Here is a 56552-nt window from a genome sequence, read left to right on the forward strand (position 1 = left end):
AATTATTTGTCTAACTTTTTGGGGTCAGTACATTTTGTCCCAGCCTCTTTTTTGTTTTGTAAAAAATATTTTTTACAAAATGTCATATATATATTGCAAAATAGAAAATATAGTGTATAATAAAGCTATAAAAACAAGAAAGGAAAAGCATGTGGCGAAAAATCTCAAATTAAAAATGGCCCGGGTCGAGCATGATATGACCCAGGGGGATCTTGCAGATGCCATCGGGGTGACACGCCAGACCATTGGCCTGATTGAGGCAGGGAAATACAATCCGACCCTCAGCCTTTGCCTTGCCATTTGTAAGACCTTGGATAAGACGTTGGATCAACTGTTCTGGGAGTAACAGTTTTAACATAGAAAGAGGAAACATATGAAACAAAAGAAAGAACCAATTGTAAAAGATGAACGGACCATGCTACTTGATGGAAAAATCGCAGGAGAACTTGTCCTTGGCATGACCTGCTTTATTGCCCTATCCGCCTTTGTGAAATCCAGTATCCTGGACTTAGACCTCGTCGCTTATCTCCCTGAGATGTTCCTTCTGATTGCCATGGGAGGCTATGCCTTTGTGAGAAGGATCAGTTCAGGGATTGATGTTCGAGATATGTTAGAAAAAGATAGCTGGTTGAGTCGCCTAGGATCAGGTCTATTCTTTGCTGTGCTTGTGACAGCTATGGATGTGATTGGAAAACGAGAAGTAACGAGCTTTATCTTGAGTCCCAAGTATCTGGTCAAAATTTTATTAGAAATTCTCGTCTTTGCCCTCCTGACAGATCTGCTTGAAAAACCACTTGCTCTTATCAATCGGAAAAAACAAGAGAAGATAGAGGCAGAGTTAGAGGATGAAGAATAAGGAGGAAGCAATGAGATTACAATTGCTGAACAAACAAATCATAGATGAACGAGAAGAAGGCTTAGCTAATAAGGCTGGTGCTGAGACAGCCGGTTTTCTTTTCCTTGCCTTAACTGTTTTTAGTGTGGGATCCATTTTTACATCTAAGGTGGGGCTCAGTCCAATCATGGTGGTAGCCTTACTCATCGTCTCAGGATTGTATTATTCTGTTCGTTGTCAACGATTGGGTGTGAGATTTATCAGTTATAGCTATCTAAATGTGACGGGAATTGTAGCAGTAACCTCAATTCTCTCCTTGTTCATCTGGGCTCAAAATTTTCAATTAAACCAGGCTGTCTATCAGGCCAATCCCTTCCATTCAAAATTCTTACTAGTACTTCCTATTACCTTTTTACTGAATCTTCCGATTGTATGGGGGATGAATACCCTTGTAATGCTCCTTGCAAAAGTTGAGAAAAAACGCTATGAAGCCTATCTGGATCAGATGGAAAAGGAAGAGTAATTAGTTGAAACCTTATTTTTGTCGTAAAAAAGTCTGGAACCCCAGGCTTTTATTTTTCGGTCAAATAAATTGCATTCGCTTTCTTGGGGGAGTATACTGGTATAGTTGAATGAAAAATTCTGATAATTTAATCTTAGAAAAGAGAATCTTATGGCAAAACCTATTCGTGTTTTACTCTACTACCTCTATACCCCCATTGAAAATGCAGAACAATTTGCGGCTGATCACTTGGCCTTCTGTAAATCAATCGGCCTTAAAGGTCGTATCCTAGTCGCTGATGAAGGGATTAACGGAACCGTATCTGGTGACTACGAAACAACGCAAAAATACATGGACTACGTTCACAGCCTTCCAGGGATGGAAGACCTCTGGTTCAAGATTGATGAGGAAGAAGAGCAAGCTTTCAAGAAGATGTTTGTACGTTATAAGAAAGAGATTGTCCACCTTGGTTTAGAAGATGATAACTTCGATAACGATATCAATCCTCTTGAAATAACAGGTGCTTACTTGTCACCAAAAGAGTTTAAAGAAGCTCTTCTCGACGAAGATACCGTTGTCCTTGATACTCGGAATGACTACGAGTACGATCTTGGTCACTTCCGTGGCGCTATTCGTCCTGACATCCGCAACTTCCGTGAATTGCCACAATGGGTTCGTGATAACAAGGAAAAATTCATGGACAAGCGTGTTGTCGTCTACTGTACTGGTGGAGTCCGCTGTGAGAAATTCTCAGGCTGGATGGTGCGTGAGGGCTACAAAGATGTCGGTCAATTGCATGGCGGAATCGCCACTTACGGGAAAGACCCAGAAGTTCAAGGCGAACTGTGGGATGGGAAAATGTACGTCTTTGACGAGCGGATTGCAGTCGATGTCAACCATGTCGATCCAAGCGTTGTCGGAAAAGACTGGTTTGATGGAACACCATGCGAACGCTATGTCAACTGTGGAAATCCTTTCTGTAACCGTCGCATCTTGACCTCAGAAGAAAACGAAGACAAGTACCTCCGTGGCTGCTCACATGAGTGCCGGGTTCACCCTCGCAATCGTTATGTTGAAGAACACAACTTGTCACAAGCAGAGGTTGCTGAGCGTTTGGCCGTTATCGGTGAGACGCTTGATGGAGCACCTGCATAATGGAAACAAACAGTCTGAAAGCTCAGGCTGTTTTTATATGGAAATTGATTGAAAATTGTGCTATACTTTAGGTAAGCGATTTCACAAAGGAGAAAACAAATGAGTATCGTGTTTTCAATCAAAAATAAAAAGAGCTTATTTGGCTATCAGAAAGTACTCGCAGCACAGGAAGTTCTTAAATTAGTTGAAGGGTTAACAACTTACAACTATGATCCTGCCACCCTTCATCGTCCCTTAAATGATTTTGAAGGCTTGAACTGTATCGTATTTGGTAAGAGCGGTCTTCCTCTGCAGTTACGCTATTTTGATGAGGAAGAGTCTTATCAGATTCAGGTGCCCTCTTTTGCGATAGAAGAAGATTGGCAGTTGGCCCTTCGCTGGATCAGTCGCCTCGCAGAAGTATTAGGAACGGAGATTGTGGCTAGCGACGGCGTGAGCTATACTCCAGATTCTATTTTCCATTTTGATTATGAAGTCGTTATCCTAGAAACGCTGGGGAATTTGACAAAAGAAAAAGATCTAAAAGAGTTTGAAGTACAAGGCTTCGCTCATCCGGTCTATTTGGATCGGGATACAGTGCAGGAAGTCTTGAACCATGTCCATCCCCTAGAAGCCTACTCTGCCTTTATCAAGAAGATTCAATATAATGCAGCTTATTTCAGTCAAGTCCGTTTTTATCAACAGGAGGAGACAGGAGCCTTCTTAGCCAGCTATAGCTTGACAGAAGATACGGATACAGTCTTGCCACGGGTGCCACATGTTCCTGCAGAATATGTAGAAATCGTGGGCTTAGCGGGTATCATTGATTGGCGGGTGCTATTGGTAGCGATCGAGGGAGATCCGGGTAAGCCAGAAAATTACCATCCAATTGGTTCTCTTGCTCTGAAGGACTTACTGGAGGCCTTAGAGCCAGATGAATTCCAGCTGCTTGATGCTAGTCAAATTGAAATCAAAAAATTGTCCAAAGAACGCTTGCTAGAATTAGCACAATTGGAGAATAAGTAAAAAATATTGCAGTGAACTGTCCTTCCGACACTTGATCCGAAAAATCTAACGTCTGGGAGCAGTTCTTTTTTATACTCTTACCTTTGATCAAAAACCAATGACTAGGCTAATTGTGGTATAATAGGGGACTAGAAGTAGAATGAAAGAGGTGCACGAAATGCTGTTAGAAGAATTTGACGCCAACCGACAGGCTATTATTAATCCACAAGACTTACACAAACCAATTGAAGGATTTCCTAAAGTAGTCATCTCTTGCTTTTCAAGAGTAACTTTTGCGCGCCTACTTGAAAATTATGAACATGAGGTCATCACAAGAACCTCCATGGCCAACTTTGAAGTTCTCGTTTATGGGATCACTATCGGAGACCAACAGATCGCTGCCTTTAATGCGCCCGTTGGGGCAGCTTCCTGTGTGGGAATTATTGAGGATTTGATTCAATTTGGGATGGAAAAACTCGTTCTTTTTGGGACTTGTGGGGTTTTGGACAGGGATATTGAAGCGACCTCCATCATCATTCCAACAGCAGCTCTTCGGGATGAAGGGACCAGCTACCACTATCTTCCGGCTAGTGATGAAGTGGAAGTAAATAAGGAAAGCCTTCCTCTCTTCCAAGCTTTTCTGGACAGTCACAAGGTTTCTTATCAGTCAGGAAAAGTGTGGACGACCGATGCTCCCTATCGGGAAACCATCGACAAGATGAAACGTCGAAAGGAAGCAGGAGCCATCTGTGTGGATATGGAATGTTCGGCAGTGGCGGCATTAGCAGCTTTTCGGGGCTTTGAACTCTGCCATTTTTTCTACGCGGCGGACCACCTCTCTGAAGAAAAATGGGATATCCGAACCTTATCTAGTCATGAGGACTTAGATGGCAAGGACCGAATCGCGGAGTTGGCCATTCAATTTGCGCTCTTATGGGAAAAGGCAAACTAAATGAAAGAAGCAATCATCGAATTGAAGGATTTTTCCTTCCAGTATAAGGCCCAGTCTGAGCCGACCTTAAAGGGGATTAACCTGACCATCTACGAGGGGGAAAAGGTCCTGATTGTGGGACCATCTGGCTCTGGTAAGTCAACCATTGGTCAGTGTCTAAACGGGATTATTCCCAATATCTATAAGGGAACCAGTAGTGGGCAATTTCTCATTCAGGGGACAGAAGCCTTTGATCGTAGTATTTATGAAAAATCTCACTTGGTCAGTACGGTTTTACAGGATACGGATGGCCAGTTTATCGGTCTTAGTGTAGCAGAAGACTTGGCTTTTGCCCTTGAAAATGACATGGTGGAACCGGAAAGCATGAAATCTCGGGTTCACAGCTGGGCGGAGCGCTTAGATTTGAGTAAGCTCTTGGACCATCGGCCTCAAGATTTATCCGGTGGGCAAAAACAGCGGGTGAGCTTAGCTGGCGTCCTGATCGACGAAAGTCCAATCCTGCTTTTTGATGAGCCACTGGCTAATCTAGATCCCAAGTCGGGTCAGGATATTATTGATCTGATCGATCAGATTCATGAAGAACAGGGGACGACCACCATTATCATCGAACACCGTTTGGAGGATGTGCTTTATCGTCCCATTGATCGAGTCATCTTGATCAATCAAGGGCAAGTCCTCTTTAATGGGGAGCCAGATGAGTTGTTGAGAACGACACTGCTGACTGAAAATGGGATTCGGGAACCCCTCTATTTAACAACGCTTCGCCAGTTAGGCCAGGATATCAGCAAGCTACCGAATTTGGATAACGTAGAAAAAATACCACTTGAAGATTTATCAGTGGAAATTCCAACTCCACATTTTGAAAAAGGTGCAGAGGCAGAAGCAATTTTAGAGCTTGGTCATTTGAACTTTGCCTATCGAGAAAGCCAGCCTATTCTTAAAGATCTTTCTTTAACCGTTCCAAAAGGCCAACGGCTAGCGATTGTCGGTAAAAATGGGGCTGGAAAATCTACCCTTGCTAAGGCGATTTGTGGCTTCATCCAAACGGAAGGAACCTATTTCTCAAAGGGAGAGGATATCAAGGGTGATAGTGTCAAGGAGCGAGCAGAGCGAGTAGGTTATGTCCTGCAAAATCCTAACCAGATGATTTCATCGACCATGGTGTTTGATGAGGTAGCTCTCGGTCTTCGCTTGAGAAATGTCCCAGAGGACCAGATTGAAAATCGTGTCCATCAAGCCTTGAAAACCTGTGGTCTCTACGAATTTCGTAAGTGGCCAATTTCTGCTCTATCTTATGGTCAGAAGAAGCGGGTGACCATCGCTTCGATTTTAGTATTGGGGCCTGAGGTTTTGGTACTGGATGAACCGACGGCAGGCCAGGATCAACGAAACTATACAGAAATTATGGATTTCCTTGATGAACTCCAGCAAAAGGGGCATACCATTGTCATGATTACCCACGATATGCAGCTCATGCTAGATTATTCCGACCGGGCAGTCGTGGTTATGGATGGGCAGGTTTTGGCTGATTTGACACCGGCAGAGCTCTTGACCCAACCAGAAATTTTGAGACGGGCTAATTTGAAAGAAACGTCTATTTTCGCCTTGGCAAATCGACTTGGTGTCGATCCTCTTGCCTTGACCCAGTTTTATATGAATCAGAAGGGGGAAGGTCATGAATAATCGCTTAGTCGGCTACCATGCCGGAACCAGCTTTCTGCATCGCCTTTCAGGCGCTAGCAAGCTTCTTTTCTTATTGTTGGTATCATTAGCTGCCATGTTGAGTTACGATACTCGCTTGTTGTTGGTCATTGGTTTGGGTGCCCTCGCCTTATTTGCAACCTCAGGCATTCGTTTGAAAGACATCTCTTTTGTTCTGAGTTTTGCCTTAGCTTTTGCCCTTCTCAATGTCTTGATGGTCTATCTTTTTGCCCCCCAATATGGGGTAGAAATCTATGGAGCAAAAACAGTTCTTCTAGATGGTTTAGGAGCTTATAGCATTACAGCTCAAGAGTTGTTTTATCTTTTCAACCTTACTTTGAAATATATCTGTACCATTCCTTTGGCTCTTATTTTCCTGATGACCACCCATCCTAGTCAATTTGCTTCGAGTCTTAATCAGATAGGAGTATCCTACAAGATTGCTTATTCAGTCAGCTTGACCCTGCGCTATATTCCAGATGTGCAAGAGGAATACCAGATTATCAAGCTCTCCCAAGAAGCAAGAGGATTGGAGTTGTCCAAAAAAGCCAACTTTGTCCAGCGGGTGAAGGGAAATCTTCAGATGATTTCTCCCTTAATTTTTAGTTCTCTAGAGCGGATTGAAACGATTTCTACGGCGATGGAATTGCGACGCTTTGGAAAAAATAAAAAACGAACCTGGTACACCTATCAGGAGATGACGACTCGTGATCACTTGATTATCCTGGGGTCAATCTTTATGGTAGTCTTAAGTATCGTCTTGATTTGGGTAAACCAAGGTCGCTTCTATAATCCTTGGAGGTAATCACATGTCAGAAACAATATTAGTAACAGGAGCTTCTGCTGGCTTTGGTCAAGCCATCTGTCGTCGCTTAGTTGCCGATGGGCATCGGGTGATTGGTGCAGCTAGACGCATCGAAAAATTACAAGTCCTTCAAGAAGAGCTGGGAGAAACCTTTTATCCCCTGCAAATGGATGTAACAGATCTCCCACAGGTGGATCATGCCCTTGCCAGTTTGCCAGCTTCTTGGGAGAGAATTGATGTTTTGGTCAATAATGCTGGTCTGGCCCTAGGCCTCGCTCCAGCTCATGAAGCAGAGATCGTAGATTGGTTGACCATGATTCAGACCAACATTATCGGTCTGACCTATTTGACCCGGCAAATCCTCCCCCAGATGGTGGAAAGAAATGACGGTTATATCATCAATATGGGGTCTACGGCAGGAACAGTGCCTTATCCAGGAGCCAATGTCTACGGAGCATCCAAAGCCTTTGTCAAGCAATTCTCCCTCAATCTTCGAGCAGATCTAGCAGGGAAGAAGATTCGTGTCAGCAATATTGAACCTGGTCTCTGTGAAGGAACTGAATTCTCGACGGTTCGCTTTAAAGGAGATGAAAAACGAGTAGAAGCTCTCTATCGAGATGCCCATGCCATTCAGCCTGAAGACATTGCGAATACTGTAGCTTGGTTGATCCAACAGCCTAAGCATATCAATGTCAACCGGATTGAAATCATGCCCGTTTCCCAAACCTTTGGCCCTCAACCCGTTTATCGTGACTAAAAAGAGAAGCAACCACTCCACAAGGGATTGGTTGTTTTTTATGTTTCCTCTGGTATAATAGAAGGCAAAGTAAGGAGAAAAAGATGACAGCTGCGTTAATTATTGGTTCTACCGTTTGTGATGTGATGATCTACTTGGATCGTTTGCCGAGTCGTGAAGGAGATGCCCATATTGATCACCAACAATGGTCTGTGGGAGGTTGTGCCTTTAATGTCGTCAATATTCTTCATTTTTTGTCGCAACCCTACCAGTTTGTCTCGCCTGTTGGTTCTGGGATGTATGGTGATTTTATTCGGAGAGAGCTAAAACAATTAGGGATTTCCTCTAGCATCTCATTAGAAGGGGCCAATGGGTGCTGTTATTGCTTTGTAGAGTCTGATGGTGAGAGGACCTTCTTATCAGATCACGGAGTGGAGTATAGCTTCCGAGCAGAGTGGCTAAAAGAGATCGAGACAGATCCGTTTGATTACATTTACTTGTGTGGCCTTGAAGTTGAGGAGCCAACCGGTCTTGCATTGGTGCAGTCTGTTTCGCAATTAGAAGGCCAGGTGATTTTCGCACCAGGACCACGCGGACTCATGATTCCCAAAGATCGACTGGAAGCAATTTATGATCTGCATCCGATTCTCCATGTTAATGAGGCTGAAGCACTGGCTTTTTCTGGGTGTAGAGAGATCCAGCCAGCCATCGAACGTTTGTATCAGAGAACGGGGCAATTAGTGATCGTCACCTTGGGGGAAAAAGGAGCGGTTGCCTATGATGGCAACTGGTATGAGGCAGAAGGTTTTCCAACAGAAGTTGTCGATACAGTAGGTGCTGGGGATAGCCATGTCGGAGCTTTTCTGTCCGCCCGATTAGAAGGCTTAGATATCGCACAAGCCTTAAGCTTTGCCAATAAAGTCTCTAGCCAGATTGTTGCAAGTAAGGGGGTTCATCTGACAAAAGAGCAACAAGAAGCCCTGCGAACAGAATTGAAACAAAAATAAAAAAGAGAGTGGGACAGAAATCGGTAATTCGTTAGAATTCGATTTCGTCGCCCCACCTCCGCACAGTTGTGTAGGGCTGTAAAAGCTGATGAAATCAGCGTAGTAGAGCCCAGTCAACCGCTGCGTCTTGCTCGACAATTCAAAGATAACTGAGAGGCTAGGACTTTTGTCCCAGCCTCATATTTGACTTTTATCCTCTTAGCACTTTGTATCTTACTACAATGGCCGCTTATTGGGCATGCCTGCTTTTCTTGGGTATTTATTGGGGGTTTCTTTTTTCTTTTCTACAACAGTGATATAGCGTGGATCCCCGTTTGGCAATTCATACTGTAGATTGTCTTCAACCTTGCTAAAGAGCAGGTTAAGGGCATTTTTGGCTTCTTCCAACTCTTCTGGAGCATTGCTGGCCTTGAGAGCAAGAAGTCGTCCTCCTACCTTCAGATAAGGGATGGTCAGTTCAGAGAGGACTTGCATACGGGCAACCGCGCGGGCAGTTACGATATCAAATTGGGCACGAAAGGCCTTGTCTTGTGCAAAGTCCTCCGCACGTCCATGGTAGAAATGAACTCCACTTAAGCCCAACTCTTCAGCCAGCAAGTGGAGAAAATTGATCCGCTTATTGAGGGAATCAATGATGGTCACATCCAGCTCAGGGAATAGGATCTTCATTGGTAGGCTGGGAAAGCCAGCACCAGCTCCGATATCCAAGAGACGGATGGGTTGATTTTCGATCAAACCTTGTAAAATGGGTGCGATAGAATCATAAAAATGCTTGAGATAGACTTCGTCTTTTTCGGTGATGGCAGTGAGATTAATCTTTTCATTCCATTCCACGAGGAGCTCGAAATAGCGTTCGTATTGCTCTTTTTGACGATCAGTTAATGGAAAGCCGAGATCGGCTAAACGGACATAAAATTCTTCTGGTTTCATGCTTTTATTTTACCACAAAATAAGGGAAATTTGATATACTGGTAGAAAGAAATGAAAGGAATTCAATAAAATGATTTGGATTATTCTTGGGATCATTGTGGTCCTTGTGTTGATTGTAGTAGGAGTTTACAACGGTTTGGTGAAAAGCCGCATGCAAACTCGTGAAGCATGGAGTCAAATTGATGTGCAATTGAAACGTCGGAATGACTTGATTCCAAACTTGATCGAAACCGTTAAAGGCTATGCCAAGTACGAAGGAGATACACTAGCAAAAGTGACTCAACTTCGCCAACAAGTAGCGCAAGCTTCTTCACCTGCAGAAGCAATGGCAGCCAGTGATGCTCTTTCACGCCAAGTAGCAGGCATCTTTGCGGTGGCTGAAAATTACCCAGACTTGAAAGCTAACACCAACTTCATGCAATTGCAAGAAGAATTGACCAATACAGAAAATAAAATTTCTTATGCCCGTCAATTGTACAACAGTGTGACAAGCAACTACAATGTGAAATTGGAAACATTTCCAACAAATGTGATTGCTGGAATGTTTGGCTTCAGACAAGCCGAATTCCTTCAAGTGCCTGAAGAAGAAAAAGCAGTACCAAAGGTGGACTTTAGCGGATTAGGAGACTAATATGCTGTTTGACCAAATTGCAAGCAATAAAAGGAGAACCTGGATTCTCCTTATTGCTTTTTTCATACTCTTGGCCCTCATCGGAGCAGCCGTCGGCTACCTCTGGTTAGGATCCTCTCTTGGTGGCGTCATCCTTGCTTTGATTATTGGTGGCATCTATGCCTTTAGCATGATTTTTCAATCAACGGAAGTTGTGATGCGGATGAATGGTGCACGCGAGGTGACAGAAGATCAAGCTCCTCAACTCTACCATGTTGTCCAAGACATGGCCATGGTGGCTCAGATTCCTATGCCCCGTGTCTATATTGTAGACGATCCGTCCATGAATGCATTTGCGACAGGGTCCAATCCTCAAAACGCGGCTGTTGCAGCAACGACAGGTCTTCTAGCTGTGATGAATCGTGAGGAATTGGAGGGAGTCATTGGACACGAAGTCAGCCATATTCGCAATTACGATATCCGTATCTCCACGATTGCGGTTGCCCTTGCTAGTGCCATCACCATGCTTTCTAGTATTGGAGGACGGATGATGTGGTGGGGCGGTGGCCGTAGACGGGATGATGATCGAGAAGGGGGCAGTGGTTTAGAAATTATTATTCTGATTCTTTCCTTGATTGCTATCGTATTAGCTCCATTAGCGGCGACCTTGGTACAGTTAGCCATTTCTCGTCAACGGGAGTTTTTAGCGGATGCTTCAAGTGTCGAATTGACACGAAATCCTCAAGGGATGATTAATGCTCTTTTAAAACTGGATCATAGTGCACCCATGCAGCGAGAAGTTGATAGTGCAAGTAGTGCTCTCTTTATCAACGATCCCAAAAAGGAATCCGGCTTTCAAAAGCTCTTTTATACCCACCCACCCATTGCCGAGCGGGTTGAAAGATTAAGAAATATGTAAAGTAAATCCATCATTAGCAGGATTGAGAGTGTGGGAAAACTGTTTTTCTTTATAAATCTAATAAATTCTATACAAATAAAAGAAATTTATTCTTTAGAATTATTAACTCATCTATTGAAACTTTCCGCCGTGAGAAAAGTGCCTGAAGCTATTTAGTTTCAGGCACTCGGAATTATTGAGACCTTAGGCTCAATAATTAGTCATGGAACTTCTTCGAAGTTCGCTGACGTCCGTACTCACCTAAGGAAAGTTTTTAAGATGACTTTGTCCTCAAGCTCAATCCACCAAACGGTGGATTTTTTATTTCCTAGATATGAGGAGGGTAGTGAAACCAAGGATGGCAAAGATCCCCCACGCTAGGGAAAGGCTCCAGATAGCTAGACTAGAAAAGAGAGCTGTCCCAAGTGGCATGGCAAAGCTGACCATCAGTCCCAAAAAGCTAGAGGTAGAAGCTAATTTTTCAGCGGGTAATTTGCTCATTAAAAGGCTGGAAACTTTTGGGTTGATTTTTGCTACAAGATAACCAAGGAAAGTGATGAGTAGAAGGGAAAGAATGTCCCAGTGCATCAGGATATTTGTGAGACCAAGCAGGGTCAGCCCACCTGCGATCCACAGGAGGATATGGTGGAGCGATTGCTTGGAAAAATAGTCATGGGGTGTCAGGCTAGCCCAGACCATGCTTAAAATAGTCACTGCCTCTAAAATCAAGAGCGATTGGCTAAAGCTCAACTGAAAGAAGGGGGAGTGAAGCAGTTGCAAATTGTAGATGCCAGAGATGGATCCCCCTAAGGCATTGATGAGAACCAATGAGAAGAGCAACTTGCCAAAGTGGTGGACCTCCTCATCTGCAAAAATACTTTTGGCGTTCTGGTACATCTCTTGGCATTCGTGTACCAAAGAATTCTTACTTTTGGGCTCAATGACGGGATCATGTGTCAGCTGCTTTTTTCTAATCAAGAGACAGGTAGAAGACAGGAGAAAAGTCACTGCATTGATCGAAGCGACCAGGGCAAAATTTTGATGGCTGATAGCTAGCAGCCAAACTCCTAGAGCTTGTCCAGAAATCGAACAGACCATACTAAGTAGTTGGTTGAAGGAATAGGCCTCCATCAAATCCTCGCTAGAGATGTTCTTTTTCATGATGGGGAGTTGTAGGCCCCCGCGATAATCGCTCAAACAATCTGAAACAATGTTTAAAAAGCAAACAATCGAAAAGGCTAGGTAACCCGGAATCTTGGTCATGAGAGCAATAAGGATGAAGAGGATGGCTTGAAGATAGCCAATGCGGATCAACCAGTTAGCTTTTTTCTTCGTACGGTCAGCCTTCATCCCGACAAAAATGGTAAAGAGGCTAGGAATAAATACAATGAGATTAGCAATTCCAACTGCTAGGCTCGGCTGTGGCATGCTGGCAGCAAAGACCACAAAGACCAGATTGTAGATGGCAACACCGAGAGTATTCAAAAAGCGAGAAAGGCTGAGTAAGGCAAAAATTTTATTACGGACTAAGAGTTTCATAAGCTTTCCTCCTTCACGTGATTAGTGGGTAGGACTTGTTTGATGGATCGAACGATCTGTTTGAAGAGCTCCAATTTTTCCTCTTCTGAAAGAGCTAGCTTCTGATCCTTCAGATAGACGCTAGTATGTGAGAGAAGAAAGCGGAGGAAGTGGTTTTTTAGTTTGGTCATCATGGGAAGAACCTTCTTTCTTTACTTGATAGTCCTATTGTAAACCTAAAAAGCAAGAAAAAATTAATGTTGCATATTTTCAACAAAAACTCACAGAGTAGATCTGTGAGTTTTTAGGATTTATTGATCAGTTCTTGCAGGCCCTGTTTGTAGTAGTTGGCACTGTCCTTACAATCCAGAATAGAGAGAACCTGGATGGCCTGTTCCATCTTTTCAAGACCGATTTCTTTTTCTCCCTTTCGATAGAGAAATTCTCCTTTGGCGTAGAGATAAACCGTCCGATGGTAGGCTTCATTTTCGGAGTAAAAGTGGTCCTTGATCAACTGATCAAAATAGGTTGCATCTTCAAATTCATTTGAACTAATGGCCAGAAAGAAGCCATTAAGAAAAATAGAGTTAAGGGCAGGACGAGAGGAATCTAGGAGAAGCTTGAAATCCTCCCTTTGGACCAACTCCTCTGTGTATTGTCGATAGAGGCGACTAGAGAAAAGTGGAGAGGTCAGAGAGAACAGGTTCAATTCAAAATTTCCCCAGATCATGACAGAGAAGAGATAATCATGGAGGAAATCCAGTTCCTCTTGGCTAGCGGTGAGCTCCACCTCAGGATAGAAGCCAAGCATTTGGGCCTTGAGAATAATGCTGGCTAAGAGGTCTTCTTTTTTGTGATGTTTCTGATAGGCTAGCTGGTAAGTTTGGTACAAGGCTTGGTCGTGTTCCAAGCTCATGTTTTCATAGTGCTCTTTCAACAATTTGGGAATAAAAGAGTGCTGATCGATTCCAGCTAGATGAGAAAACTCACTGAGGCTGGTTTTGATCTGTTGAAGGGCCTGAAAAAACCGTTGCGTGGTCAGGTCATTTTCTCCTCTTTCAAATCGCGACAGCATAGAGCGCGAAAATTCGCCACCCGTAGCTTCCTCTAAAGAGATGTGACGACTTTCACGTATTTGCCGAAAAACTGCTCCGATTTCTTTCATGAATTCTCCTCTATCTAACATTGCTCAATGCCCTAGCCAGTGACCCTCTTTTGTCCAAGAGATGGTGGGACCTTGTGTACAACACCAATTGGCCTAGTTACTGTATCTTTTTCATGATTATAACAAATTTTTGAGGAGACTTCTTGGTTGAGGGGCAGCTTCATGATATACTAGTAGTATCTAGAAGATTTGAGGACAAAAGAATGAACCTATTTACACAAGAAATCCGTAAAAATCCTGAAGGACTAGCTTTTGATCAAGAGTTGGATTTGCTCAAGGAATTGCAAAAGCGTAATCCAGAAATTCTTGATTTAAAGAATGTGACAGCGACAGGACGAGTAGCCTATGATACAGGCCTCTATATCTTGGATTACCAGTTGAGCTACACCATCGTTTTGGCATCTAGCCGAAGCATGGAGCCTGTCGAGCTTCAAGAGAGCTATCCTGTAACAGAGGTGTTTGCGGAGGATGTACAGTCTGACGCAGATATCGAGGCCCTAGAGGAAGACTTGATCCTTCCAATCGAAGGTGGGAAGATTGACCTGAGTGAGAGTGTAGCGGATAATATCCTGCTCAATATTCCCCTCAAGGTTCTTACTCCAGAAGAAGAGGCTGGACAAGGTTTTATCGAAGGCAATGATTGGAAAATCCTATCCGAAGAAGAATACCAAGCCGCTCAAGCGATTAAGAAAGAAGAAAACAGTCCTTTCGCCGGTCTAAATGGCTTGTTTGACGAAGAATAAGCTAGAGATTGCATTTGATAAATTTAGACATAAATACAGGTCTTTTCTTTGAGGAAAGGCCTTCTTTTGATATACTAGGATTAATAAATAACAGAGGGGAGACCTCTAAAAAAGGAGAAAAAGTATGGATACTTTATTTATTCCAGGTTGGTTGATTACTGTTGTAATCGTAGCCATTCTTGTATTGATCTTGTTGGTCAAAGGGTATGTCAATGCTAAACCCAACGAAGTCGTGGTCATTACCGGTCTTCGGAAACAACGTCACTTGCGTGGGAAAGCTGGCTTTATGATTCCCTTTGTCGAACAACGCTCTTATCTTGATATTGAGCAATTCTCGACAGATGTTCGGACGTCAGAAGCAGTCCCAACATTGGACTTCATTAACGTCCGTGCCGATGCAGCTGTTAAATTAAAAATTGGTACAACCGATGAAATGATTGCCCGGGCTGCAGAAAACTTCTTGAACTGGAATACGACAGATATTTCCAACTCTGTCCAAGATGTTTTGGAAGGAAATCTGCGGGAAGTGATCGGTCAGATGGAGCTCCGTAAGATGGTCAATGACCGTCAAGAGTTTGCCTCAAAAGTGCAAGACAACGTAGCGCCAGACTTGGCTAAAATGGGTCTAGAAGTCATCGCCTTTACGGTTCAATCCTTCTCTGATGAAGGGGGAGTCATCGATAACCTCGGGATTGAAAATGTTGAAACCATTAAGAAAGATGCCTTGATTGCCAAAGCCAAAGCAGAACGCGAACGCAAGGAAGTCGAAGCAGAACAAGATAAATTGGCTAACGACAAACGCGTCGCTGCCGATCTTGAAATCGCGCAAAAACAAAACGAATTAAAACTCAAACAAGCAGCCCTCAAGCAAGAAGCAGATATTGCCCAAGCAAAAGCAGATGCCGCTAAAGGGATTGAGGCAGAAGTGCAACGTCGTGAACAAGAGCGCGTGGCAGCCGAAGCCAATATCATGAAACAGGAAAAAGAAGCGGAAGTCAAAGAGCGCGAAGTTAAGGTTCGTGAGCAAGAATTGGATGCCAACATCCGCAAACAAGCTGAAGCTGAAAAATATGCGCGTCAACAAGCTGCAGAAGCAGAATTGATTGAACGCCAACGCAAGGCGGAAGCAGAACTCTTCGAAACACAAAAAGAAGCCGAAGCTCGAAAAGCTCAAGCCGAAGCTGAGAAATTTGCCCAATTGCAAGAGGCCGAAGCTATTGAAGCCAAAGGTCGTGCCGAGGCTGAAGCCATTCGCTTGAAACTGGAAGCCGAAGCCAAAGGTTTGGACCAAAAGGCCGAAGCGATGAAGAAAATGCAAGAAGCAGCCATTACTGAAATGGTCGTTGACAAGTTGCCTGAAATTGCGCGTGCTGTCGCAGAACCATTAACCAAGGTTGATAAGATCACCATGTACGGGGAAGGCAATGCTTCTAAGATGGTGGGAGATATTATGCAAAGTATCGACCAAGTCTCTCAAGGAGCTGGATTTGATATTCGTCAATTACTAGCAGGAGCCCTTGGAGTTAATATGACGGTCAACAAACTCAAAGAAGGAGAACAACCGGTCATTGAAGCAGAGGAGTTAGCTTCTAAAGAAGATTAATACCATTCTTAAGAAAGTGTCTGAGAACTGTTTCTCGGGCACTTTTGTTTTTAAGATCAAATAACTTGCATGATCTTCTCCCTCTTAGAGAAGGTGGGAAGCTATTTTCTGCTTTCTTTTGAGGAGGAAAAATGGTAGAATAAAGGCAAACTATAAAGAGGAGTGTCACATGACTAAAGCAAACTTTGGTGTTGTTGGTATGGCCGTAATGGGTCGTAACCTTGCCCTTAATATCGAATCTCGTGGCTACACAGTTGCCATTTTTAACCGTAGTAAAGAAAAAACAGAAGATGTGATTGCTTGCCATCCTGATAAAAACTTTGTGCCAAGCTATGATATCGAAAGCTTCGTAAACTCTATCGAAAAACCACGTCGTATCATGCTCATGGTTCAAGCAGGACCTGGTACAGACGCAACCATCCAAGCCCTTCTTCCACACTTGGATAAAGGTGATATCTTGATCGATGGAGGAAATACTTTCTATAAAGATACCATCCGTCGTAATGAAGAATTGGCGAACTCAGGAATCAACTTTATTGGTACTGGTGTATCTGGTGGGGAAAAAGGTGCCCTTGAAGGTCCTTCTATCATGCCTGGTGGACAAAAAGAAGCATATGACTTGGTAGCTGACGTTCTTGAAGAAATCTCTGCAAAAGCGCCTGAAGATGGAAAACCATGTGTGACTTACATCGGTCCTGATGGAGCTGGTCACTACGTGAAAATGGTCCACAACGGGATCGAGTACGGGGATATGCAATTGATCGCAGAAAGCTATGACCTCATGCAACACTTGCTTGGCCTTTCTGCAGAAGACATGGCTGAAATCTTCACTGAATGGAACAAGGGTGAGTTGGACAGCTACTTGATTGAAATCACAGCTGATATCTTGAAACGCAAAGACGATGAAGGTCAAGATGGACCAATCGTAGACTACATCTTGGACGCTGCAGGAAACAAAGGAACTGGTAAATGGACTAGCCAATCAGCGCTTGACCTTGGTGTACCATTGTCACTCATCACTGAGTCAGTATTTGCTCGTTACATCTCTGCCTACAAAGAAGAACGTGTACACGCTAGCAAGGTTCTTCCAAAACCAGCTGCATTCAAATTTGAAGGAGACAAGGCTGAGTTGATCGAAAAAATTCGTCAAGCCCTTTACTTCTCAAAAATCATCTCTTACGCACAAGGTTTTGCGCAATTGCGTGTTGCTTCTAAAGAAAACAACTGGAACTTACCATTTGCGGACATCGCATCTATCTGGCGCGATGGATGTATCATCCGTTCTCGTTTCTTGCAAAAGATCACAGATGCTTACAACCGCGATGCAGATCTTGCTAACCTTCTATTGGATGAGTACTTCTTGGATGTCACTGCTAAGTACCAACAATCAGTTCGTGACATTGTAGCTCTTGCTGTTCAAGCAGGTGTACCTGTACCAACCTTCTCAGCAGCCATCACTTACTTCGATAGCTATCGTTCAGCGGATCTTCCAGCGAACTTGATCCAAGCACAACGTGACTACTTTGGTGCTCATACATACCAACGTAAAGACAAAGAAGGTACCTTCCACTATTCTTGGTACGACGAAAAATAATCTTGCTCTATGGTCAAACGAGTTCTACTAGTAGAAAATGAGAAGCAAATCGCTCGCTTCATTGATTTGGAACTTCAAAAAGAGGGGTATCAAGTTGATGTGGACGAGGATGGAAAAGCGGGTCTGGCCTTGATTGCTGCGACCAAATATGATCTGATCTTGTTTAATTACGATCTGTCAGATATGTCTGGTGAAACATTCGCAGAGGAAATCAGTCAGATTCGCCCAGCTTCTGTTTTGATTGTTTTGGATAGCCGCGAAAAAATTGCTGAGCACAAAGAGAGTATTCAGCGCTTTGCCGTTTCCTATATGGTCAAACCCTTTATTATCAGCGATTTGGTAGATAAGATCACAGCCATTTTTAGAGGACGTGATTATATTGACCAACATTGTAGCCAGATGAAAATCCCAACGTCATACCGCAATTTGCGCATTGATGTGGAACACCATACCGTCTATCGTGGGAAAGACATGATTAGTTTGACCCGCAGAGAATACGACCTCTTGGCGACCCTGATGGGAAGCAAAGGAGTGGTGACACGAGATCAGTTATTGGAGAGTGTCTGGAAGTACGAGAGTACAGGTGAGACTAATATTGTTGACGTCTATATCCGGTATCTTCGTGGGAAAATTGATCTACCAGGTCAAAAAAGCTATATTAAGACCGTTCGTGGGATTGGCTACGCCATGCAAGACGCATTAGAATAAAACATTCGAACCCTTAGAGGGTTCGAATATTTTTACACTTCAAGGGAAACGTTTGCGTCGAAAAAGAATGAGTTTTAAAAAGAATTTGGCTTAAAAAAGATAAAAAATGATAAAATTTGGAGAAAAAAATGAATGTAAGGCTTTACAAATTTTTAAAATATGGTATACTAGAATCAAATTTAAGCGCAAACGTTTTCTTAAAAACAAAAGCCTTAAACAATATAAGGAGGTTGAATGATGAATAAAGGATCATTCAAAAGTTTATTTAGCTTTGAATTCTGGCAAAAGTTCGGTAAGGCCTTGATGGTCGTTATCGCTGTCATGCCAGCAGCTGGGTTGATGATTTCAATCGGGAAATCTATCCCTATGATCAACCCGAATTTGTCTCCACTTGTTATTACAGGTGGGATTATCGAACAAATCGGTTGGGGGGTTATCGGAAACCTTCACATCCTCTTTGCCCTTGCTATCGGTGGTAGCTGGGCCAAAGAACGTGCAGGGGGCGCCTTTGCGGCTGGTCTCTCTTTCATCTTGATTAACCGTATTACCGGTGCAGTTTTCGGAGTGACATCTGCAATGTTAGCTGATAAGGCTGCTACGGTTCACACAATCTTCGGTGGATCAATTAAAGTTGCGGACTACTTTATCAGTGTTCTTGAAGCTCCAGCTCTTAATATGGGGGTATTTGTAGGGATTATCTCAGGTTTCGTTGGAGCAACTGCCTTCAATAAATACTACAACTACCGTAAACTCCCAGAAGCCCTTTCTTTCTTCAACGGGAAACGCTTTGTACCATTCGTTGTTATCGTACGTTCAGCACTTACAGCCTTGGTTTTGTCAGCCTTGTGGCCAGTAGTTCAATCAGGAATTAATGGATTTGGTGTTTGGATCGCCAACTCACAATCAACAGCTCCAGTATTGGCACCATTCTTGTTTGGTACCTTGGAACGTCTTCTCTTGCCGTTTGGTCTTCACCACATGTTGACCATTCCAATCAACTATACTCAATTGGGTGGTAGCTACCAAGTTCTTACAGGTGCTGCCAAAGGAACAACTGTATTTGGACAAGATCCACTTTGGTTGGCTTGGGTAACAGACCTTGTCAACTTGAAGAAAGCAGATCCTAGTCAGTATCAACACTTGCTTAAAGCATACGTACCAGCTCGTTTCAAAGTTGGTCAAATGATCGGATCTTTTGGTATCTTGATGGGAATCGTGGTGGCTATCTACCGCAATGTGGACCCAGATAAAAAAGAAAAATACAAAGGAATGCTTGTTGCGACTGCTCTTGCAACCTTCTTGACAGGTGTTACAGAACCAATTGAATACATGTTCATGTTCATTGCAACACCATTGTACTTGATCTACGCCTTTGTTCAAGGTGCTGCCTTTGCAATGGCTGACTTGGTTCACCTTCGTGTTCACTCATTCGGTTCAATCGAGTTCTTGACACGTACACCAATGGCCATCAACGCTGGTTTGGCACTAGATATCTTTAACTTTGTATGGGTAACAGTCCTCTTTGGATTTATCATGTACTTCATTGCTAACTTCATGATTAAGAAATTCAATTATGCAACTCCAGGACGTAACGGTAACTATGAACAAAATGATGATGCCCCTGCAGGAGATGGTGCAGCAGCAGGTGCTGCTACAAGCTCAGCAAGCTCACAAGTCATTAACATTATCAACCTTCTTGGTGGACGTGCCAATATCGTAGACGTTGACGCATGTATGACTCGTCTTCGTGTAACCGTTAAGGACGCTGAAAAAGTCGGAACAGAAGAACAATGGAAAGCTGAAGGCGCTATGGGTCTTGTCATGAAAGGACAAGGTGTCCAAGCGATCTACGGACCTAAAGCTGACGTATTGAAGTCTGATATCCAAGACGTTCTTGATTCAGGTGAAGTCATTCCTGAAACACTTCCTAGCCAAATGACAGCAGTTCAAAAGGCTGAAGCAACCTTTAAAGGGGTAACTGATGAAGTGCATTCCGTTGCAGATGGTGAAGTGATCAACATCGAAGATGTGAAAGATCCTGTATTCTCACAAAAAATGATGGGTGACGGATTTGCAGTTGAGCCTGAAAATGGCCACATCGTTTCACCAGTTGCTGGTAAAGTTACTAGTGTCTTCCCAACCAAACATGCCCTTGGTTTGGTAACAGATAATGGTTTGGAAGTCTTGGTTCACATCGGTCTAGATACTGTTAGTCTTGAAGGAAAACCATTTGAGGTTAAAGTTTCTGAAGGTCAAACAGTGGCTGCTGGAGACCTCTTGGTAGAAGCAGACCTTGATGCAATCCGTGCAGCTGGTCGTGAAACTTCAACAATTGTTGTCTTCACAAATGCAGATGCGATTAAATCCGTTAAGGTCGAACATACTGGTAAATTGGCAGCAAATGCACCAGTTGCAACAGTAGAATTATAAAAGACATCGGCAAAGAAAATGAGGTTGGGACAGTGCACCCGGCCTCTTGCCGTTTCTTGATTTGGAGAGAAGGAGAAATCAGGGGATGAAATTTTTAACATTAAATTCCCATAGTTGGATGGAAGAGAATGCTCAGCAAAAATTTGAAACCCTCAAGGAACAAATTTTAGAAGCGCAATATGATGTGATCTGTTTCCAAGAGGTCAATCAAGAAATGGCCTCAGAAGTAGTCAAAACGGATGAGTATTATCAAGCTTTGCCATCAGCTGTAGCCATTCACAAGGACCACTTTGTTCGCGTATTGGTAGAAGAGTTAGCTGCTCATGGACTCCACTATTATTGGACTTGGGCCTACAACCATATTGGCTATGATCACCTCAATGAGGGTGTGGCCGTTCTTTCGCGTCAACCCTTGAAGGCAGATGAGATTTTGGTATCCAATATGGATGATCCAACGGACTACCATACTCGTCGAGTAGCCGTTGCCCATACAAGTGTAGATGGCAAAGAGATTGCTGTTGCCAGCGTCCATCTTTCTTGGTGGGACAAAGGTTTCCAATTTGAGTGGCCACGCATTGAGAACTACTTCAGCCAAGTAGGCAAACCTTTTATTCTAGCTGGTGATTTCAATAATCCTGCTGGTCAAGAAGGGTATGAGACGATTCTATCCAGTTCCCTTAAGCTTCAAGACAGCTTTATAGAAGCCAAAGAAACAAAGGGGACTTATACTGTAGGTCCTGGAATCGATGGCTGGACGGACAATCAAGTTCCATTGCGAATCGATTACGTCTTTGCAAGTCCAGAATGGAACATCCAGCGTCTACATGTCATTTTTGATGGTCAAAACAAAGCCCATGTCAGTGATCACTATGGCTTAGAAGCTGAATTATCACTTTAATATAAATGGAGAGTCGAAAGGAAAACGATTTTATTCGAATCGTCCTTCGACTCTTTTTTTATGGATCAATGAGGAGCAAGCATAGGGGATTCTCCTGTTCTTCTGCTTTCTTTACGATTCAATTTATGGTAAAATGAAGTGTTAAAACAGTTTAAGGAGGTAGCAAATGCGTTGTCCAAAATGTGGTGGAAGTAAGTCTAGTGTGGTGGATAGTCGACAAGCTGAAGATGGGAACACCATCCGTCGTCGCAGGGAATGCGAAGAATGCCATTATCGCTTTACTACCTACGAACGAGTGGAAGAGCGAACCCTAGTGGTTGTCAAAAAGGATGGGACACGCGAGCAATTTTCTCGTGATAAAATCTTTAATGGTATTATCCGCTCAGCTCAAAAACGGCCTGTTTCTAGTGACGAAATCGAAGAAATTGTAAACCGGATCGAGCAAAAGGTTCGCAGCCAAAGTGATAATGAAATCAACAGTGAATATATTGGTTCGTTGGTCATGGATGAGTTAGCAGATCTAGATGAGATCACCTATGTCCGTTTTGCTAGTGTTTACCGGAGTTTCAAGGATGTCGGTGAGTTAGAGACCCTCTTGAAACAAATTACGAAGGGAACCAAGAAGAAAAAGGAAAAATAGATGAAGCCCAATACGCCTTTCGCATTTTTAAAAAATAATCTTCTTCCACCGGCAGGGGCTGCATTGGAGCAGTATTACCTGCCTATTTTGGAGACGGAAACGGTAGCAGTTTATCGTTATCTGCTGGCCTCTTATGATCAGGGTGAAAAACAATATTTACTTGCTCAAATCCTCAATCACTTGAATATAGGATTTCCACAGTTGCTACTCGCCTTTGATCGCTTAATTGCCATGGGGTTGATTGATCTCTATGAGGAAGAAGTTGGGATCACCATCCAGTTACATGCTCCTCTTGAATCAGAACAATTTTTTTCGAATGCCGTCTATAAACGCTTGCTTGAGAAAAAGATTGGGGAAAAGGCTGTGGAGGATTTGCTCCCAGCACGCTCTTTAGGGACTAGACGGCAAGTTTCCTTCTCGCAAGTCTTTGGACTAGATGCTGGGGAGACGACCGTTCTTCCAAGTAAGAAACAGCAGTTTGATATGGAGATGTTTAAGCGAATGATGGGGCGTGATGGACTTCGTTTTGCGGATGAAGGAGAAGCAACCTTAGCCCTCTTTGCCATCGCAGAAGAACAACAATGGACCTGGTATGAAACCTATCTCCTAGCAAAAGAAACGGCTGTAGACCGGATTGTCTCTCCAAAGAGAATGAAGCAAAAGTTGGCTCAGGCGAGCCAAGAGCAACCACGCATGTCCTATAGCCGTCAGGAAGAAACCATTCTGAGGGAAGCTAAGGCAAAATCCAGCCTACAATTTCTAGCAGAGATTAAGAAGGCGCGCAATGCGACCATTACGCAGAGCGAACGCAAGACTTTATCCAAGTTAGCTGATCTAGGCTTATTAGATGAGGTGATCAATATCATCTTATTGTTGACCTTTAATAAGACCCAGTCTGCTAATCTCAATGAAAAGTATGCTTTGAAGGTAGGAAATGATTTTTCTTATCAAGGGGTCAACAGTGCAGAACTGGCGATTTTAAAAGTTCGAGAACGCCAGGAACAAGCTAAGGCTCAAGGAAGCAAGGGGACGAGTCCTACATCAGCCAAGAGCAAGCACAGCAATGTTCCCAAGTGGAGCCAACCAAACTATCAAAATCAAACCAGTCAAGCAGAAAAGGTGGATCTTGCTAAAGAAAAACAACGTCTGTTAGAAAAACTGAATCAAGGAGGTGAGTAGATGGAAAGTGTAGGTCAAACCATGTCTCACATGAACCGTGCGCGTCAATTTAACTATGAGGATTTGGTCGCACAGATCTTGGCAGACCAAGAAGTGGCTGCCTTTATCAAGGACCAGTCTTTGTCTGAACAAGAAATTCGACGGAGTATTTCAAAATTTAATCAATACATTAGTGAACGCAACCGTTTCTTATTGGGAGATCCAGATTATATTGCCAAAGGTTATAAGCCCATCCTTACCATGAATGAAGGCTATGCGGATGTCGCTTATGAGGAGACGCCAGAGTTAATTGAAGCCCAAAAACGAGCTGCGATCAACCAACGTCTCAACTTGATCAATCTTCCTTCAACCTTGAAAGAAGCGAGTCTAGCCAAGGTAGAACTTGATGATAAGGGGCGATTTGAGGCCTTTGAAGAATTGGCCAATTTTGTGGCCAACTATCCTGAATATCAAAAGGGGATCTACCTCTATGGTGATTTTGGAGTAGGAAAGAGTTACATGATGGCAGCTTTGGCTCATGATTTATCCGAAAAACGCCAGGCCTCTACTACCTTACTTCATTTTCCAAGTTTTGCTATCGATGTTAAAAATGCCATCAGTTCGGGCTTAGTCAAAGAAACCGTCGATAAGGTGAAAAAAGCCGAAATTTTAATTCTCGATGATATCGGTGCGGAACAGATGTCAGTCTGGGTGCGAGATGAAATCTTACAGGTGATTTTGCAGCACCGAATGCAGGAAAATCTCCCAACCTTCTTTACTTCTAACTTTAATTTTGAAGAGTTGGAACGTCATTTTGCAGCTTCGCGTAATGGAGATGAAACCTGGCAGGCCAAACGTGTCATGGAGCGCGTAAAATTTTTAGCCAAGGAAATCCATCTGGAAGGAGTCAATCGCCGATGAATGAAACCATCCGTTTAATGAAATCTCATTTTTCTGTTCGCCGTTTTAAGGAAGAAGCCATCAAAGAAGCTGACCTCAAGGAAATTTTATCAGCTGGGCAGATGGCATCAAGTTGGAAAATCTTTCAGTCTTATTCTGTGATTGTGGTCAAAAGCAAGGAAAAGAAAGAAGCTCTTTACGACTTGCTTCCTCAAGAAGCGATTCGCCAGTCAGATGTCTTTCTCCTCTTTGTTGGAGATTTAAACCGAGCTGAAAAAGCTGTCAAACTTCATGAGCAGGATTTCCATCCTGAAGGTGTGGACAACTTACTGATCACCTCAGTGGATGCGGCTCTAGCAGCTCAAAATACGCTATTAGCAGCTGAAAGTCTTGGCTATGGTGGAGTGATTATCGGCATGTTGCGCTACTGTTCAGAAGAAGTCGCAGAACTCTTCCGTCTGCCAGACTATACCTATCCTGTTTTTGGGATTGCTCTCGGAGTACCTAATCAGCAGCATGCAGTGAAACCACGTTTACCATTGGAACAGGTTGCTTTTGAAGAAGAATACCAAGAACAAGACCTATCAGTTGTGACCGCCTATGACAAGGTTCAGGCAGATTATGCTGGAGCGCGTGCAACCGACAGCTGGAGCGAGCGCCTTGCAGCTCAATTTGGTCAACCTGAACAAGAAGAGACCAAAAAACTACTAGAAAAACACAAACTATTATGAAATGAAGAGAGGCGTTCTTGAACCGAGGTCTCGCCTTTCATTAGAAAAGAGGAAATCATGGCCCTACCAACTATTGCGATTGTAGGCCGTCCCAATGTCGGAAAATCTACACTCTTTAACCGGATTGCCGGTGAGCGGATTTCCATCGTTGAGGATGTAGAAGGAGTCACTCGTGACCGCATTTATGCAACAGCTGAGTGGTTGAATCGAAAATTTAGTATCATCGATACGGGGGGAATTGATGACGTAGATGCCCCATTTATGGAGCAAATCAAGCATCAGGCAGAAATTGCCATGGACGAAGCAGATGTGATCGTCTTTGTTGTTTCTGGAAAAGAAGGGATCACGGATGCGGATGAATATGTCACACGTATCTTGTATAAGACCCATAAACCGGTTATTCTTGCAGTCAACAAGGTGGATAACCCAGAGATGCGCAATGATATCTATGACTTTTATGCCTTAGGACTGGGCGAGCCACTACCGGTATCCTCTGTCCACGGGATCGGAACTGGGGATGTTCTCGATGCCATCATCGAAAATCTTCCGAATGACACAGAAGAAGAAAATCCAGATATCATCAAATTTAGCTTGATTGGTCGTCCAAATGTTGGGAAATCAAGCTTGATCAATGCGATCCTTGGAGAAGACCGGGTCATCGCAAGCCCTGTTGCTGGAACCACACGGGATGCTATCGATACCCATTTTACCGATGCAGATGGCCAAGAATTTACCATGATCGATACAGCTGGTATGCGCAAATCTGGTAAAATCTATGAAAACACTGAGAAATATTCTGTCATGCGTGCCATGCGTGCCATCGACCGCTCAGATGTGGTTTTGATGGTTATCAATGCCGAAGAAGGGATTCGGGAGTATGACAAGCGGATCGCTGGCTTTGCTCATGAAGCTGGAAAAGGGATGATCATTGTTGTCAATAAATGGGATACTATTGAAAAAGACAACCATACCATGAAGCAGTGGGAAGATGACATTCGCGATCAATTCCAATACCTTTCTTATGCGCCGATTGTTTTTGTCTCTGCCTTAACCAAACAACGCTTGCACAAGTTGCCAGAGATGATCAAACAGATCAGTGAGAGTCAAAATACGCGGATTCCTTCAGCTGTCTTGAACGATGTGATTATGGATGCGATTGCCATTAATCCGACACCGACAGATAAAGGAAAACGCCTCAAGATCTTCTATGCGACACAAGTGGCAACTAAACCACCAACCTTTGTGGTCTTTGTTAACGAAGAAGAACTGATGCACTTCTCTTATCTTCGTTTCTTGGAAAACCAGATTCGAAAAGCTTTTGTCTTTGAAGGAACCCCGATCCATTTGATCGCGCGAAAACGGAAGTAGCCTGAGTGCCTCAGGAAACTAATACTAGTAGACTATTTGCTGGTCTTGCCATCCTTCACTTAACAGTTAGGTAGTCAAGGTGCCAAGAAGATCTTGTCAGTCCTTTGAAAAAGGAGATGAATGGATCATTCTAACTGTAAAAAAGAACTAAATAGGACTCTTTGTCGACCGCGAGAGACAAGAAGAGTCCTTTTTTATATGAACATCTGAAAGATTAACTAATTCAAAGAAAAAGCCTGATGTGCTTTAATGGATAGAAAAGGAAGGTAACCATGTCTAATATAGAATGCCTACTGTTTATTTCTTTGTTATGCTTATTGGCACTTGTGCGTATCATGAGGAAATTCTTAAAAAATACTTTGGTCTTTTTGGGGTAGGCCATCCTTTATGGGGCCTCCCTCATTCTAATCATTTGGGGATAATTGAATAGTAGATTGCCCGAAAACGCCTATTTTAATCAGTTTTATCGAATTAATTTTAACTATACTTTGAAATATGGTATAATAAAGGGATTAATCTAAGGTGGTAAAGATGGCAAAATTAATTCCTGGGAAGGTTCGTTCACAAGGGAGCCTTCTCTATGAAGATGGGAAAGTTTCCCTTCAGGAAGTAAAAGAAAAATACCTGTATTTTCGGGTGGAAGAAGAAAGCTTGCGGTACAGTTTGGATGACGATGCCGTTTTTTGTAGCTGTACTTTCTTTCAAAAGAAAAAATTCTGTACACATCTGGCAGCTGTAGAAGCTTATCTGAAGAATGATGACAGTGGGAAAGCAGCTCTTTCAAGTCTTGAAGAAGATGCCACTGCAACAGAGGAAACTCAGGAAAAGGTCTCTTTTGGAAGTTTGTTTTTAGACCAGGTCCTTCCAAAAATCGAAAAGAAAGAGACCCGCTATGTCTTATCAGCCGTTGGGCAGGAGGACGAATACTCTGGTCAATTCTTGTGGACACTGCGCATTCGTCGCTTACCAGATGAGCGCTCTTATGTGATCAGAGATGTGCTAGCTTTTTTGCAGACCCTTCAGAAAGAAGGACACTTTGCCATTGGCAAAAGTTATTATGAACCCATTTCTTACTTAGAATTTGATGGGGCTAGCCAGGATGTGATCAATTTCCTACAGGGCTTGGTCACAGATAGTGGATCGAAAGAGCAAGATTTCTTTCCAAATGCTGGGCGCCATCTCTATTTTCCACCGACTCTTTTTGAAGAAGCTGTGGAATTACTGATGAATTTGGACTCTTTTCTCCTGCAATATAGCTTGTATGACTTTTCAGAGGTCTATTTTCAGGATGTCCATGGAGAGGAAGATCTCTTTCATTTTCAGGTGGAAGACCATGGTGATTTTTACGAATTGATCATTACGGAGCCACAAGTGAAAGTTGTCGAGTCAGCTAATTACCTGTTTCGAAATGGTGTTTTCTATCACCTGACGCCCCAACAGCGAACCCTATGGAAGGCCATCCAAGATCTTCCAATGGATCAGGATCGCAAAAAACGCCTGCATTTTGATCCAACGGATCAGACCAAACTTTCCTATAGTTTAAAAGAGTTCAAAAAACTGGGGCAAATAACAGCTCCGACCAGCTTTTTAATCCACGATTTCACTCCAGAATTTCATTTTGATCTAGCACAGGACCAGACTGTTTTACTGGATGTAGTCTTTCAATACCAGGATCGTGTGGTGACCACGCGTGAGGAACTTCTCAATCTTCCTTATTCCAGTGATTTCGATAAGGAGCAAGAAGTCTTTTCAACTATGCTAGCAGCAGGTTTTACAGACGACTTTTCTTCCCAAAGAAGTCCTTTATCAAGTGAGCAAATCTATCCATTCTTTCACCAACAGATCCCAACTTTTGAAGCCTTAGGAGAGGTTACCCTCTCTGATAGCCTTTTAGATCTTTATCAAGTGGAGCGTCCAAAAATTGATGTTAAAACCAATGGCAGTCTACTGGAGATCGGTTTTGACTTTGAAAGTGTGGATCCAGCTGAAGTGGATCAGGTCCTCAAAGCTCTTGTGGGGCAAGAAGATTATTTTGTCAGCCATACAGGGAAGGTCCTTGTTTTTGATGAAGAAACCAAGAAGATCAGTCGAGCCTTAGCAGATCTGCGAGCGAAAATGAGCAAGGGTGGGAAACTACAAGCCCGCCGGATTGCTGCTTATCAGCTATCTGATTTGTTGGCAGATCAAGACAATGTTCATTTTTCAGAAGAATTTCGAAATTTAGCTCATGATTTGACTCATCCAGAAGACTTCAAACTCCCTCAGATGACAATCCAAGCGACCCTGAGGGATTACCAAGAGACAGGGGTCAAATGGTTCTCCATGCTAAATCATTATGGTTTTGGTGGTATTTTAGCGGATGATATGGGGCTTGGGAAAACCCTGCAGACCATTTCCTTTTTGACCAGTGTTGCAAAAAAAGAAACTAAAATCTTAATTCTAGCTCCGTCCAGTCTCATCTACAACTGGAAACAAGAATTTTCAAAATTTGCTCCTCAGATGGAAGTGGCAGTCGTCTACGGCCTCAAGCAACATCGCGATGAACTCATTGCAACCAATCCTCAGGTAGTCATTACGAGTTACGCCTCTTTCCGTCAGGATGTGGAGGAATACCAGAAAAATCAATATGAATACCTAATTCTAGATGAAGCTCAGGTCATGAAAAATGCCCAAACCAAGATTGCTCAACACTTACGTGGATTTGAGGTGCCGCATATATTTGCGCTATCTGGGACACCGATTGAGAACCATGTAGGAGAGCTTTGGTCCATTTTCCAAATTGTTCTTCCTGGTCTGTTTCCAGCTAAAAAAGAATTTCAAAAGTTGAGTCCTGAGACTATTGCGCGATTTGTCAAACCTTTTGTCCTGAGACGGAAAAAAAATGAAGTGCTCCAAGAATTACCGGACTTGATTGAAACAACCTATCACAATGAGCTGGACGAAAGCCAAAAAACGATCTATTTGGCTCAATTAAAACAAATTCAAGATCGAGTTCGAACCTCTAGTGAGGAAGAACTAAATCGGAGCAAGGTGGAAATTCTCTCGGGTCTCATGCGCCTTCGCCAAATCTGTGATACCCCCGCCCTCTTTATGGAAGACTATCAGGGAGATAGTGGGAAATTGGAGAGCCTTCGAGATCTTTTGGGTCAAATCAAGGATGGTGAACACCGGGTTTTGATCTTCTCTCAATTTAGAGGCATGCTGGATATCCTAGAGCAGGAAATTGACCAGCTTGGCATGACCTCCTTTAAAATCACAGGTTCTACTCCCGCTAAAGATCGACAAGAAATGACCAATGCTTTTAATGCAGGTGAGCGCCATGCTTTTCTCATTTCTCTGAAGGCTGGAGGGGTTGGATTGAACCTCACTGGTGCCGATACGGTCATCTTAGTCGATTTGTGGTGGAATCCTGCAGTGGAAGACCAGGCTATTGGACGTGCCCATCGAATGGGTCAGGAACAAAATGTTGAAGTTTACCGCATGATTACTCGTGGTACGATCGAAGAAAAAATCCAAGAACTACAAGATTCCAAAAGACACTTGGTCTCAACGATTTTAGATGGAACGGAAACACGATCCAGTTTATCGGTTGAGGAAATTCGTGAGATTCTTGGAATTCAGTCAGAATAGCTTGAAAAATTCTGTGAATAGTTTATAATTAATGGAGTGTCGAAAGGAAGAAAGCATGACAGAAAAATATTTTCCTCAAGTAGGGGATAATGAGTTGATGTTAACAGAGATGCCCCACATGAACCTGTACGATGAAACAGATTTGATTAGTAACATTACAGGCGACTATGTGGATAAAAATTTTTTGGAATGGCAACCGATTGCTGAAAATACCAAACCTAAGCATCCTTACCATCAACCACTAGAAGAGCCCCTACCGAAAAGACGGCCAGTAAGAAAACCTGATTTTAAAGAGCCGATTGATAAAAAAAGCCCTGCCAATCGTTATGCAGAGGAAGCGAGAGAGCGTGCGCGTGAAGATCTGAAAAAGAAACGCACAGCTCCCTATCTGACAACGGATCCAGCAGCTACTACAAGTAAGCGGAAAAAACCGTTTATTTCAGAACGGAAACCTGGTCAGCCAACAGCTCCCTTCCAAAAGGAAAACCCAGGCGAGTTATTGAAATATAGCAAACGATTGCGACAAGATCAGTTGATCCTTGCAGAGTTCGAATCTGCAGGAGAACCAGAAGTGGCAGAACCGACTGAAAAGAAAAACAATTATGATTTCTTAAAGACTAGCCAAATATACAATAAAGATCAGCACAAGTTGAAACCACAGCCGATCAAACAAGAATTGGATTTAACCCATCTAGATCAAGAATAAGGAGAAAACATGTCTAATACATACCATTTTATTGGAATTAAAGGAGCAGGGATGAGTGCTTTAGCCCTCATGCTTCACCAAATGGGACATACAGTTCAAGGGTCAGATGTTGAGAAGTATTACTTTACGCAACGTGGCTTGGAACAAGCAGGAATTCAAATTTATCCATTTGATGTGAAAAATTTGGAAGGCGACAAGATCCTCATTGCCGGGAATGCTTTCCGTCCAGATAACAATGTGGAAATCGCTTATGCAGATGAGCATGGCCTAACCTATAAACGCTACCATGAATTCCTTGGTGAATTTATGCGTGACTTCGTCAGTATGGGGGTTGCCGGAGCACACGGGAAAACTTCGACAACAGGGATGCTTTCGCATGTCTTATCAAATATCACTGACACCAGTTATTTGATTGGTGACGGGACAGGTCGTGGCTCTGCAGCAGCCAAATACTTTGTCTTTGAATCAGATGAGTATGAACGCCACTTTATGCCTTACCATCCTGAATACAGCATCATCACCAATATTGACTTCGACCATCCAGACTATTTCACGAGCTTGGAAGATGTCTTTAATGCTTTTAACGATTATGCCAAACAAATCAGCAAAGGCCTCTTCATCTACGGAGAAGACAAAGAATTGCGTCGGATTACCTCATCAGCACCAATTTATTACTATGGTTTTGATAAGGAGACGAACGATTTTGTGGCAAGCAACTTGCTTCGTTCAACGACTGGTTCAACCTTCAACGTTCATTTCCGTGGAGAAGATTTGGGGCAATTCCATATCCCAACTTTTGGTCGCCACAACATCATGAATGCCACAGCAGTCATTGGTTTGCTTTACATTGCAGGATTTGATTTAGATTTAGTCCGCGAGCATTTGAAGACCTTTGCTGGAGTGAAACGTCGCTTTACTGAAAAAGTAGTCAATGGAACAGTGATCATCGATGACTTTGCGCACCATCCAACGGAAATTATTGCAACCTTGGATGCAGCCCGTCAAAAATACCCAAGTAAAGAGATTGTGGCGATTTTCCAACCACATACCTTTACACGGACCATTGCCTTGTTGGATGAATTTGCTGAAGCCTTGAATCAAGCAGATGCTGTTTACTTGGCACAGATCTATGGTTCTGCACGGGAAGTCGATCACGGCGATGTGAAAGTTGAAGACTTGGAAGCAAAAATTGTCAAACGTTCAGCGATTATTACAGCTGAGAATGTTTCTCCTCTTCTTGACCATGACAATGCAGTTTATGTCTTTATGGGAGCAGGAGATATTCAAACCTATGAATACTCATTTGAGCGTTTATTATCTAGTTTGACACATAGTGTACAATAAGAGATGATTGAGTCTGGAATCGATTGGTTCCAGACTCAAATTTATCTGTCCGCTGAAGAATCATGAAATGAGGAGAGCAGGATGATGATTCGATCAATCACCCCAGCTGATCAAGAACAGCTGTTATTGCTAGAAGAAGAACTTCATGACAATGAAGGAAAGAAGCACAGGGCCACTCTTGAGGAAGCGCTAGGTTCGAAGGAAGCCATTTCTTTGCTTGCAGAGCAGGGTGGCGATACTGTGGCTTACTTGTTGGCGACAGAAGACCAGCATGTAAAGGGGGACCTCATCGTATTGCGATTAGCAGTGAGACCAACTTTTCAAGGTCAAGGCTATGGTGCGATTCTGATTGCTGCTTTAAAAGATCTAGCTGTTCAAAAGGAAAAGAAAGCCATTTGGATCGATTGTTCAGAAGATTTACTTTCTTACTTTGCCCAGCAAGGATTTCGAGATGAAGCTGAGTCTGATCAAGGTGTCCATATGGTTTGGGTACGATAGAAAGAGTAAATGATGAAAGAAAAAATTCACATTAGACAAGCAGAGCTGCAGGATTTGGACGCTATCGAGCGCATTGAGCTTGAGAATTTTTCAGAAGAAGAAGCGATTGCGCGTGAGATTTTAAAAGAACACATTGAAAAGATTCAAGCGACTTTTCTTGTAGCAGAGTGCCAAGGTCAGATTTTAGGGTACTTAGAAGGACCTGTTAGACCGGAGCGCTATTTGATCGATTCCTCTTTTTCAAAGGTTGAAGATCTAAGCCATCTAGAACAGGGTTTTATTTCCATCACGAGTCTATCCATTGCCAAAGAAGCCCAAGGACTAGGGGTTGGAACCCTCTTGCTTGATGCGCTCAAAGAGATTGCGGTGAAAGATCATCGTCAAGGGATCAATCTGACCTGTCATGATTATTTGATTCCTTATTACGAGAAGCAAGGATTCACCAATGAAGGTCTTTCGAAATCCCAATATGCGGGTGAAGTTTGGTACAATCTGGTCTGGGAAAATGAAAACCTTGATTAAATAGGTATTTTGAAGAAGAAAGGCGATTTGTATTGCTTTTCTAAATCTTTTAAGATATAATATTAAGGATTATGATGAGGGAGGTCAATTATTTGACTGATAAATCACAAGACAGTGAGAAGTTATTAAGCTTCAAAGAGCAGATCCTCAGAGATTTAGAAGAGGCAAATGAGCAACTTCTAAAGATCGAAAAAGAGTATGATCTACCTGATCGAAGCATTGAAACCCCTTCTTCACTGAAAGAGGAGGAAGAAGCAACACCACCTCCAAAAGAAGAAGCTGTTGTGGCTTCCACAGAAATACCAGTGGAGCCAGAAAAGGCGACTCCTATTGTAGAAGAAAAGAGTGAGCTCACAAAGCCTGCTCCAAAAGAACCAAGTCAGGAACCGGTAGAGGAAAGCTTATCGCGCTCTTCTCGTAACCAGCGCCAACAAAAACAAAAGAAACAAAATAAAATCGCTAAGCGAATTGTGCGGACAGTGGTCAGCCTTTTGCTGATTGTGATCGTGGCTACAGGGATCTTTGCAGCGACCTATATCCATTCAGCTGTCAAGCCAATGGATAAAAATGCAACAGAATTCGTGACGGTTGAGATTCCAGCGGGTTCAAGTAATCGTGAGATTGGCGCGATCCTTGAGAAAAAAGGACTCGTGAAAAATGGTCAGTTCTTTAACTACTATACCAAGTTCAAGAACTATAGCAATTTCAAATCCGGTTATTTCAACCTTCAAAAGAGCATGGATTTAGAAACCATCATCCAAAAACTGCAGGAAGAGGGAACCAAAACTCCTCAGGCCCCAGTTCTTGGGAAGGTGACGATTCCAGAAGGCTATACGATCGATCAGATTGCGACGGCTATCACAACCGATGTCTCCACTAAGAAGGCAGGCAAGACTCCATTTAAGAAAGAGGATTTCTTGAAGGCTGTCCAAGACGATGCCTTTATTGAGAAGATGGTGGCCAAATATCCTAAGCTCTTGGCGAATCTGCCAAGTAAGGATTCTGGTGTTCGCTACCGTTTAGAAGGTTATCTCTTCCCAGCAACTTATAACTATGGGAAAGATACCACAGTGAAAGAGATGATCGATCAGATGCTTGCGGCAATGGATCAAAACTTAAGCCCATACTATGAAACACTTGAGAGCAAGAACATCAATGTAAACGAAGTATTGACTCTTGCTTCCTTGGTTGAAAAAGAAGGGGCGACGGATCAGGACCGCAAAGATATCGCGAGTGTCTTCTATAACCGCTTGAACCAAGACATGCCTTTGCAAAGTAATATTGCAATTCTTTATGCAGAAGGGAAACTTGGTCAAAAGACGACCTTAAAAGAAGATGCAACGATCAATACAGAGCTGGATTCACCTTATAATATTTATAAGAATACCGGTTTGATGCCTGGTCCAGTGGATAACCCTGGAGTATCAGCGATCGAAGCGGCGGTGAACCCAAGTAAGACAGACTACTTGTATTTTGTCGCAAATGTCGAAAATGGTGAAGTCTTCTTCGCTAAGACATATGAAGAACATAATAAAAATGTTGAAGAACACGTCAATAGTAAATTGACACAAGCAAGTTCAAACTAGAAAAAGCATGTGGCGCGTCCACAGCTTTTTCATTCAAATAATAGAAAGAGAAGAATAATGGCAGAAAAAACATATCCAATGACCCTAGCAGAAAAAGAAAAATTAGAACTAGAATTAGAAGAATTGAAATTGGTCCGTCGACCTGAAGTGGTAGAACGGATTAAGATCGCTCGTTCATATGGTGACCTCTCAGAAAACTCTGAGTATGAAGCAGCAAAAGATGAACAAGCTTTTGTTGAAGGTCAAATCTCTAGCTTGGAAACAAAAATCCGTTATGCAGAAATCGTTGATAGTGACGCTGTTGCAGTAGACGAAGTTGCGATTGGAAAAACCGTTACAGTCCAAGAAGTTGGCGAAACAGATGAGGAAGTATACAGCATCGTCGGTTCAGCAGGGGCAGATGCCTTTGCTGGCAAGATCTCTAACGAAAGCCCAATCGGTCACGCTTTGATTGGTAAGAAGACAGGTGATGTGGTCACTGTTGAAACACCAGCTGGAAGCTACCAAGTGAAAATTTTGAACGTAGAAAAAACAGCGTAACTATAAAACGCAGGCTCTCCAAGAGGGCCTGCTTTTTTGTGCTCTTACTCCTCTTGTGAGGGTAAAAATTCTTCCTTGACTGACTGAATGGTATCAAAAAAGCACTTGAACTAAAAGGTTCAAGTGCTGCTCTATTTTAGCTAGAATTTAGTAGTTTGTACTACTTTCTATTGCGTTGTTTTCCTGCATTGCGGTTGTTTTTTGGTTTGTGTTGGATTTGTGTCGTTGCAGTAGGTGTGACATCTTTTTTCACACGGTGACTAGTCGCTTTTGGAGGATTGTTTTTGTATTCCTCAGCGACCCGTTTGCGAAGATTTGGACGAATCAAGTAGTTGATGACAAATTGTTGGATAATTTGGATCACCCCACCGACTACCCAGTAAAGAGTCACTCCGGCTGAAGAGATCAATGAGAAGACACCGATCATAATCGGGCTCATCAGTGATGCTTTACGCATACTTTCCTTTTGGGTTTCATCTTCAATCCCATGAAGAGAGAGCATACTTTGGATATAGTAGAGAACCGCTACGATAGCTGTCAAGAGCAAGCTTGGTTTTCCAAGAGCAATACCAAGGAAACTACTTTCTGCTACCCCTTTGGTGTGCTGAGCCGCAAAGAAAAGGGCAGAGAAGAATGGCATTTGGATCAAGAGTGGTAAACATCCAACTCCACCAAACATGCTGACCCCATTTTCACGTTGAGCAGCCATTAATTCTTGTTGCGCCAATAGCTTTTCTTCTTGTGTGCTAGCGTTCTTCATGCGCTCTTGGATTGGTCCAAGGATAGGCTTCAAGTAGTTCATCTTTTCAGATTGGTAGGTTGCCTTCCATGATTGGTACAAACCAAGTGGCAAGATGATTAAACGCACGATCAAGGTGACGATAATAATCCCGATCCCAAAGCCCAAGCCAAGGTTGTTGGCAAAGAATTTGATGGCTTCGCCCATTGGACGGCCAAGAAGATTCCAGATCAATCCAGTTGGATTTCCAGTTTTCCGATCGACACTCACGCATCCTGATAAGAAGACGAGCGAAGCTAGTCCCATCGATGCCAATAATGCAAGTTTATTTTTTTTCACAAATTGTTCCTTCTTTTTTAAAATGTTACCTTTCTATTCTACTGTTTTTTTTGAAAATACACAATAGTTCTCTAGTCTTAATTTGAAATTTTGAAGTCCCTATAGTTTTCAAAGTTTGCTAGCGTAACATCCAAATAAGTCACATGCGCAAACGGCGTGGGACCTTTGCGTATTTCTTGGATGAATTTGGCCATTTGACTGCTAGACTCTGCCTGAGCTAGAATACCAACCGTCCCATCGTCATTGTTCCAGACACGGCCAGTAATCCCACCGATCTCTATAGCAAGACTGCAGACTCCCCAGCGAAAACCAACTCCTTGAACCCGTCCTTGGGCAATCATTTTTACCTTTTGCATGTGCATCCTCCTTGACTCGAAGAAATCTATCTGAGGCATGATTTCTTCTTTTTCTTTGTGCTATAATAGGTCTATGAATATTATAACGTCTAAATCCAATAATGTAATCAAAAATGCTAAAAAATTACATCAAAAAAAATATCGGACAGATTCCTATCTCATTGAAGGTTGGCATCTCTTTGAAGAGGCACTAGAAAATCAGGCGATCATTCGTCAGGTCTTTGTTTTAGAAGCCTATTTAGACCGCGTAGAGAATATCCAAAACGTCACTGTCGTGACTTCGGAGATCTTGAGTCTCTTGGCTGATTCGAAGACCCCTCAAGGAATTGTCGCAGAGATTCTTATAGAGCAGCCAGAACTTCCAGATCAGTTACAAGGTCGTTACCTCTATTTGGAGGATGTCCAAGATCCAGGTAATGTGGGAACCATGATTCGAACAGCAGATGCAGCCGGCTTTGATGGTGTCATGCTTTCGAAAGCATCCGCAGATCTATACAGTCTCAAGACTCTTCGATCCATGCAGGGCAGTCATTTCCATCTTCCTATCTGGAAAATGGACCGAGAAGAACTGTTTGAACGAGCTAGTCAATCCAATCTAGCGGTCCTCGCAACGACGCTATCAGAAGCTTCCATCGATTACCGTCAGCTTCCACAGACTAATCAGTTTATCCTGGTTATGGGCAATGAAGGCAAGGGCATCAGTCCAGAAATGGCTACACGAGCCGACCAGCTTGTTCATATTACCATGCCGGGTCGGGCTGAGAGTTTGAATGTTGCAGTAGCTGCTGGAATTTTGATGTTTCATTTAAGGAATTTTTGAGAAAAAGCAGTATACTTAAGTTGAAAAAAGAAATTGGTGGAAATCTTATTGGGAGAGCCTATCAAGGAAAGGTGGTGATCTGATGCAATATCATCGTGACAAAGAATACATGACCTATGTGGGACAGTTGATCCAGCACCCTAAGGTTCAAAAATTAGCCGACATCCCCCATCATATTCATTCCAATCGTTTGGAGCATTCCATTCATGTTAGCTATACTAGTTATAAACTGGCTAAAAAATTTGGTTGGGATGCCAAAAGTACGGCTCGGGGTGGCCTCTTGCATGACCTCTTTTACTATGATTGGCGCGAGACCAAGTTTACCAAGAGTCACGCCTGGATTCATCCACGCATTGCCGTGAGAAATGCGCGAAAGATTACAGATCTTAATGCTAAGGAAGAAGATATCATCATTAAACACATGTGGGGGGCTACCCTTGCTCCGCCTCGCTACAAAGAATCCTTCGTGGTGACCATGGTGGATAAATACTGGGCTGTTAAGGAAGCTTCAGAACCTTGGCGTAAAAAGATGGCCAAAAGGAGATTTTTTCATCGAAAAATGTTAAAATCTTAGTAAACAAATTTGAAAGGAACTTGTTTATATGTATAATGATTCAGTAATCCAAGAACAAAGTGGATTGAATGCTTTTTATAACAAAATCTATTCATTAGTAGGAATTGGTGTTGGGATTTCAGCCCTTGTGTCTGGCCTGATGATGACGGTCTTTCAAGACTTCTTCGTTCAAATCTTGACAACAGCACCAATGGTTTACTACGCAGCAGTTGTTGTAGAATTGATCTTGGTCTTTGTTGCCAGTGGGAAGGCTGTTAAAAATAGCCCGTCTGCTCTTCCGATCTTCTTGATCTACTCAGCTTTGAATGGCTTTACCTTGAGCTTTATCATTGCTCGCTACATGCAAGCGACGGTTTATAAGGCTTTCTTGGTCAGTGCCTTGATGTTTATTGTCATGGGAGCTATCGGACGCGTCGTGAAAAAAGACCTTTCTGGAATGGGACGTGCCTTGATGGGAGTCTTGATTGGTGTGATCATCGCTTCTGTTGTGAACATGTTCTTGAGAAGTTCTGGCATGGATTATATCTTGAGTATTATCTCTGTCTTCCTCTTTGCAGGATTGACAGCTTGGGATAACCAAAAAATCCGCTATGTCTATGATCAAACCAATGGTCAACCTGCGACAGGCTGGGCAGTGGCCATGGCTTTGGAACTGTATCTTGACTTTATCAACCTCTTTATCAGCCTTCTTCGTATCTTTGGAAGAAACGACTAATCAAAGAGAGATTGAGCTGGGGCAATAGCCTCGGCTTTTTTTGTCTTCCGACTTGTGCTATACTTATAGTGACTACAGAATAGAAATGAGTACTTATGAAAATACCTTTTGTAACCCGTGAACAATTAGAAAGCCTGACCCAAGAATTTCCTACCCCTTTTCATCTCTATGATGAAGCAGGAATTCGTGAAACGGCTCGTGCCCTCCATCGAGCTTTTGCTTGGAATGAAGGATTTAAAGAATACTTTGCCATCAAGGCGACTCCGAATCCATCGATCCTAAAAATTTTGCAAGAAGAGGGCTGTGGAGTTGACACTGCCAGCTACGTCGAATTGTTAATGGCAGATAAACTTGGCTTTAGTGGAAAAGAGATCATGTTTTCTTCTAACAACACGCCAGCTGAAGAGTTCATCTATGCTCGTGAATTAGGGGCAACCATCAATCTGGATGCCTATGAAGACATTGCTTTCTTGAAGTCTGTGACCAGCATTCCCAAGGTCATTTCATGTCGCTATAATCCTGGTGGAGTCTTTGAACTGGGAACTGATATTATGGACAATCCGGAAGAAGCTAAGTTTGGAATGACCAAGGAGCAATTGATCCAAGCCTTTATCGAGTTGAAAGAACTGGGGGTGGAAGAGTTTGGCATTCACGCCTTGTTAGCTTCTAATACAGTATCCAACGATTATTATCCAGAGCTAGCGCGTCAACTTTTTGAATTGGCAGTGGAAGTCGTCGAGAAAACAGGTGTCCATTTGGGCTTCATCAACCTCTCTGGTGGAGTTGGGGTCAATTACAAGCCAGAGCAAGAACCAAATGATATTGCCATTATTGGGGAAGGCGTGCACCGCGTTTTTGATGCGATTCTCAAACCGGCAGGACTTGGTCATGTGAAAATCTATACCGAACTTGGTCGCTTTATGCTAGCTTCACACGGTCTTTTGGTAACCAGAGTGACGCATAAAAAGAAAACCTACCGGACCTATGTGGGTGTCGATGCTTCAGCTGTGAACCTTCTGAGACCGGCTATGTACGGTGCTTATCACCATATTACCAATATGGATCGTCCAGATGGACCGACTGAAGTGGTCGATGTCGTGGGAAGTCTCTGTGAAAATAACGATAAATTTGCTAAACAACGTGAATTACCAGTGACGGAGATTGGAGATTTGCTCGTGATCCATGATACCGGAGCACATGGATTTTCAATGGGGTATCAGTACAATGCCAAATTGCGTTCTGCAGAAGTTTTGCTTCAAGAAGATGGGCAGGCCCGTTTGATTCGTCGAGCAGAAAAACCAGAAGATTATCTTGCGACACTATACGGCTTTGACATTGAAAAATAAGCGATTGTCTGATATAATGATAGTTATGTAAAAATAATGGATCGGAGAAAATTGTATGAATCTCTTTTTAGGAATTTTGTTGATTATTTTAGCTTTCTTTGGTGGGATGGTTGCAGGAATGTTCTTGCTTCGTCGTCAATTTGAAAAAGAATTTGCATCAAACCCCCGTTTGAATGTTGAAGCAGTCCGTACGCTTTTAGGTGCCAGCGGACAACGTCCAAGCGAAGCAAAAGTTCAACAAGTCTATCGCCAAATTGTGACTCAACAAAAATCAGCAATGGCGAAAAACAAGAAAAAATAAGAGTGGGGCAATCTCACGATAATAAATGAGAGGGGCTTGGAGGAATTTCTTAGTCCCTCCTTTTGGAAGGAAGAGATATGGATAACCGACCGATTGGTTTTTTAGATTCTGGAGTAGGGGGCCTGACTGTTGTCCGCGAATTGCTCCGTCAGCTTCCTCACGAAGATGTCGTCTATATTGGAGATTCAGCGCGTGCACCTTATGGTCCTAGACCAGCAGACCAAATTCGCGAGTATACTTGGCAGATGGTGAACTTCCTTCTGACCAAAAATGTCAAGATGATTGTTTTAGCTTGTAATACAGCGACTGCAGTGGTTTGGGAAGAAGTCAAGGAAAAACTTGATATTCCTGTTTTAGGAGTGATCTTGCCCGGAGCTTCTGCAGCCATTAAATCAACGACCCATCAAAAAATTGGGGTCATTGGGACACCGATGACAGTTTCTTCTGGAATTTATAAAGAGAAGATTCAAAGTCTGGCACCAGATATGAAAGTCACCAGTTTAGCTTGTCCCAAGTTTGTTCCTTTAGTGGAATCAAACGAATTGGCATCCAGTGTGACCAAAAAGGTGGTTTACGAAACCCTAAAACCACTAGTTGGAAAGGTTGATACCTTAGTCTTGGGATGTACCCATTATCCTCTGTTAAAACCGATTATTCAAAATGTGATGGGACCGGATGTCAAATTGATTGATAGTGGAGCGGAGTGTGTTCGGGATATTTCCGTCTTATTAAACTATTTTGAGCTCAATAAGAGCCGCGAACTCTTAGAGAAGACCCACCGCTTTTATACCACTGCAAATGCTAATAGCTTTGCAGCGATTGCCGAAAAATGGCTAGAACGTTCAGTGAATGTGGAGCACGTAAATTTATGAGTGACAAACTATTTGAATACAAAGATTCCCAAGATTGGTATATTGCCCAATGGGGAGAAGATGCAGACTACAACCAATTTAGTCAAGTTCCTGCGGAAGCTTCCACTCTTTTAGACCAGCTGGAACTTCTCTTTGCCAAGGATCCTGAAGGATTTCCTCTCAATCTATCGGTGATGCGCTATGGATCAGCCTTTCGTTTCCTAACCTTTTTGACTGAAATCATGAATGAAGTCAAGGGAAGATCTTTTGAAATTATTCAGCGTCAAGGAGCCTTGCTCTTGGTTGAAAAAGGGAAATTGCTCTATTTGCATTTGCCAAGTGATGGGCTGGATTTGGAAGCCTTTTTGGGTCAAGACAAGGTCAAAGATACGATTCTTATTGCGACTCGAAATGAGGGAAAAACCAAAGAATTCCGTAACATGTTTGAAAAGCTGGGCTTTGAAGTGGAAAACCTCAATCAGTATCCAGAGCTTCCAGAAGTCGAAGAAACAGGGATGACCTTTGAGGAGAATGCCCGCCTAAAAGCTGAAACCATCGCAGAGCTAACTGGGAAAACAGTTTTAGCGGATGATTCAGGTTTGAAGGTAGATATCTTGGGAGGCTTACCAGGAGTTTGGTCCGCTCGCTTTGCGGGAGTTGGTGCGACAGATGCGGAAAATAATGCGAAATTGTTGCACGAATTGGCCATGGTCTTTGACTTGAAAGACCGTTCAGCCCAGTTCCATACGACCTTGGTGGTCGCAAGGCCAGGCAAGGAAAGCTTGGTGGTTGAAGCTGATTGGCCAGGGTATATTAATTTTGAACCTAAGGGTGAAAACGGGTTTGGCTATGATCCACTCTTCTTAGTTGGGGAAACGGGCCGTGCTGCTGCGGAATTAACACTTGAAGAAAAAAATACACAATCGCATCGTGCTTTAGCTGTTAAAAAGTTATTGGAGGTATTTCCATCATGGCAAAGCAAACAATCATCGTTATGAGTGACTCGCATGGAGACCGCTCCATTGTTGAAGCTATTAAAGAAAAATACCTAGGCCAGGTCGATGGGATCTTTCACAATGGGGATTCTGAACTAAAAAGTGATGATCCTGTCTGGGAAGGGATTCACGTTGTCCAAGGAAACATGGATTTTTATGATGGCTATCCAGAACGCTTGGTGACCCAACTAGGGCCAACACGAATCATCCAGACCCATGGGCATCTCTTCCAGATCAATTTTAGTTTTCAAAAATTGGATCTGTGGGCCCAAGAGGAAGAAGCAGATATCTGTCTTTACGGCCACCTTCATATCCCAGATGCTTGGAAGGAAGGAAGAACCCTCTTTGTGAATCCTGGATCCGTTAGTCAGCCACGCGGTCTGATTCGAGAGTGTCTCTATGCTAAAATTGAGATAGATGATTCTAACTTCAAGGTAGAGTATTATACGCGAGATCATGAGTTGTATCCTGAATTGACAAAGGAGTTTAGCAGATGATAGCAAAGGAATTTGAACGTTTCTTGCTGGCGCAGGAAGAAACGTTCTTAACTCCGGCCAAAAATTTAGCGGTCTTGATTGATAACCACAATGTAGACCATGCTGTCTTGTTGTTGAGCCAGATTAGCTATAGTCGTATTCCGGTAGTGACGGATGAACGCAAGTTTGTGGGGACGATCTCCCTAACGGATATTCTATCTTATCAATTGAAACACGAGATTCCTGAGGAGACTTTTGCCTCGATGGATATCGTAGACGTTGCAAAGAAGGAGGTCGGGGTCATCGGCTTAGACTTCAATTTGACAGAAGTCCTTCACAAGTTGGTGGATGACTCCTTCTTATCAGTGGTGGATGAAGAAGGTTATTTCCAAGGGATTATTACGCGGAAATCGATCCTCAAAGCCATCAATTCGCTAATGCATAATTTTTCAAATGAATACGAGATGATTCCAAAATGAAAGAATTTATTGCAAGTTTTATTGATCAAAAAGAACTAAGTGAAAATTCTCAGTCAGCCTATTTCTATGATTTGGACCAATTTATTGAATCAATTCATGGAAAAGTGACGCCGACGAATTTGAGAATTTACCAAGCTTCGATTAAAGATTTTAAACCGGCGGTTCAAAAACGAAAATTATCCGCTGTTAACCAATTTTTATATTATTTGTATCAAGAACGCTTTATTTCTGAATACCATCGTTTGGTCTTGCCTAAAATTCAACCGGTCAAGACCCATGATCGTGAATTGTTGGATCTGACCCATTTTTGGGAAGAATCAACTAACCCACAGGGACGCTTGATGGCCTTATTGATTCTGGAGATGGGCTTATTGCCAAGTGAGATCCTCCAAGTCAAGGTCGAAGATATTCAGCTGGACTTTCATGTCATTCGAGTGGGCAAAGATGGCCAAAAACGGGTTTTAAAAGTTCCAGAGCCTTTACTGGAAGAGTTGCAACTCTTCCTCGATGGTGTCTATCTCTTTGATAATAAAGGAAAATCATACTCCCGTCAGTGGGGATTCCGACAATTAGAAGCCTTCTTGATCGAAAAAGGCAACCAAGACCTTTCGGCACAATCGATTCGTGAGCAATATATTTTGAAACAACGAGAACTCGGTGTGGATCTTTTTAGTATTGCGCGTGAATTGGGCCTAAAAACCATGGTGACATTAGAAAAATATAAATAATGGATATTAAAATTAAAGATTTTGAAGGGCCTTTGGACCTCTTGCTCCACTTGGTCTCTAAATACCAGATGGATATCTATGAGGTCCCCTTGATTGAGGTGATTGAACAGTACCTGGCTTATCTGGCGACTCTCCAGGCTATGAAACTAGAGGTAGCAGGGGAATACATGCTGATGGCTAGTCAACTAACCCTGATCAAGAGTCGAAGACTTCTTCCTAAGGTCGCAGAGGAGATGGATGAAGCAGAGGATCTAGAGCAGGATCTCCTTTCTCAATTGGAAGAGTACCGTACTTACAAGCAATTAGGAGAGTTGATGGCCTCGCAGCACGAGGAGCGCGCCCTCTATTATTCGAAACCAAAGATGGAATTGGTCTATGACGATACCGAATTACTTCATGATCGCACCACGGTGGATCTCTTCTTGGCTTTCTCAAAACTATTGACCAAGAAAAAAGAAGAATTCCGCCAGAACCATACAACCATTGTAAAGGATGAATACAAGATTGAGGATCTGATGGACCAGCTGCGTCACCGATTCCACGATCGCTCACAAGTTCTCTTGCAGGACTTGTTTCTAGAAGCAGCGGATCTCCAAGAGGTCATTACCCTATTTCTTGCAACCCTTGAATTAATCAAGATTCAAGAGGTCACAGTGGTACAGGATAGGGCTTTTGGAGAAATTTACTTAAATAGGATTGAACATGAGCAAATTAGCTGAAATTGAAGCACTCTTATTTGTAGCGGGTGAAGAGGGAATTACTGCCAGACAAATCGCAGATCTTCTCTCTTTACCCCCAACAGGTGTGGTGCAAAGTTTAGAAAAATTGGCCCAAAAATACCAGGAGGATACAGATACGAGTCTGTGTTTGATGGAGACAGCTTCCCGTTATAAATTGGTGACAAAGGCAGACTACGCTTCGGTTTTACGAGACTATTCTAGAACGCCTATGAACCAAAGTTTGTCTCGGGCTGCCCTTGAAACCTTGTCAATCATTGCTTATAAGCAACCGATCACCCGCGTGGAGGTCGATGATATTCGAGGCGTCAATTCCAGTGGTGCTATTACCAAACTGCTTTCATTTGATCTGATCCGTGAAGATGGAAAAAAAGAAGTCCTCGGGCGTCCTAATTTGTATGTCACGACGGAGTATTTTTTGGATTATATGGGGATCAATCATTTGGAGGAATTGCCAAAGGTTGAGGAAGTGGACATCGATCCAGAGGAAGGTCAATTATTTTCAGAGAGAACAGAGGAACTAGATGAGAATTAACAAATATATTGCCCATGCAGGCGTGGCTAGTCGTCGCAAGGCCGAAGAACTGATCAAGCAAGGCTTGGTGACAGTCAATGGCCAAGTTGTGCGTGAATTAGCGACCATCATTAAAACCGGAGATAAGGTTGAAGTAGAAGGGACTCCAATCTATAACGAAGAAAAGGTCTACTATCTTTTAAATAAGCCACGTGGCGTCATCTCTAGTGTATCGGATGATAAAGGGCGGACAACAGTCGTTGACCTTTTATCTCAAGTACCAGAGCGCATCTACCCAGTGGGACGTTTGGACTGGGATACATCTGGTGTCTTGATTTTGACCAATGATGGTGATTTTACAGATGAGATGATTCACCCGCGCAATGAAATTGATAAGGTCTATGTGGCGCGTGTCAAAGGGATTGCCAATAAGGAAAACTTGCGTCCCTTGACGCGAGGGGTGACCATTGATGGAAAGAAAACCAAGCCAGCGACTTACGAGATCTTAAAAGTGGATGTCGAAAAGAACCGTTCAGTGGTTCAGTTGACCATTCATGAAGGGCGTAACCACCAGGTTAAAAAGATGTTTGAAGCTGTGGGACTTTTAGTGGATAAACTCTCTCGGATCCAATTTGGAAATTTGGACGTCTCAGGACTACGTCCGGGTGAATACCGTCGCTTGAATAAAAAAGAAATCAGCCAGTTGCACAATCTAGCAGTGACTAAATCTAAAAAAGCATGAAAATAATCCTGATTGCGCTGGTCAGAGGCTATCAAAAATGGATTTCTCCCCTATTTTCGCCTTCTTGTCGCTTTCAACCGACCTGTTCCAATTATATGATCCAAGCGATTGAACGTTTTGGTGTGAAAGGTGTCTTGATGGGGATTGCGAGGATTCTACGTTGCCATCCTGGAACCAAAGCAGGACCGGACCCCTTGCCAGACCATTTTAGTCTGAAGCGAAATGAAGAATCAAAATAGGACGATCGCAAATAAACAGAAACGAGGCTGGGACAAAAGTCCTAGCCTCTCAATTATTTTTGGATTGTAGAGCAAGACGCAGTGGTTGAGTGGGCTCTACTACGCTAATTTCATCAGCTTTTACAGCCCTACTCAACTGTGCGGAGGTGGGACGACGAAATCGAATTCTAACGAATTACCGATTTCTGTCCCACTCTCGTTGATTTTGTACTAGAGTTGTCTATCAGCGTTTAGACCATGTTTTAGGGAGGAAGAGAAGAATCATTGGATAGATTTCAAGCCGTCCGGCAATCATGGCTAAGGAAAGTAATAGTTTTGAAATCGGACTAAAGATGGAAAAGGTTTGACCTGTTCCAATCATAGGTCCAATGTTGTTGAAACAACTAAAGACAGCACTGACAACCGTCATGAAGTTATTATTGTCTAGACTGACTACAAAGAGTAAGCCGATCGTGATAAAACTGTATATTGTAAAGTACTTGAGGATCTGATGCTGTGTATCCTTATCTAATACCGTATCATTGACATGCAAGGTTAGAACGCGATTCGGAGACAAGGTCGAAAGAACCTGATTTTTTGCGATTCGCCATAAGGTCAAGCACCGAATGACTTTAAGGCCCCCAGCGGTCGATCCAGCAGAACCACCGATGACCATCAGCATCAAGAGGATGAACTGAGAAAAGAGAGGCCATTTTTCCGTCGTTCCATAACCAAAACCGGTAGTGGTGATGATATTGGAAACTTGGAAGAAAGAAATTTCAAAACTCTTAGCGACATTGGCATAGAGATGAAGGACATTGTAAGCGATCAAGACACTGGACACGAGGACGATGGTGATATAGGTCCGCAATTCCTCATCTTTAAAGAAGGCCTTGAATTTTCGGATCATGAGGAAGTAGTAGAGGTTAAAGTTAACCCCGAAGACTAAAACCCCGATACTGACCAAATAGGTGATTAAACTACTATTGTAGTGGGCAATTCCGTCGTTAAAAACGGTAAAGCCCCCGGTTCCAGCCGTCCCCATGGCGATGACAAAACTATCATAAAGGGGCATGCCGGCAAGGAAATAAAGAACCACAAAAAGGAAGAACAAGCCCAAGTACAAGAAGTAGAGGATTTGAGCTGTGTTTTTTAATTTGGAAACGACCTTCCCAAAAACTGGACCAGGAACTTCTGCCTTCATGACTTCAAGGTGGCTGTTCTTGTTATTGTCCATAATTGCAAGGGCGAAGACCAATACTCCCATCCCCCCAATCAAGTGGGTAAAACTGCGCCAAAAGAGGAGAGAATGGGTGAGGACACCCACATCATCTAATATCGTTGCCCCTGTTGTTGTAAAGCCAGAGCTGACTTCAAAGAAGGCATCGATAATGTTGGGAATTTGTCCCGAAAAGACAAAGGGAAGGGCGCCAAAGAAGGACCAGAGGATCCAACAGAGGGCTACAATCAGGACTCCTTCTTTAGCATAAATGTGAAAGTCCTTTGGTTTGTGAAAACTACCAAGTAGCCCCAGCCCAAGTAAGATGGCCATGGTTGCCCCAATAGAGACAAAGACCTTGGCAGGTTCCTGATAGATCGTAGCGACGACTAAGGGAACGATCAGGAGAGCTGCCTCGATTAAGAGGAGCTTGGACAAGAGGTAACGAATCATGCTTCTATTCATCAGGCTTACCTCTCAAGTAGATCGTAGATTTTTGTGACATTTTGAATCAAGGTGGTTACGATAATCCGATCTCCTACCATCAAACGGTCATCTCCATTTGGGAAAATAGCTTTGCCGTCTCGAATAATGGCAGCGATCAAGACGCCTTTTTTCAATTTCAATTCAGAGAGGGGATATTGGGTTAGTTTATTGTCTTCCTTAATTTGGAACTGCAAGGTTTCAATCCGGCCGTTTGCGACATGGTGCAAGGCTTCTAGGTTTGAGAACTGTGCATTGTAGCGTCCACGAATAAAGTGCATAATGGTATCTACAGCGATGCGTTTTGGCGTAACGATACTGGTCATATCTTGATCGCCAATGATCTCCAACAGACTAGTTCGGTTGACCTTGGTAATGTTCTTTTTGACTCCGACAGAATTTAAGAACATGGAGGTGATGATGTTTTCTTCATCGACCCCTGTCAAAGTAGCCACAGCATCGAAGTTATTGGCACTCTCTTCTAAAAGAATGTCTTTAGCAGTTCCGTCTCCATGGACGACATAGAGATCAGGAAATTCCTGACTAAAGAATTCCGCCCGTTCGCGATTGACCTCTAAGACCTTGAGATCGATCTTGCGGCGCACATCTTGAAGAATATTGAGTAAGTAGTAGGCAATTTTTCCAGCACCAATGATCATCATGCTTTTAATGACCTGAGGGCGAACATTGTTGTGGAAGAGAACGACCTCGATCCGATTACCTGTTACGAAAATCTTGTCTTGAGGTTGTAAGACAAAGTCTCCGTTTGGAATGGTGAGTTCGTTGCCACGCTCGATTGCACAAACAATGACATTTCCGTATTTCTTCCGGAATTGGGATAGACTCATATTGCAGAGATTGCTATCTGGCTTGATCTTAAATTCCATCAAGGCTACCCGACCATTGGCAAAATGCTCCACAGAAAGGGCATTTGGGAAGTCAATGATATTGGCAATATAGCGAGCTGTCAGCAATTCCGGATTGACGACTAGGGAGAAGCCCAAGATATTTTTTTCCTTGAAGTAGGAATTGGAATATTCCGGATTCCGCACCCGAACGATAGTCTCTTTGGCTCCCATTTTTTTAGCCAAAACAGCAGAGACCATGTTAACCTCGTCGTACTCGGTCATGGAAATGAAGATGTCGCAGTCTTCAACATCTGCTTGCTCCAAGATCTTGAAGTTTGCCCCATTTCCTAAAATTCCAATGATATCAAACCGTTTGGTAATATGGTTAAGAACGGATTCGTCTTTTTCGATCAAAATAACATCGTGGTTTTCAGCAACGAGGGAACGACAAAGGGCCGTTCCGACCTTTCCTCCACCAACAACAATAATTTTCATAGATTACCTCCAGAGTATGCTTCTATCATACTCTATTTTCAAGAAAAATTCATCTATTTTAAGGACTTTCTGGAGGAATCTTACCAAGCTAAGAACAAGTGGGAAAAATTGTCAAAATAGAAGAATGAGGAGGGATCGAAAACTTTGATAAAGTTTCTTAAAAAAATCTAAAAAAACTATTGACAGGAGCTTCAAAAGTGATATACTTAAAAAGTACCTTCGTTGATTTACCTCAAACCTGTTGTGAGTTAAGTTAATGAAGCTGTAACCACGCTGTTTGCTGAGCTTGACTCCGGGCAGTGTGGCTATTTTTTTATCAGAAAGAGATCGAGTATGAATATTGAAGAACTAGACTACCAAGAGTCAGCGGCTCAAAATCACATCGTCTTGTTCCAACCTCAGATTCCACAAAATACGGGAAATATTGCACGGACTTGTGCGGCGACTAATTCTCCCTTGCATATCATTCGCCCCATGGCTTTTCCGATCGATGATCGCAAAATGAAGCGAGCAGGACTCGATTATTGGGACAAGCTGGATGTCCGTTTTTATGATAGCCTAGAAGAGTTTATGGAAGCAGCGAGCGACGGTCAGGTGCACTTAGTGTCCAAGTTTGCAAATCAGACCTATTCGGACGTTTCTTATCAGGATGGGAAGTCCCATTATTTCTTGTTTGGACGCGAGGATAAAGGTTTGCCGGAAGATTTTATGCGCCAGCACGAAGAGAAGGCCATTCGCATTCCGATGAATGATGAGCATGTCCGTAGTTTAAATGTCTCCAATACCGTCTGCATGATTGTCTATGAGGCTCTCCGCCAGCAAGGTTTTAAGGGGCTGGAGTTGAGCCATCGTTATGAGCACGACAAGCTCAAATAAGAACGAAAAATTAAAACCCGAACGATGTAATCCATGACGTTACAAAAACTTGCTTAGGCAAGTTTTTTTTGTTATCATAAAAGGGTCTTCAGGGCAGGGTGTAATTCCCGACCGGCGGTGACTTTTACTAGGAAATGTTCTTTTCCATACTCTAAAAGAAGTCCGCGAGCGCAAGCTGATGTGGTGTGACTCCACAACCGACAGTATAGTCTGGATGGGAGAAGACGAGAGACGAATAGACTGACAGCTATTCTGATCTGTTTAGAGCTGATGCATGGAAATGGAACGTTAGGGTCTAAGACTGACTAACGGCATGTTTCGATGGAGACCAGCTAAAGTAACTAGAATAGTTTCTAGTTTAAGCTTTGTTTAAATAGTTTAGAGTAGAATGATGGAGTAGACGTCTTTCCAGCTTCTCTAATTTTTAAAAAATTGGAGGAACCTGTTATGACAAATACACGTAAACTGACCCTAGTGGCTGTTTTATCCGCTTTATCTTTTATTTTGATGTTCTATCAATTTTCTTTCTTGATAGATTTCTTCAAAATTGATTTGAGTATCATCGCCATTTTGTTGGCCTTGGTCCTGTTGGACTTTAAAAGTGCCGTTTGGGTGACCTTGATCCGATCTGTTCTTAAATTAGCCCTTAATAATAAGGGACTTGAAACCTTGATCGGATTACCAATCAATATCATTGGTGTTCTTGTTTTTGTCCTTGCTTTTGCTTGGATTTGGAACAAAGAACGGACCCATGGTCGATTTGTCCTGGCAACGATTGTTGGAACGATCAGCTTGAGTATCACGATGGTGTTGGTGAACTATGTCTATGCAATCCCTTTGTATGCTCGTTTTATGAACTATGATATTTCGAAAACACTAGGGCTTGTCCACTATTTAGCCGCAATGGTTGCACCGTTTAACCTGATCGAAGGGGTGATTTGGGCCATCGCATTTGGGTTGATCTATACCTTATTGCAACCGATTTTGAAAAAATATGAAAAATAAACAACAACATTGGGCGAAGGCAAGCTTCGCCCTTCTCATTTTTGTCATTCTTGGGTATGTGATTCGCTTTTACCCGCAACAATTAACAGGCTTTGATAGCACGATTCAATCTGCTATTCGAGGCGATCTGCCTGCAACACTGACGGTCTTCTTTACCAAGGTAACCCATGTCATGGATACCAAGATCATTGTCATCTGGGTGGGTCTTCTGCTAGCGGTCTTTGCCTATAAGAAATGGTACAGTGAAGCCCTCTTTTTTGGAAGCAATCTGGTATTGACTGGTCTTTTGGTTCTTCTTCTAAAGAATATCTACCAGAGACCGAGACCAAGTATTCTTCATCTAGTAGAGGAAAAAGGCTTTTCTTTCCCGAGTGGTCATTCACTGGCATCTACCCTTGTTTTGGGAAGTTTGATCATCATAATCGGCCAACATGTAAAACATAAAACAGCCCGCTATTGCCTTCAAGGCTTGCTGGTTCTGGGAATTGTGACCATTGTGGTTTCCCGCGTTTATGTTGGGGTCCACTATCCATCAGACGTTCTTGGCAGTATGATTTTGGGTCTTGCTGTCTTACAGTTTGAGTATCCCTTGTATGATCGCTTGCGATTTCAATGGCGCTTTACAGGGAAGCAAAAATAAGCATCTAACAACTAGGAGTCGAAGTCGCGTTTTGAGTTCGACTCTTTTTTTTGCTATAATGAAGGATATGAAATCCTACAATACCTTGAATGATTATTATCGAACCTTATTTGGAGAAAAGACCTTTAAAGTCCCTATTGATGCGGGCTTTGATTGTCCCAATCGAGACGGAACAGTCGCCCACGGTGGCTGTACTTTTTGTACGGTCTCGGGTTCAGGAGATGCCATTGTGGCCCCAGAAGCTCCGATTCGAGAACAGTTTTACAAAGAGATTGACTTTATGCATCGGAAATGGCCAGATGTGAAGAAATACCTGGTCTATTTTCAAAATTTCACCAATACCCACGATAAAGTAGAAGTCATTCGAGAGCGGTATGAACAGGCCATCAATGAACCAGGAGTGGTAGGAATCAACATTGGTACGCGTCCGGACTGTTTACCAGATGAGACCTTGGCCTACCTAGCAGAGCTGACAGAGCGCATGCATGTGACGATTGAGTTGGGGCTTCAGACGACTTATGAAGCGACTTCTGAATTGATCAATCGAGCCCATAGTTATGATCTCTATGTTGAAACAGTCAAGCGTATTCGCAAACAGGTGCCCAAGGCAGAGATCGTCTCCCATTTGATCAATGGCCTTCCTGGGGAAACGCATGAGATGATGGTGGAAAATGTTCGCCGTTGTGTGACTGATAATGAAATTGATGGCATCAAGTTGCACCTCTTGCATTTGATGACCAATACACGGATGCAACGGGACTATCATGAAGGACGACTTCAACTCATGAGCCAGGAGGAGTATGTCAAGGTCATCTGTGACCAGTTGGAGATCATCCCCAAACACATTGTCATCCACCGGATTACAGGGGACGCACCACGGGATATGTTGATTGGCCCTATGTGGAGTCTCAACAAATGGGAAGTCCTAAACGCTATTGAAACTGAAATGCGTCGTCGTGGAAGTACCCAAGGATGTAAGCTAGAAGAAAAGGAGACTGCTGATGCTTCGACCACTTGAAATGGCCCATCAATTTTTAGCAGAAGTCATCACCAAAGAAGATGTGGTGGTGGATGCGACCATGGGAAATGGACATGATACGGCTTTTTTAGCCCAACTAGCAGGCCAAGTCTATGCCTTTGATATTCAAGAACAGGCCCTTGTAAATACCCAAGAAAGATTGGAAAAGTTGGGGCTTCAGCATGTTCAGTTGATTTTAGATGGTCACCAGCATGTGGACCAATATGTGGAGACCCTCAAAGCAGCTATTTTTAATCTGGGTTATCTGCCATCTGCGGATAAATCGGTCATTACTCTTCCAGCTACCACGATTGAAGCGATGGAAAAAATCTGTGCTCGCCTAGAAAAAGGTGGGCGAATGGCTATTATGATCTATTATGGTCATGAGGGAGGAGACATCGAGCGTGATGCGGTGCTGGACTTTGTCAGTCAGCTCCCTCAAAAAGACTATACAGCGACCATCTACCGGACACTGAATCAAGTGAATCAGCCACCGTTTTTGGTCATGATCGAAAAATTAGAAAGCTACCGTCATGGATAAAGAATATTTAAAGAATAAAATCGAAGGATTGAGACATCATTTTGTCGAATCAACCATCCACGAGCGTGCAATAGGTTTTTATGATGAAGCCCATATGACCAAAAAGATGCTCAAAATAAAAAAGAAATTGGTTTCGCTTGAGATGGAACGGTGCCAAAAGAAGATTGAGCACAAGGATGTAACCAAGACAGACCAAAAGATTGCGGAGTTAAAACAGCAATTTGAGACCTGTTGCCAAGAACGCTAAGGAGGGAGTGATATGGAACTACTCCTTTATGCAGTGATCTTTTCGATGATTTTGATCGTCTCAAATGCCACGAATAAACTTGTACCAAGCCTTCCTCTACCCTTGATTCAAATTTTACTAGGGATTGGTTGGGCCCTCTTTGTGCCAGAAGAAAATTTTCATCTGGATACCGAGCTTTTTCTGGCCTTGGTCATTGGCCCTCTCTTATTTCGAGAGGCAGAAGAAGCAGATATTACTTCTGTCTTAAAGCACTGGCGGATCATCCTCTATTTGATTTTCCCAGTGATTTTTATCTCAACCATTAGTTTGGGCTGGGCAGCTCACTCCTTGTGGCTGAGCCTTCCATTAGCAGCCTGTATGGCAGTTGGGGCAGCCCTGGGGCCTACAGACTTAGTGGCCTTTGCTTCCCTGTCTGAGCGCTTTAGCTTTCCAAAGCGGGTTTCGAATATCTTAAAAGGCGAGGGGTTACTAAATGATGCCTCAGGTCTAGTTGCCTTTCGAGTGGCCTTGGCAGCCCTTGCGACCGGAAGTTTCTCCCTTGGAGAGGCAGGGGTTTCCTTAGGAATCTCCATTATTGGAGGATTTGCGGTGGGGATCTTGACGGCCTTTGTGAACCGTTGGTTGCAAACCTTGCTCTTGAGTGTTCGCGCTAGTGATATTGCCAGTGAATTGTTATTAGAACTGAGCCTCCCTTTGTTGACCTTCTTCTTAGCAGAAGAACTCCATGTCTCTGGTATCATTGCAGTAGTTGTGTCAGGAATCCTAAAAGCCAGTCGCTTTAAGCACATTACCCTCCTTGAAGCGCGGGTAGATACTGTGAGTCATACTGTCTGGAATACGGTCAACTTTATCTTAAATGGGTCGGTCTTTGTCATCTTAGGAATGGAATTGGAAATGATTTCCAAGCCCATCTTAAGTAGTCCCATTTACAATGATCTTCTTTTAGTTCTTTCGGTCTTTGTGTTGACAGCCTTGCTCTTTTTGATTCGTTTTGTCATGGTTTACCTCTTTTATTGGTTCCGAACGGTTCGACTAAAAAAATCATTGAGAAATTATCTGAAGGATGCCTTATTGCTGACCTTTTCGGGTGTGAAGGGAACAGTTTCTATTGCGACGATCCTTTTGATTCCAACCAAAATCGAAAAAGAATACCCCGTCCTACTCTTTTTAGTGGCAGGAGTTACCCTTGTCAGCTTTATTGCTGGCTTAGTGGTGCTTCCAAAATTATCAGAAGATAAGGAAGAAACCAATAACTACCTGATGCAGATCGCGATTTTAAATGATGTCGTCATGGAATTAGAAGCAGACCTAAAGAATAGTAAGCACAAGGGGCCCTTGTATGCGGCGATTGATAACTATCATGGTCGGATTGAAAATTTGATTCTAAGCCAAGAAAATAAGCTCATTCAAAAGGACTGGGAACAGCTGAAGCTCTTGATTTTGAGTATTGAAAGTGACGGATTGGAACAAGCCTACGAAGAAGGAAAGATGCGCGATCGGGGCTACCGTGTCTACCAACGCTATCTTCATAATATGGAGCAGCGGGTCAATCGCAACCTTTCGTCTCGTCTAACATACTACCTCTTGGTTTCTTTCCGCATCTTGCATTTGCTGGTCCATGAAATCCTAACATTAGGGTCTGGCTTTCGAACTTGGTGGAACCGAGAGGATAGAAAGTTAGAAGCCATTGATTATGACCAGATTGCGGCCCTTTATTTGGCCAATACGGAAATCATCATTGAAAGTTTGGAAGACCTCAAAGGGGTTTATCGGAGCAGTCTGATCTCTTACCTGCAAGAATCTCGTCTGAGAGAGACGGCCATTATTACTAGTGGAGCCTTTGTGGAGCGGGTTATTAACCGGGTGAAACCAAATAATATCGATGAAATGTTGAGAGGCTATTATTTGGAGCGTAAGATTATTTTTGAATACGAAGCGCAACACCTGATTACCGCCAAGCAAGCGCGTCGCATGCGTCAAAATGTCAATGAATTAGAAAGCTACTCCCTAAGAGAAAGTGCCAATACTCTTCCATACGATATGATCGAGTATGCACAAAATCGATAAGCGTAAAAGTGCTAAGATGAAAATCTTAGCACTTTCAGATTGAAGAAAAAGTCATATAAAAAACTTTCCTTAGGTGAGTACGGACGTTAGGTGAAATTATCCAGTGGATGATTTCAGCAATCCAAGAAGTTCCATGACTAATTATTGAGCCTAGGGTCTCAATAATTCCGAGTGCCTGAAACAATAACGTTTCAGGCACTTTTCTCACAGCGGAAAGTTTCGGTATTTTCTTGAATCGATTTAAAAATTGGAACTCATTTTTATTTTTTTGCAAAATCGCTTAACTTATTTTACTTTAAAGTAGTTTGTCTACATTCTAAAAGTGCTAAGATGAAAATCTTAGCACTTTTTGATTTATTCATGGTCTTCTGTGTGTGTGATTTCTGGTTTGACAAAGAGTCGCTCATCACCAAGATCAATAAGGGATACTGGTGCTTCATAAAATTGGCTAAGGACATGGGGAGTTAGGATCTTTTCCTTTGGTCCTTGCTCGACCACTTGGCCATGTTTGAGTAAGAGGACATGGGTCATATCTGTTGTAATTTCCTCGGCATGGTGGGTGACGTAGATCATGGTAGGCGCGTGATCCAGTTGTTTGATATGATGGATCTGACGGAGGAGCTTTTCTCTGGCAAAGAGATCCAATCCACTAGAAGCTTCATCAAAAATGATCAGATCTGGCTGGTCCATGAGGCTTCGTGCAATGAGAACGGTCTGCTTTTCTCCCTGGGAGAGCTCCCGGTATTTGCGGCCGATCAAAGAGCTAGCTCCAATTGAAGTTAGCAT

Annotated in this window: 60 protein-coding genes and 1 riboswitch (1 of these 61 running past the window's edge); of the genes, 51 read left to right on the forward strand and 9 right to left on the reverse strand. The window is 42.9% G+C overall.

The annotated features are described in order from the left end of the window. The first annotated feature begins 151 nt into the window (after nt 1-151). The 10 genes from HMPREF2686_RS03675 to HMPREF2686_RS03720 all read left to right on the forward strand — a co-directional run bounded on the left by HMPREF2686_RS03675 (nt 152) and on the right by HMPREF2686_RS03720 (nt 8677). Entirely contained in the window at nt 152-346 is a 195-nt protein-coding gene (locus HMPREF2686_RS03675) for a helix-turn-helix transcriptional regulator (RefSeq protein WP_003005328.1), read from the forward strand. Nucleotides 347-373: 27 nt separating this feature from the next. After that, a complete protein-coding gene (locus HMPREF2686_RS03680) occupies nt 374-856 on the forward strand; it encodes a DUF6773 family protein (protein WP_070449250.1) in 483 nt (160 codons plus the stop codon). 10 nt (nt 857-866) lie between these two features. Next, complete coding sequence (locus HMPREF2686_RS03685) at nt 867-1358, forward strand: DUF6773 family protein (protein ID WP_021153741.1); 492 nt, start codon at nt 867-869, stop codon at nt 1356-1358. A gap of 150 nt (nt 1359-1508) precedes the next feature. Continuing rightward, entirely contained in the window at nt 1509-2492 is a 984-nt protein-coding gene (locus HMPREF2686_RS03690; protein WP_070449252.1) for an oxygen-dependent tRNA uridine(34) hydroxylase TrhO, read from the forward strand. Between the two features lie 99 nt (nt 2493-2591). After that, nucleotides 2592-3497: a DUF4299 family protein gene (locus HMPREF2686_RS03695; RefSeq protein ID WP_070449254.1), complete on the forward strand. Its 906-nt coding sequence runs from the start codon at nt 2592-2594 to the stop codon at nt 3495-3497. A 157-nt stretch (nt 3498-3654) separates the two neighbouring features. Continuing rightward, complete coding sequence (locus HMPREF2686_RS03700; protein ID WP_070449256.1) at nt 3655-4428, forward strand: nucleoside phosphorylase; 774 nt, start codon at nt 3655-3657, stop codon at nt 4426-4428. Next, complete coding sequence (locus HMPREF2686_RS03705; protein WP_070449258.1) at nt 4429-6111, forward strand: ABC transporter ATP-binding protein; 1683 nt, start codon at nt 4429-4431, stop codon at nt 6109-6111. Next, a complete protein-coding gene (locus tag HMPREF2686_RS03710) occupies nt 6104-6934 on the forward strand; it encodes an energy-coupling factor transporter transmembrane component T family protein (RefSeq protein WP_070449260.1) in 831 nt (276 codons plus the stop codon). Before HMPREF2686_RS03705 ends, HMPREF2686_RS03710 begins: the two co-directional genes overlap by 8 nt. 4 nt (nt 6935-6938) lie before the next feature. After that, entirely contained in the window at nt 6939-7691 is a 753-nt protein-coding gene (locus tag HMPREF2686_RS03715; protein ID WP_070449261.1) for an SDR family oxidoreductase, read from the forward strand. 83 nt (nt 7692-7774) lie between these two features. Next, complete coding sequence (locus HMPREF2686_RS03720; protein WP_070449263.1) at nt 7775-8677, forward strand: carbohydrate kinase family protein; 903 nt, start codon at nt 7775-7777, stop codon at nt 8675-8677. 216 nt (nt 8678-8893) lie between these two features. On the opposite strand, the gene rsmG is transcribed toward HMPREF2686_RS03720, so the two are convergent. Then, the gene (gene rsmG / locus HMPREF2686_RS03725) at nt 8894-9607 is read right to left on the reverse strand and encodes a 16S rRNA (guanine(527)-N(7))-methyltransferase RsmG (RefSeq protein WP_070449265.1); all 714 of its coding nucleotides are present in this window, start codon (nt 9605-9607) and stop codon (nt 8894-8896) included. A 70-nt stretch (nt 9608-9677) separates the two neighbouring features. Between rsmG and HMPREF2686_RS03730 the strand changes: the two genes are divergently transcribed. Beyond that, nucleotides 9678-10238, forward strand: coding sequence for a LemA family protein (locus HMPREF2686_RS03730; protein WP_023918932.1), 561 nt, complete (start codon nt 9678-9680; stop codon nt 10236-10238). Nucleotide 10239: 1 nt separating this feature from the next. Then, nucleotides 10240-11136: a zinc metalloprotease HtpX gene (htpX, locus tag HMPREF2686_RS03735; protein ID WP_070449267.1), complete on the forward strand. Its 897-nt coding sequence runs from the start codon at nt 10240-10242 to the stop codon at nt 11134-11136. A gap of 300 nt (nt 11137-11436) precedes the next feature. Here the strand turns inward: htpX and HMPREF2686_RS03740 are convergent, their stop codons facing one another. The 3 genes from HMPREF2686_RS03740 to HMPREF2686_RS03745 form a co-directional block, all read right to left on the reverse strand. Beyond that, entirely contained in the window at nt 11437-12654 is a 1218-nt protein-coding gene (locus HMPREF2686_RS03740) for an MFS transporter (protein WP_070449268.1), read from the reverse strand. After that, on the reverse strand, nt 12651-12827 hold the full coding sequence (locus HMPREF2686_RS10535; protein ID WP_021153728.1) for a hypothetical protein: 177 nt from the start codon (nt 12825-12827) through the stop codon (nt 12651-12653). Before HMPREF2686_RS10535 ends, HMPREF2686_RS03740 begins: the two co-directional genes overlap by 4 nt. Nucleotides 12828-12937: 110 nt before the next feature. Beyond that, entirely contained in the window at nt 12938-13798 is an 861-nt protein-coding gene (locus HMPREF2686_RS03745) for a helix-turn-helix domain-containing protein (protein ID WP_049472051.1), read from the reverse strand. 203 nt (nt 13799-14001) lie between these two features. Between HMPREF2686_RS03745 and HMPREF2686_RS03750 the strand changes: the two genes are divergently transcribed. The 18 genes from HMPREF2686_RS03750 to greA all read left to right on the forward strand — a co-directional run bounded on the left by HMPREF2686_RS03750 (nt 14002) and on the right by greA (nt 35397). Beyond that, nucleotides 14002-14541, forward strand: coding sequence for a YceD family protein (locus HMPREF2686_RS03750; RefSeq protein WP_003017358.1), 540 nt, complete (start codon nt 14002-14004; stop codon nt 14539-14541). Nucleotides 14542-14665: 124 nt separating this feature from the next. Next, nucleotides 14666-16144 (forward strand): flotillin family protein, encoded by a 1479-nt coding sequence (locus HMPREF2686_RS03755; protein WP_003008427.1) that lies wholly within the window; start codon nt 14666-14668, stop codon nt 16142-16144. Nucleotides 16145-16313: 169 nt separating this feature from the next. Next, a complete protein-coding gene (gndA, locus tag HMPREF2686_RS03760; RefSeq protein ID WP_003008422.1) occupies nt 16314-17738 on the forward strand; it encodes an NADP-dependent phosphogluconate dehydrogenase in 1425 nt (474 codons plus the stop codon). Nucleotides 17739-17747: 9 nt separating this feature from the next. Further along, nucleotides 17748-18446: a response regulator transcription factor gene (locus HMPREF2686_RS03765; RefSeq protein ID WP_070449270.1), complete on the forward strand. Its 699-nt coding sequence runs from the start codon at nt 17748-17750 to the stop codon at nt 18444-18446. 237 nt (nt 18447-18683) lie between these two features. After that, entirely contained in the window at nt 18684-20876 is a 2193-nt protein-coding gene (locus tag HMPREF2686_RS03770; protein WP_049507079.1) for a PTS transporter subunit IIBC, read from the forward strand. Between the two features lie 85 nt (nt 20877-20961). After that, complete coding sequence (locus tag HMPREF2686_RS03775) at nt 20962-21774, forward strand: endonuclease/exonuclease/phosphatase family protein (RefSeq protein WP_070449272.1); 813 nt, start codon at nt 20962-20964, stop codon at nt 21772-21774. Between the two features lie 166 nt (nt 21775-21940). Continuing rightward, complete coding sequence (nrdR, locus tag HMPREF2686_RS03780) at nt 21941-22414, forward strand: transcriptional regulator NrdR (RefSeq protein ID WP_003005476.1); 474 nt, start codon at nt 21941-21943, stop codon at nt 22412-22414. Continuing rightward, nucleotides 22415-23593, forward strand: a complete 1179-nt coding sequence (locus tag HMPREF2686_RS03785; protein WP_070449273.1) for a replication initiation and membrane attachment family protein — start codon at nt 22415-22417, stop codon at nt 23591-23593. Next, nucleotides 23594-24493, forward strand: a complete 900-nt coding sequence (gene dnaI, locus HMPREF2686_RS03790) for a primosomal protein DnaI (RefSeq protein ID WP_049507072.1) — start codon at nt 23594-23596, stop codon at nt 24491-24493. Beyond that, entirely contained in the window at nt 24490-25203 is a 714-nt protein-coding gene (locus HMPREF2686_RS03795; RefSeq protein WP_049507070.1) for a nitroreductase family protein, read from the forward strand. The genes dnaI and HMPREF2686_RS03795 overlap by 4 nt, the downstream gene beginning before the upstream one ends. A gap of 57 nt (nt 25204-25260) precedes the next feature. Continuing rightward, nucleotides 25261-26571, forward strand: coding sequence for a ribosome biogenesis GTPase Der (gene der, locus HMPREF2686_RS03800; RefSeq protein ID WP_031575509.1), 1311 nt, complete (start codon nt 25261-25263; stop codon nt 26569-26571). A gap of 531 nt (nt 26572-27102) precedes the next feature. Beyond that, the gene (locus HMPREF2686_RS03805; protein ID WP_049507069.1) at nt 27103-30201 is read left to right on the forward strand and encodes a pilus expression-regulating Snf2 family helicase; all 3099 of its coding nucleotides are present in this window, start codon (nt 27103-27105) and stop codon (nt 30199-30201) included. Between the two features lie 55 nt (nt 30202-30256). Next, on the forward strand, nt 30257-30907 hold the full coding sequence (locus HMPREF2686_RS03810; RefSeq protein WP_049507068.1) for a divisome accessory protein ZapJ: 651 nt from the start codon (nt 30257-30259) through the stop codon (nt 30905-30907). Nucleotides 30908-30916: 9 nt separating this feature from the next. Next, nucleotides 30917-32251, forward strand: a complete 1335-nt coding sequence (gene murC / locus HMPREF2686_RS03815; RefSeq protein ID WP_003005130.1) for a UDP-N-acetylmuramate--L-alanine ligase — start codon at nt 30917-30919, stop codon at nt 32249-32251. A gap of 81 nt (nt 32252-32332) precedes the next feature. Next, nucleotides 32333-32749, forward strand: coding sequence for a GNAT family N-acetyltransferase (locus HMPREF2686_RS03820; protein WP_049507065.1), 417 nt, complete (start codon nt 32333-32335; stop codon nt 32747-32749). Nucleotides 32750-32761: 12 nt separating this feature from the next. Beyond that, nucleotides 32762-33271, forward strand: a complete 510-nt coding sequence (locus HMPREF2686_RS03825) for a GNAT family N-acetyltransferase (RefSeq protein ID WP_186822858.1) — start codon at nt 32762-32764, stop codon at nt 33269-33271. Between the two features lie 71 nt (nt 33272-33342). Next, a complete protein-coding gene (gene mltG / locus HMPREF2686_RS03830; RefSeq protein WP_186822859.1) occupies nt 33343-34857 on the forward strand; it encodes an endolytic transglycosylase MltG in 1515 nt (504 codons plus the stop codon). Between the two features lie 57 nt (nt 34858-34914). Next, nucleotides 34915-35397 carry a transcription elongation factor GreA gene (greA, locus tag HMPREF2686_RS03835; protein ID WP_013904027.1) on the forward strand — a complete coding sequence of 161 codons (483 nt, stop codon included), beginning with the start codon at nt 34915-34917 and terminating at the stop codon, nt 35395-35397. A 160-nt stretch (nt 35398-35557) separates the two neighbouring features. On the opposite strand, the gene yidC is transcribed toward greA, so the two are convergent. Continuing rightward, nucleotides 35558-36475, reverse strand: a complete 918-nt coding sequence (gene yidC / locus HMPREF2686_RS03840) for a membrane protein insertase YidC (RefSeq protein ID WP_013904026.1) — start codon at nt 36473-36475, stop codon at nt 35558-35560. Nucleotides 36476-36552: 77 nt separating this feature from the next. Then, complete coding sequence (locus tag HMPREF2686_RS03845) at nt 36553-36831, reverse strand: acylphosphatase (protein ID WP_070449277.1); 279 nt, start codon at nt 36829-36831, stop codon at nt 36553-36555. Between the two features lie 73 nt (nt 36832-36904). On the opposite strand from HMPREF2686_RS03845, the gene HMPREF2686_RS03850 reads away from it, so the two are divergent. The 14 genes from HMPREF2686_RS03850 to yidD all read left to right on the forward strand — a co-directional run bounded on the left by HMPREF2686_RS03850 (nt 36905) and on the right by yidD (nt 46348). Then, the gene (locus HMPREF2686_RS03850; RefSeq protein WP_049472066.1) at nt 36905-37651 is read left to right on the forward strand and encodes a TrmH family RNA methyltransferase; all 747 of its coding nucleotides are present in this window, start codon (nt 36905-36907) and stop codon (nt 37649-37651) included. 82 nt (nt 37652-37733) lie between these two features. Further along, nucleotides 37734-38225, forward strand: a complete 492-nt coding sequence (locus HMPREF2686_RS03855) for an HDIG domain-containing metalloprotein (RefSeq protein ID WP_013904023.1) — start codon at nt 37734-37736, stop codon at nt 38223-38225. A 28-nt stretch (nt 38226-38253) separates the two neighbouring features. After that, on the forward strand, nt 38254-38940 hold the full coding sequence (locus tag HMPREF2686_RS03860; protein WP_003008369.1) for a Bax inhibitor-1/YccA family protein: 687 nt from the start codon (nt 38254-38256) through the stop codon (nt 38938-38940). Between the two features lie 95 nt (nt 38941-39035). Further along, on the forward strand, nt 39036-40286 hold the full coding sequence (locus HMPREF2686_RS03865; RefSeq protein ID WP_049472067.1) for a diaminopimelate decarboxylase: 1251 nt from the start codon (nt 39036-39038) through the stop codon (nt 40284-40286). 55 nt (nt 40287-40341) lie between these two features. Next, nucleotides 40342-40587: a YneF family protein gene (locus HMPREF2686_RS03870; protein ID WP_013904022.1), complete on the forward strand. Its 246-nt coding sequence runs from the start codon at nt 40342-40344 to the stop codon at nt 40585-40587. A 77-nt stretch (nt 40588-40664) separates the two neighbouring features. Then, nucleotides 40665-41459 carry a glutamate racemase gene (gene racE, locus HMPREF2686_RS03875; RefSeq protein ID WP_049472068.1) on the forward strand — a complete coding sequence of 265 codons (795 nt, stop codon included), beginning with the start codon at nt 40665-40667 and terminating at the stop codon, nt 41457-41459. Beyond that, nucleotides 41456-42436 carry a nucleoside-triphosphate diphosphatase gene (locus tag HMPREF2686_RS03880; protein WP_049472069.1) on the forward strand — a complete coding sequence of 327 codons (981 nt, stop codon included), beginning with the start codon at nt 41456-41458 and terminating at the stop codon, nt 42434-42436. The genes racE and HMPREF2686_RS03880 overlap by 4 nt, the downstream gene beginning before the upstream one ends. Then, entirely contained in the window at nt 42409-42930 is a 522-nt protein-coding gene (locus HMPREF2686_RS03885; protein ID WP_049472070.1) for a metallophosphoesterase, read from the forward strand. The genes HMPREF2686_RS03880 and HMPREF2686_RS03885 overlap by 28 nt, the downstream gene beginning before the upstream one ends. Further along, complete coding sequence (gene cbpB, locus HMPREF2686_RS03890; RefSeq protein WP_021153703.1) at nt 42927-43388, forward strand: cyclic-di-AMP-binding protein CbpB; 462 nt, start codon at nt 42927-42929, stop codon at nt 43386-43388. The genes HMPREF2686_RS03885 and cbpB overlap by 4 nt, the downstream gene beginning before the upstream one ends. Beyond that, a complete protein-coding gene (xerD, locus tag HMPREF2686_RS03895; RefSeq protein WP_049486127.1) occupies nt 43385-44116 on the forward strand; it encodes a site-specific tyrosine recombinase XerD in 732 nt (243 codons plus the stop codon). The genes cbpB and xerD overlap by 4 nt, the downstream gene beginning before the upstream one ends. Further along, the gene (locus HMPREF2686_RS03900; protein WP_024055478.1) at nt 44116-44835 is read left to right on the forward strand and encodes a segregation/condensation protein A; all 720 of its coding nucleotides are present in this window, start codon (nt 44116-44118) and stop codon (nt 44833-44835) included. Before xerD ends, HMPREF2686_RS03900 begins: the two co-directional genes overlap by 1 nt. Continuing rightward, nucleotides 44819-45388, forward strand: coding sequence for an SMC-Scp complex subunit ScpB (scpB, locus tag HMPREF2686_RS03905; protein WP_003017403.1), 570 nt, complete (start codon nt 44819-44821; stop codon nt 45386-45388). The genes HMPREF2686_RS03900 and scpB overlap by 17 nt, the downstream gene beginning before the upstream one ends. Then, the gene (locus HMPREF2686_RS03910; RefSeq protein WP_070449279.1) at nt 45378-46109 is read left to right on the forward strand and encodes a pseudouridine synthase; all 732 of its coding nucleotides are present in this window, start codon (nt 45378-45380) and stop codon (nt 46107-46109) included. Before scpB ends, HMPREF2686_RS03910 begins: the two co-directional genes overlap by 11 nt. Beyond that, the gene (yidD, locus tag HMPREF2686_RS03915) at nt 46106-46348 is read left to right on the forward strand and encodes a membrane protein insertion efficiency factor YidD (RefSeq protein WP_049472074.1); all 243 of its coding nucleotides are present in this window, start codon (nt 46106-46108) and stop codon (nt 46346-46348) included. The genes HMPREF2686_RS03910 and yidD overlap by 4 nt, the downstream gene beginning before the upstream one ends. Nucleotides 46349-46571: 223 nt before the next feature. Here yidD and HMPREF2686_RS03920 read toward each other — a convergent pair whose 3' ends face one another. Together HMPREF2686_RS03920 and trkA are read right to left on the reverse strand one after the other, a co-directional pair. Continuing rightward, nucleotides 46572-48011: a TrkH family potassium uptake protein gene (locus HMPREF2686_RS03920; protein WP_024055210.1), complete on the reverse strand. Its 1440-nt coding sequence runs from the start codon at nt 48009-48011 to the stop codon at nt 46572-46574. Between the two features lie 5 nt (nt 48012-48016). Further along, entirely contained in the window at nt 48017-49372 is a 1356-nt protein-coding gene (gene trkA / locus HMPREF2686_RS03925) for a Trk system potassium transporter TrkA (protein ID WP_003008340.1), read from the reverse strand. Between the two features lie 333 nt (nt 49373-49705). Between trkA and HMPREF2686_RS03930 the strand changes: the two genes are divergently transcribed. From HMPREF2686_RS03930 to HMPREF2686_RS03960, 7 genes are all read left to right on the forward strand, one after another. Further along, a complete protein-coding gene (locus HMPREF2686_RS03930) occupies nt 49706-50248 on the forward strand; it encodes a tRNA (cytidine(34)-2'-O)-methyltransferase (RefSeq protein WP_003005113.1) in 543 nt (180 codons plus the stop codon). Nucleotides 50249-50328: 80 nt separating this feature from the next. Then, nucleotides 50329-50478, forward strand: a riboswitch (FMN riboswitch). Between the two features lie 202 nt (nt 50479-50680). After that, on the forward strand, nt 50681-51253 hold the full coding sequence (locus HMPREF2686_RS03935) for an ECF transporter S component (protein WP_324252899.1): 573 nt from the start codon (nt 50681-50683) through the stop codon (nt 51251-51253). Then, nucleotides 51243-51893, forward strand: a complete 651-nt coding sequence (locus tag HMPREF2686_RS03940; RefSeq protein WP_049507204.1) for a phosphatase PAP2 family protein — start codon at nt 51243-51245, stop codon at nt 51891-51893. Before HMPREF2686_RS03935 ends, HMPREF2686_RS03940 begins: the two co-directional genes overlap by 11 nt. A gap of 58 nt (nt 51894-51951) precedes the next feature. Further along, nucleotides 51952-52911, forward strand: coding sequence for a tRNA modification radical SAM protein MnmL/YtqA (locus HMPREF2686_RS03945; RefSeq protein ID WP_148130197.1), 960 nt, complete (start codon nt 51952-51954; stop codon nt 52909-52911). Next, a complete protein-coding gene (locus tag HMPREF2686_RS03950) occupies nt 52895-53452 on the forward strand; it encodes a tRNA 5-(aminomethyl)-2-thiouridylate-methyltransferase MnmM (RefSeq protein WP_024055343.1) in 558 nt (185 codons plus the stop codon). Before HMPREF2686_RS03945 ends, HMPREF2686_RS03950 begins: the two co-directional genes overlap by 17 nt. Beyond that, nucleotides 53445-53699: a hypothetical protein gene (locus tag HMPREF2686_RS03955; protein ID WP_023918874.1), complete on the forward strand. Its 255-nt coding sequence runs from the start codon at nt 53445-53447 to the stop codon at nt 53697-53699. Before HMPREF2686_RS03950 ends, HMPREF2686_RS03955 begins: the two co-directional genes overlap by 8 nt. A gap of 12 nt (nt 53700-53711) precedes the next feature. After that, on the forward strand, nt 53712-55766 hold the full coding sequence (locus HMPREF2686_RS03960; RefSeq protein ID WP_049507206.1) for a cation:proton antiporter: 2055 nt from the start codon (nt 53712-53714) through the stop codon (nt 55764-55766). Between the two features lie 354 nt (nt 55767-56120). On the opposite strand, the gene HMPREF2686_RS03965 is transcribed toward HMPREF2686_RS03960, so the two are convergent. Beyond that, nucleotides 56121-56552 carry the 3' portion of an ABC transporter ATP-binding protein gene (locus tag HMPREF2686_RS03965; protein WP_070449281.1) on the reverse strand. The gene runs 375 nt beyond the window's last position, so 432 of the gene's 807 nt are visible here — the last part of the coding sequence; the start codon falls outside the window, past its right edge — the gene reads right to left on this strand; the stop codon is at nt 56121-56123.

It is taken from the genome of Streptococcus sp. HMSC057G03, from assembly GCF_001808745.1.
Lineage (GTDB): Bacteria > Bacillota > Bacilli > Lactobacillales > Streptococcaceae > Streptococcus > Streptococcus parasanguinis_Z.

Bases quoted from the DNA above. Each gene is read 5' to 3' on its own strand.
- HMPREF2686_RS03680 (WP_070449250.1), top strand. From the start codon at position 374: ATGAAACAAAAGAAAGAACCAATTGTAAAAGATGAACGGACCATGCTA.
- HMPREF2686_RS03685 (WP_021153741.1), top strand. From the start codon at position 867: ATGAGATTACAATTGCTGAACAAACAAATCATAGATGAACGAGAAGAA.
- HMPREF2686_RS03690 (WP_070449252.1), top strand. From the start codon at position 1,509: ATGGCAAAACCTATTCGTGTTTTACTCTACTACCTCTATACCCCCATT.
- HMPREF2686_RS03695 (WP_070449254.1), top strand. From the start codon at position 2,592: ATGAGTATCGTGTTTTCAATCAAAAATAAAAAGAGCTTATTTGGCTAT.
- HMPREF2686_RS03700 (WP_070449256.1), top strand. From the start codon at position 3,655: ATGCTGTTAGAAGAATTTGACGCCAACCGACAGGCTATTATTAATCCA.
- HMPREF2686_RS03705 (WP_070449258.1), top strand. From the start codon at position 4,429: ATGAAAGAAGCAATCATCGAATTGAAGGATTTTTCCTTCCAGTATAAG.
- HMPREF2686_RS03710 (WP_070449260.1), top strand. From the start codon at position 6,104: ATGAATAATCGCTTAGTCGGCTACCATGCCGGAACCAGCTTTCTGCAT.
- HMPREF2686_RS03715 (WP_070449261.1), top strand. From the start codon at position 6,939: ATGTCAGAAACAATATTAGTAACAGGAGCTTCTGCTGGCTTTGGTCAA.
- HMPREF2686_RS03720 (WP_070449263.1), top strand. From the start codon at position 7,775: ATGACAGCTGCGTTAATTATTGGTTCTACCGTTTGTGATGTGATGATC.
- rsmG (WP_070449265.1), bottom strand. From the start codon at position 9,607: ATGAAACCAGAAGAATTTTATGTCCGTTTAGCCGATCTCGGCTTTCCA.
- HMPREF2686_RS03730 (WP_023918932.1), top strand. From the start codon at position 9,678: ATGATTTGGATTATTCTTGGGATCATTGTGGTCCTTGTGTTGATTGTA.
- htpX (WP_070449267.1), top strand. From the start codon at position 10,240: ATGCTGTTTGACCAAATTGCAAGCAATAAAAGGAGAACCTGGATTCTC.
- HMPREF2686_RS03740 (WP_070449268.1), bottom strand. From the start codon at position 12,654: ATGAAACTCTTAGTCCGTAATAAAATTTTTGCCTTACTCAGCCTTTCT.
- HMPREF2686_RS10535 (WP_021153728.1), bottom strand. From the start codon at position 12,827: ATGATGACCAAACTAAAAAACCACTTCCTCCGCTTTCTTCTCTCACAT.
- HMPREF2686_RS03745 (WP_049472051.1), bottom strand. From the start codon at position 13,798: ATGAAAGAAATCGGAGCAGTTTTTCGGCAAATACGTGAAAGTCGTCAC.
- HMPREF2686_RS03750 (WP_003017358.1), top strand. From the start codon at position 14,002: ATGAACCTATTTACACAAGAAATCCGTAAAAATCCTGAAGGACTAGCT.
- HMPREF2686_RS03755 (WP_003008427.1), top strand. From the start codon at position 14,666: ATGGATACTTTATTTATTCCAGGTTGGTTGATTACTGTTGTAATCGTA.
- gndA (WP_003008422.1), top strand. From the start codon at position 16,314: ATGACTAAAGCAAACTTTGGTGTTGTTGGTATGGCCGTAATGGGTCGT.
- HMPREF2686_RS03765 (WP_070449270.1), top strand. From the start codon at position 17,748: ATGGTCAAACGAGTTCTACTAGTAGAAAATGAGAAGCAAATCGCTCGC.
- HMPREF2686_RS03770 (WP_049507079.1), top strand. From the start codon at position 18,684: ATGAATAAAGGATCATTCAAAAGTTTATTTAGCTTTGAATTCTGGCAA.
- HMPREF2686_RS03775 (WP_070449272.1), top strand. From the start codon at position 20,962: ATGAAATTTTTAACATTAAATTCCCATAGTTGGATGGAAGAGAATGCT.
- nrdR (WP_003005476.1), top strand. From the start codon at position 21,941: ATGCGTTGTCCAAAATGTGGTGGAAGTAAGTCTAGTGTGGTGGATAGT.
- HMPREF2686_RS03785 (WP_070449273.1), top strand. From the start codon at position 22,415: ATGAAGCCCAATACGCCTTTCGCATTTTTAAAAAATAATCTTCTTCCA.
- dnaI (WP_049507072.1), top strand. From the start codon at position 23,594: ATGGAAAGTGTAGGTCAAACCATGTCTCACATGAACCGTGCGCGTCAA.
- HMPREF2686_RS03795 (WP_049507070.1), top strand. From the start codon at position 24,490: ATGAATGAAACCATCCGTTTAATGAAATCTCATTTTTCTGTTCGCCGT.
- der (WP_031575509.1), top strand. From the start codon at position 25,261: ATGGCCCTACCAACTATTGCGATTGTAGGCCGTCCCAATGTCGGAAAA.
- HMPREF2686_RS03805 (WP_049507069.1), top strand. From the start codon at position 27,103: ATGGCAAAATTAATTCCTGGGAAGGTTCGTTCACAAGGGAGCCTTCTC.
- HMPREF2686_RS03810 (WP_049507068.1), top strand. From the start codon at position 30,257: ATGACAGAAAAATATTTTCCTCAAGTAGGGGATAATGAGTTGATGTTA.
- murC (WP_003005130.1), top strand. From the start codon at position 30,917: ATGTCTAATACATACCATTTTATTGGAATTAAAGGAGCAGGGATGAGT.
- HMPREF2686_RS03820 (WP_049507065.1), top strand. From the start codon at position 32,333: ATGATGATTCGATCAATCACCCCAGCTGATCAAGAACAGCTGTTATTG.
- HMPREF2686_RS03825 (WP_186822858.1), top strand. From the start codon at position 32,762: ATGAAAGAAAAAATTCACATTAGACAAGCAGAGCTGCAGGATTTGGAC.
- mltG (WP_186822859.1), top strand. From the start codon at position 33,343: ATGATGAGGGAGGTCAATTATTTGACTGATAAATCACAAGACAGTGAG.
- greA (WP_013904027.1), top strand. From the start codon at position 34,915: ATGGCAGAAAAAACATATCCAATGACCCTAGCAGAAAAAGAAAAATTA.
- HMPREF2686_RS03845 (WP_070449277.1), bottom strand. From the start codon at position 36,831: ATGCAAAAGGTAAAAATGATTGCCCAAGGACGGGTTCAAGGAGTTGGT.
- HMPREF2686_RS03850 (WP_049472066.1), top strand. From the start codon at position 36,905: ATGAATATTATAACGTCTAAATCCAATAATGTAATCAAAAATGCTAAA.
- HMPREF2686_RS03855 (WP_013904023.1), top strand. From the start codon at position 37,734: ATGCAATATCATCGTGACAAAGAATACATGACCTATGTGGGACAGTTG.
- HMPREF2686_RS03860 (WP_003008369.1), top strand. From the start codon at position 38,254: ATGTATAATGATTCAGTAATCCAAGAACAAAGTGGATTGAATGCTTTT.
- HMPREF2686_RS03865 (WP_049472067.1), top strand. From the start codon at position 39,036: ATGAAAATACCTTTTGTAACCCGTGAACAATTAGAAAGCCTGACCCAA.
- HMPREF2686_RS03870 (WP_013904022.1), top strand. From the start codon at position 40,342: ATGAATCTCTTTTTAGGAATTTTGTTGATTATTTTAGCTTTCTTTGGT.
- racE (WP_049472068.1), top strand. From the start codon at position 40,665: ATGGATAACCGACCGATTGGTTTTTTAGATTCTGGAGTAGGGGGCCTG.
- HMPREF2686_RS03880 (WP_049472069.1), top strand. From the start codon at position 41,456: ATGAGTGACAAACTATTTGAATACAAAGATTCCCAAGATTGGTATATT.
- HMPREF2686_RS03885 (WP_049472070.1), top strand. From the start codon at position 42,409: ATGGCAAAGCAAACAATCATCGTTATGAGTGACTCGCATGGAGACCGC.
- cbpB (WP_021153703.1), top strand. From the start codon at position 42,927: ATGATAGCAAAGGAATTTGAACGTTTCTTGCTGGCGCAGGAAGAAACG.
- xerD (WP_049486127.1), top strand. From the start codon at position 43,385: ATGAAAGAATTTATTGCAAGTTTTATTGATCAAAAAGAACTAAGTGAA.
- HMPREF2686_RS03900 (WP_024055478.1), top strand. From the start codon at position 44,116: ATGGATATTAAAATTAAAGATTTTGAAGGGCCTTTGGACCTCTTGCTC.
- scpB (WP_003017403.1), top strand. From the start codon at position 44,819: ATGAGCAAATTAGCTGAAATTGAAGCACTCTTATTTGTAGCGGGTGAA.
- HMPREF2686_RS03910 (WP_070449279.1), top strand. From the start codon at position 45,378: ATGAGAATTAACAAATATATTGCCCATGCAGGCGTGGCTAGTCGTCGC.
- yidD (WP_049472074.1), top strand. From the start codon at position 46,106: ATGAAAATAATCCTGATTGCGCTGGTCAGAGGCTATCAAAAATGGATT.
- HMPREF2686_RS03920 (WP_024055210.1), bottom strand. From the start codon at position 48,011: ATGAATAGAAGCATGATTCGTTACCTCTTGTCCAAGCTCCTCTTAATC.
- trkA (WP_003008340.1), bottom strand. From the start codon at position 49,372: ATGAAAATTATTGTTGTTGGTGGAGGAAAGGTCGGAACGGCCCTTTGT.
- HMPREF2686_RS03930 (WP_003005113.1), top strand. From the start codon at position 49,706: ATGAATATTGAAGAACTAGACTACCAAGAGTCAGCGGCTCAAAATCAC.
- HMPREF2686_RS03940 (WP_049507204.1), top strand. From the start codon at position 51,243: ATGAAAAATAAACAACAACATTGGGCGAAGGCAAGCTTCGCCCTTCTC.
- HMPREF2686_RS03945 (WP_148130197.1), top strand. From the start codon at position 51,952: ATGAAGGATATGAAATCCTACAATACCTTGAATGATTATTATCGAACC.
- HMPREF2686_RS03950 (WP_024055343.1), top strand. From the start codon at position 52,895: ATGCTTCGACCACTTGAAATGGCCCATCAATTTTTAGCAGAAGTCATC.
- HMPREF2686_RS03955 (WP_023918874.1), top strand. From the start codon at position 53,445: ATGGATAAAGAATATTTAAAGAATAAAATCGAAGGATTGAGACATCAT.
- HMPREF2686_RS03960 (WP_049507206.1), top strand. From the start codon at position 53,712: ATGGAACTACTCCTTTATGCAGTGATCTTTTCGATGATTTTGATCGTC.